The sequence below is a fragment of the Scytonema sp. UIC 10036 genome (assembly GCF_009725235.1).
Genome location: NZ_WJFC01000023.1, coordinates 57,672 through 99,953 on the forward strand (window position 1 = coordinate 57,672; position 42,282 = coordinate 99,953).

At 41.3% G+C, this 42,282-nt stretch carries 26 protein-coding genes (1 of these 26 cut by a window edge); 13 read left to right on the forward strand and 13 right to left on the reverse strand.

Going from position 1 to position 42,282, the window contains the following annotated elements; all coding sequences use genetic code 11:
* The 9 genes from F7734_RS13335 to F7734_RS13375 form a co-directional block, all read left to right on the forward strand.
* Positions 1–470 carry the 3' portion of an SDR family oxidoreductase gene (locus tag F7734_RS13335; RefSeq protein WP_155745179.1) on the forward strand. Its footprint begins 256 nt before the window's first position, so the window shows 470 of its 726 coding nt (coding positions 257–726); its start codon lies beyond the left edge, outside the window; its stop codon occupies positions 468–470.
* Positions 471–568: 98 nt separating this feature from the next.
* Entirely contained in the window at positions 569–1,183 is a 615-nt protein-coding gene (locus F7734_RS13340; RefSeq protein WP_155745180.1) for an HAD family hydrolase, read from the forward strand.
* On the forward strand, positions 1,173–2,693 hold the full coding sequence (gene rfaE2 / locus F7734_RS13345) for a D-glycero-beta-D-manno-heptose 1-phosphate adenylyltransferase (protein ID WP_166481886.1): 1,521 nt from the start codon (positions 1,173–1,175) through the stop codon (positions 2,691–2,693). The genes F7734_RS13340 and rfaE2 overlap by 11 nt, the downstream gene beginning before the upstream one ends.
* Before the next feature lie 362 nt (positions 2,694–3,055).
* The gene (waaF, locus tag F7734_RS13350; protein ID WP_155745181.1) at positions 3,056–4,207 is read left to right on the forward strand and encodes a lipopolysaccharide heptosyltransferase II; all 1,152 of its coding nucleotides are present in this window, start codon (positions 3,056–3,058) and stop codon (positions 4,205–4,207) included.
* Positions 4,208–4,255: 48 nt separating this feature from the next.
* The gene (locus F7734_RS13355) at positions 4,256–5,059 is read left to right on the forward strand and encodes a glycosyltransferase family A protein (RefSeq protein ID WP_155745182.1); all 804 of its coding nucleotides are present in this window, start codon (positions 4,256–4,258) and stop codon (positions 5,057–5,059) included.
* A gap of 63 nt (positions 5,060–5,122) precedes the next feature.
* Complete coding sequence (locus F7734_RS13360) at positions 5,123–6,121, forward strand: glycosyltransferase family 9 protein (protein ID WP_155745183.1); 999 nt, start codon at positions 5,123–5,125, stop codon at positions 6,119–6,121.
* A gap of 30 nt (positions 6,122–6,151) precedes the next feature.
* Positions 6,152–7,348 carry a glycosyltransferase family 9 protein gene (locus F7734_RS13365; RefSeq protein ID WP_243146860.1) on the forward strand — a complete coding sequence of 399 codons (1,197 nt, stop codon included), beginning with the start codon at positions 6,152–6,154 and terminating at the stop codon, positions 7,346–7,348.
* Between the two features lie 117 nt (positions 7,349–7,465).
* Positions 7,466–8,674: a glycosyltransferase gene (locus tag F7734_RS13370; RefSeq protein ID WP_155745184.1), complete on the forward strand. Its 1,209-nt coding sequence runs from the start codon at positions 7,466–7,468 to the stop codon at positions 8,672–8,674.
* 11 nt (positions 8,675–8,685) lie between these two features.
* Positions 8,686–9,348, forward strand: a complete 663-nt coding sequence (locus tag F7734_RS13375; RefSeq protein WP_155745185.1) for a methyltransferase domain-containing protein — start codon at positions 8,686–8,688, stop codon at positions 9,346–9,348.
* Positions 9,349–9,667: 319 nt separating this feature from the next.
* Here F7734_RS13375 and F7734_RS13380 read toward each other — a convergent pair whose 3' ends face one another.
* The gene (locus F7734_RS13380; protein ID WP_155745186.1) at positions 9,668–12,064 is read right to left on the reverse strand and encodes a heavy metal translocating P-type ATPase; all 2,397 of its coding nucleotides are present in this window, start codon (positions 12,062–12,064) and stop codon (positions 9,668–9,670) included.
* 157 nt (positions 12,065–12,221) lie between these two features.
* On the opposite strand from F7734_RS13380, the gene F7734_RS13385 reads away from it, so the two are divergent.
* On the forward strand, positions 12,222–12,560 hold the full coding sequence (locus F7734_RS13385; RefSeq protein WP_155745187.1) for a metalloregulator ArsR/SmtB family transcription factor: 339 nt from the start codon (positions 12,222–12,224) through the stop codon (positions 12,558–12,560).
* 390 nt (positions 12,561–12,950) lie between these two features.
* Here F7734_RS13385 and rppB read toward each other — a convergent pair whose 3' ends face one another.
* The 7 genes from rppB to F7734_RS13420 all read right to left on the reverse strand — a co-directional run bounded on the left by rppB (position 12,951) and on the right by F7734_RS13420 (position 22,488).
* Entirely contained in the window at positions 12,951–14,339 is a 1,389-nt protein-coding gene (gene rppB, locus F7734_RS13390; protein WP_155745188.1) for a two-component system sensor histidine kinase RppB, read from the reverse strand.
* Positions 14,317–15,030 carry a two-component system response regulator RppA gene (rppA, locus tag F7734_RS13395; RefSeq protein WP_155745189.1) on the reverse strand — a complete coding sequence of 238 codons (714 nt, stop codon included), beginning with the start codon at positions 15,028–15,030 and terminating at the stop codon, positions 14,317–14,319. Before rppA ends, rppB begins: the two co-directional genes overlap by 23 nt.
* A 372-nt stretch (positions 15,031–15,402) precedes the next feature.
* Positions 15,403–15,888, reverse strand: coding sequence for a DUF2808 domain-containing protein (locus F7734_RS13400; protein WP_155745190.1), 486 nt, complete (start codon positions 15,886–15,888; stop codon positions 15,403–15,405).
* 183 nt (positions 15,889–16,071) lie between these two features.
* Positions 16,072–16,548 carry a hypothetical protein gene (locus F7734_RS13405; protein ID WP_155745191.1) on the reverse strand — a complete coding sequence of 159 codons (477 nt, stop codon included), beginning with the start codon at positions 16,546–16,548 and terminating at the stop codon, positions 16,072–16,074.
* 381 nt (positions 16,549–16,929) lie between these two features.
* Positions 16,930–17,427 (reverse strand): hypothetical protein, encoded by a 498-nt coding sequence (locus tag F7734_RS13410; protein WP_155745192.1) that lies wholly within the window; start codon positions 17,425–17,427, stop codon positions 16,930–16,932.
* A 146-nt stretch (positions 17,428–17,573) separates the two neighbouring features.
* Complete coding sequence (locus tag F7734_RS13415; RefSeq protein ID WP_155745193.1) at positions 17,574–20,786, reverse strand: efflux RND transporter permease subunit; 3,213 nt, start codon at positions 20,784–20,786, stop codon at positions 17,574–17,576.
* A gap of 13 nt (positions 20,787–20,799) precedes the next feature.
* Positions 20,800–22,488 carry an efflux RND transporter periplasmic adaptor subunit gene (locus F7734_RS13420; RefSeq protein WP_155745194.1) on the reverse strand — a complete coding sequence of 563 codons (1,689 nt, stop codon included), beginning with the start codon at positions 22,486–22,488 and terminating at the stop codon, positions 20,800–20,802.
* A gap of 703 nt (positions 22,489–23,191) precedes the next feature.
* Here F7734_RS13420 and F7734_RS13425 point away from each other — a divergent pair.
* From F7734_RS13425 to F7734_RS13435, 3 genes are all read left to right on the forward strand, one after another.
* A complete protein-coding gene (locus F7734_RS13425; RefSeq protein ID WP_243146861.1) occupies positions 23,192–26,398 on the forward strand; it encodes a HEAT repeat domain-containing protein in 3,207 nt (1,068 codons plus the stop codon).
* An 81-nt stretch (positions 26,399–26,479) separates the two neighbouring features.
* Entirely contained in the window at positions 26,480–28,120 is a 1,641-nt protein-coding gene (locus tag F7734_RS13430) for an SWIM zinc finger family protein (protein WP_155745196.1), read from the forward strand.
* A gap of 294 nt (positions 28,121–28,414) precedes the next feature.
* Positions 28,415–29,812 carry a reverse transcriptase family protein gene (locus F7734_RS13435; protein WP_155745197.1) on the forward strand — a complete coding sequence of 466 codons (1,398 nt, stop codon included), beginning with the start codon at positions 28,415–28,417 and terminating at the stop codon, positions 29,810–29,812.
* A gap of 58 nt (positions 29,813–29,870) precedes the next feature.
* Here the strand turns inward: F7734_RS13435 and F7734_RS13440 are convergent, their stop codons facing one another.
* The 5 genes from F7734_RS13440 to F7734_RS13460 all read right to left on the reverse strand — a co-directional run bounded on the left by F7734_RS13440 (position 29,871) and on the right by F7734_RS13460 (position 42,232).
* Positions 29,871–33,719 carry a helicase C-terminal domain-containing protein gene (locus F7734_RS13440; protein WP_155745198.1) on the reverse strand — a complete coding sequence of 1,283 codons (3,849 nt, stop codon included), beginning with the start codon at positions 33,717–33,719 and terminating at the stop codon, positions 29,871–29,873.
* 23 nt (positions 33,720–33,742) lie between these two features.
* Positions 33,743–37,249, reverse strand: a complete 3,507-nt coding sequence (locus tag F7734_RS13445) for a hypothetical protein (RefSeq protein WP_155745199.1) — start codon at positions 37,247–37,249, stop codon at positions 33,743–33,745.
* Between the two features lie 428 nt (positions 37,250–37,677).
* Positions 37,678–38,790 (reverse strand): hypothetical protein, encoded by a 1,113-nt coding sequence (locus F7734_RS13450; protein WP_155745200.1) that lies wholly within the window; start codon positions 38,788–38,790, stop codon positions 37,678–37,680.
* 266 nt (positions 38,791–39,056) lie between these two features.
* On the reverse strand, positions 39,057–40,241 hold the full coding sequence (locus tag F7734_RS13455) for a DNA cytosine methyltransferase (RefSeq protein ID WP_155745201.1): 1,185 nt from the start codon (positions 40,239–40,241) through the stop codon (positions 39,057–39,059).
* 377 nt (positions 40,242–40,618) lie between these two features.
* Positions 40,619–42,232 (reverse strand): NAD(P)H-quinone oxidoreductase subunit 4, encoded by a 1,614-nt coding sequence (locus F7734_RS13460; protein ID WP_155745208.1) that lies wholly within the window; start codon positions 42,230–42,232, stop codon positions 40,619–40,621.
* Between the last annotated feature and the right edge of the window lie 50 nt (positions 42,233–42,282).

The following is a 42,282-nucleotide window of genomic DNA, read 5'->3' on the forward strand; positions in this document are numbered from 1 at the left end:
CTTTAATTAACAATGCAGGTACAGATGTGACCGTCTCTATAGAAGAACTTTCCATCAAGGATTGGGATAGGATTCTTGCAGTTAACTTACGCGCTCCTTTCATTATGTCAAAGTTCGCTTTGCCAGTTATGAAAGAACAAAAAAGCGGTCACATTATTAACATTTCTTCCACTGCAGCAAAGCGTGCTTGGCCCAATGCCTCAGCATACCATGCAAGTAAATGGGGGCTTTTAGGTTTCAGTCATGCTTTGCACGTAGAGGCTCGCCCTTACAATATTAAGGTGACAGCTTTGGTTGCAGGTGGAATGGAAACGCCCTTTTTACTCGATAGATTCCCGGATATAGATGTAAGCAAGTTACAAAATCCCAAGAATGTCGCCGCCACGATTCGGTTCTTGCTGTCCACACCAGAAGGAACAGTCATTCCCGAAATGATGGTTCTGCCAATGGCTGAAAGTTCTTGGCCATAATTGTCATTAGTCAATAGTCATTTGTCATTAGCAATTAGCCATTAGCAATTAGCCATTAGCCATTTGTCCTTTGTTAATGCCCCATGCCCATTTGCCCCATGCCCAAGAAAACAGTATTTCTGGATAAGGACGGGACTCTTATTGAGGATGTGCCTTATAATGTTGACCCAAAGTATATTAAACTGGCGACAGGTGCGATTGAGGGGCTACTGCTTCTCGAAAAGTTGGGATATGAGTTGATTGTCATCAGCAATCAGTCGGGTGTGGCTCGCGGATATTTTCAGGAATCTGCTCTTGTGGGTGTGGAGGAATATTTGCGTAACCTTCTTGGTGAGGCTGGTATCCATTTATCGGGCTTTTACTACTGTCCCCATCACCCGGATGGAGTGGTTTCAGAGTTTGCCATTGCTTGTGATTGTCGCAAGCCAGCTCCTGGATTATTATTACGTGCAGCAAGCGATCGCAACATCGATTTACACGCATCTTGGTTTATTGGTGACATCCTCAATGATGTAGAAGCTGGACACCGTGCGGGTTGTAAAACGATATTAATTAACAATGGAAATGAAACAGAATGGGAGTTGTCTCCCTTGCGAACTCCAGATTTCATTGTGAGTGACTTTGCAGAAGCAGCACGAGCGATCTTTTCTGTAGATAGCAATTCTGAATGTAGGGGACAATCAGTACTGGCGGAGGTGATTCGTGAAGCCTGACTTGCTAAAGTTGTTGGATAAAATCGCTAACCTTCACGTCATTGTTATTGGTGAAGCCATGCTTGATGGCTATTTGGAAGGATTTAGCGATCGTCTTTGCCCGGAAGCTCCAGTGCCAGTTGTTACTGTTAACAATCGCGTGTACGTTCCTGGCGGTGCAGCCAATACTGCTGTTAATATTGCCCGTCTTGGCGGACAAGTGACACTTTTATCAGTCATTGGTGACGATACAGAAAGTTTACAGTTAAATAGAGCACTTTCAGAACAGGGTGTTTCTACGACAGACTTAATCGCTCATCCAGCTAGAGAAACACTTGCCAAGCAAAGAGCGATCGCATCATCACAAATACTGCTTAGAATAGATACAGGAACGACAACAGCTATCGATCGCGATACAGAACAAGCACTGATTGCAAAACTACAACTTATCTTTCCAAAATGTCAGGCTGTCATTATCTCTGATTACGGTTATGGAATTTTAACAGCGAAAGTCATTGATGCGATCGCACAACTGCAACAGCAGCATCCCCGAATCCTAGTTGTTGATTCCAAAAACCTCACTGCATACCGACATCTTAACGTAACAGCAGTCAAACCAAACTACGAACAGACAACACAATTACTGAAAATTCCCTCTTGCACCCCCATCCAAAATCAAGAGAGAATCTTACGTGCAGAACAAATTGCACCATACGGCGAGAAACTTCTTGATATAACAGGCGCGAAAATAGTTGCTGTCACACTAGATGCAGAAGGTTCAATTATCTTTCAGCGAGATTCCCCACCGCACCGTACATACACTCAACCGACAACCCAATCCCGTACCACAGGCGCAGGAGATACTTATACGAGTGCCTTAACCTTAGCCCTAGCAGCTAGTGCAGCAACACCATTGGCTGCAGATTTTGCTGCAAGTGCTGCAGCAGTAGTTGTGAGAAACGAAGGAACCACCACCTGTTCCCTAGAAGAACTCCGGCTGTTTCTATCTTCCTTATCCCCTCCAATCCCCAATCGCCAGTACCCAATCCCCATTGCCCCAAAAAACATAACAGATAGCAACCAACTCATTACCCTTGTTACTATATACCGCAAAGCAGGATACAAAATAGTTTTCACCAATGGCTGCTTCGACATTCTTCATGCTGGACACGTTTCCTACCTCAATCGTGCCAAAGCATTAGGGGATATTTTAATCATTGGTGTCAATTCAGATAATAGCATTCGCCGGATTAAAGGAGAAAAACGCCCCATCAACTCATTGGAAGATCGTATCCAAGTTTTAGGTGGACTGGGTTGTGTCGATCATCTGATTGCGTTTGATAAAGACACACCTATCAACCTAATTCGATTAGTGCAACCTGATATTTACGTTAAAGGCGGTGATTACACAATAGAAACACTACCAGAAGCACCTGTAATACAACAATTTGGTGGTATTGTCAAACTGTTACCATTCCTAGAAAATCGTTCGACAACACAAATCATCAAAAAAATTATTCAAAACCACTAGTATCATTTTGGGTTTTAGATTTTGGATTGAGAAAGTTACGTCTAAACTGAATTGCAGTCAACTATTTGTCACGTTTTTTGTTCAAATTGATATAACTATATACAAGCGTAGAGCATTGCTACAAACTACCAATCATGTAAAGGCAAAAGGCTTTCTCACATCATGTCCGTTAGCATAACCATAATAAAAATTTCTTCATTTCTTAGCGCCTTTGCGACGGCAGGCGCTTCAACGGGGGGAACCCCCGCAACGCGCTGCCTCGTCTTTGCGTGAGTTTTATTTAGGGTATATAAGCGGACATGATATCAATCCAAAATCCAAAATCCAAAATCCAAAATCCAAAATCCAAAATCCAAAATCCAATGATTCCCTGGAACTTTGCTAAAAATATCCTCTGCATTAGACTCGACACCATTGGCGATGTACTAATGACGACACCAGCAATTCGTGCTCTCAAAACATCACATCCCAATCGCCGGATTACACTGCTAACATCTTCTGCGGGTGCAACAACTGCTTCACTTGTGCCAGAAATAGATGATGTCATTGTCTATGATGCACCATGGCTAAAAGCAACAGCACCCCGACAAAATAGCCGTCCCGAATATGAAATGGCAGACTACCTGCGAAATCTTCAATTTGACGGTGCGGTAATTTTTACAGTTTACAGTCAAAATCCCCTTCCCTCGGCATTTTTATGTTATCTAGCAGATATTCCCTTACGGTTGGCACATTGTCATGAGAACCCATACCAACTCTTAACAGATTGGGTAAAAGATCCAGAACCAGAACGTTTCCTGCGTCATGAGGTTCGCCGTCAACTCGACTTAGTTGCCACTATCGACTGCCATACAGACGACGAGAGAATGTCTTTAGGAGTCCCAAATAAGGCTTTAGCTACTGTCGGTAATATCTTACAACAACTTGGTATCGATCCAGAACATCCTTGGGTAGTCATTCATCCCGGTGCAACAGCTGCTTCAAGACGGTATGCACCTGATAAATTTGCTCTTGTTGCCAAGAGTCTAGTTTGCGACTTCAATATCCCAGTCATTTTTACGGGTACGCAACCAGAACAAGAACTCGTTGAAAGCATCATGGCAATGGCATCCGTTAGCAACATAGCTTCTCTAGTGGGTTGTCTTGACTTAACCGAACTAGCAGCTCTGCTGTCACTGACTCCTTTACTGATTTCTAATAATACTGGTCCAGTTCACATTGCCGCTGCTGTTGGTACACCAGTTGTGGATTTGTATGCTCTGACCAATCCCCAGCATACTCCTTGGAGTGTTCCGAATCGCGTTCTTTTTCATGATGTTCCTTGTAAAAATTGTTATAAAAGCATTTGTCCTGAGGGACATCAGAATTGCTTGAGTCTGGTGACTCCAGAGTCTGTGGTAAGTGCGGCTCGCGAACTGTTGAGTGAGACTTGGGAAAAAGTTTTAAAAAAAGGAACCGCAGATGAAAGCAGATGCACGCAGATGAAGGCGGATCTACTTATGCAAGAGGTTTAATGACAAATGACAAATAACCAATGACCAATGACAAATGACAAATGACCAATGACTGTCGATATTTTGATACCTACTTATTGTCGTCCCACAGCTTTGGCTGTTACTTTAACTAGTCTGATCGCTCAAACTTACCGTGACTTTCGCGTTGTTATTTCTGACCAAACTGAGGATAGCAATCCGGTGGAAAGTGGTGAAGTACAAGCAGTATTGCGCGTACTTCAATCTCACGGTCATGTGGTGGACGTCTATAAAAATTTACCTCGTCGCGGAATTGCACAACAGCGACAGTTTTTACTAGAACAGGCGAAGGCGACTTATGCTCTTTTTTTGGATGACGATTTAATTTTAGAACCCTTTGTGGTTGAAAAAATGCTCGTCGCTTTACAAGAAGAGAACTGCGGCTTTGTTGGTAGTGCTGTTATTGGACTGAGCTTTATTAATGATATCCGCCCTCACGAGCAAAAAATTGAGTTTTGGGATGGTTCGGTTCAGCCAGAAGTTGTAAAACCTGATACGCCGCAATGGGAACGTTGGCGTTTGCATAATGCTGCTAACCTTTATCATATACAGAAGGATTTGGGTTTAACTCCAAACCGACAGCGTAAGTATCGTGTTGCTTGGGTTGGTGCTTGCGTGATGTATGATACTGAAAAACTTCGCAGTATAGGGGGCTATTCGTTCTGGCAGCAGTTACCATCAGAACACTGTGGTGAAGATGTTTTAGTCCAGTTGCGGTTGATGGAACTTTACGGTGGTTGTGGAATTATTCCTTCAGGTGTTTATCATCAAGAGTTACCTACGACTATTATCGATCGCAGTTGTCCTGCAAATAAATATGTAGTTAGTGGTTAGTGGTTAGTTGTTAATAGTTCCCACTAACAACTAACCACTAACAACTATCTACTAACAATTCTTATGCAAAAAATCCTATTTATCGAGTTACTAGGTGGTATTGGAGATGTTGTTATTGCGCTGAGTGCAATTCATGCCTTGGCACTAACTTACCCTGAAGCTGAATTAACAGTTTTAACTTTTCGACCGGGCAATGAATTACTAAAAAGTGACCCGCTGATTAAGCGGGTTATTTGTGCAGAAAGTGGTAAAGCTAAACAATCGGTTATTGAATTACTTTCTCGTGAAACTTTCGATTTGATTGTTTCTGACACTAATTATGAAGATATAGATAAAGTTATCTTAAATAGTAGCGCATCGCAAAAAGTTACAAATTTGTGGCGACAACCTCCACCAGATGAAAAAGTGGGCGATCGCTTTGTTAAAATTTTACAAGCAGAAGGTTTAATCGGTGCAAATGCCGTTCAACCCACACAAATTTATTTAACTCATGAAGAAATCAATAAAGCACAAGAGCAATTTGTTGATGCCTCTCGTCCTATAGTTTTTTTATGCCCCGATGCGGGAATGGGAATCAAGCGATGGTTTGATGTAAATTTTATAACATTAGGTCAAATTTTGCAGAAGCGTTGGAATGCAACTATGGTGGTTCCAGTTGGTTCTGATGAACAGCAAGCATTGGCGATCGCTAAAGGCATTGGAGGAGAAGCACAAATTTTTCCGCGAGGAAAATTACGAGATTTTGCAGCGACTTTGGCTTGTGGTGATTTAGTCATTGCTTCTGACACTGGTCCTGCGCGGATAGCTGCCGCATTAAATGTGTTAACTATTACTTTATTCGGTCCTTCTTGGCACGGTCGTTACGGTCAGCCGTCGCCCCATGTCAATTTACAAGGATATCCGGAGTGTTCCGAACGGAATATCAGTAATTTTACAGTGCAAAAGTGTTGGTATAGTGGTGCGTGTCCTCTGGATAAAGGTTGGCAAAGTTGTATGGAGGGCATTTCTGTTGATGAGGTTTTAGCAGTCGTGGAAGAAATGTTTGAACCGCAGAGGCGCTGAGGTCACAGAGGAAAAGAGAGGAGGGCTAAGTTGAGAAACCTAAACTTTACAGACAAATTAGAGAAATTTAATATCAACGTCCATCCGCGTTCATCTGCGGTTCAAAAACCAAAACTTCAAGAGTGGCAGAACATATTAGTCATGCGGTTGGACAATATTGGCGATGTCATAATGACAAGCCCAGCATTGCGGGCTATTAAAGAAAATTTGCCAGAATGCCATCTCACACTGATGGCAAGTCCAGGCGGGGCGCTAGCAGCAGAATTACTACCTTGGGTAGATGAAGTATTACCTTGGCGAGTCTTGTGGCAAGATTTGGGCAAATTGGATTTTGACCCTATGCGAGAGTGGGAATTAGTGAAAAGGCTGCAAAACAGCAAATTTGATGCAGCGATTATATTTACTAGTTTTAGTCAAAGCCCTCATCCTGCAGGATTTCTATGTTATTTAGCTGGTATTCCATTACGAATTGGTGAATCCAAGGAAGTAGGCAATGGTGTACTGACACTAGAAGTTCCATCCATATCAGATGAGGTTCATCAAGTAGAACGAAACTTAAGATTAATTGAACAAGCAGGGTTTGAAGTACAAGATCGCAGCCTTTGTATCCATATTTCAGAAACAGCGCAACAAGAAGCTTTATCTCTTTTGTTAGGGACTAGGGACTGGGGACTCGGAACTGGGAAGCATAATATTTCTCAATGCCCGTTGCCCATTGCCCATTGCCCATTTCCCAATTACCTCCTTCTCAATCCTTGGACAAGTTGCCAATCACGAAATTATGATTCTCAACGCTTTGCGATCGCTGCACGTCAGCTTGCAGAACTAACACAAATGCCTGTGGTAGTGACAGGTGTAGAAAAAGATCGCCCCAAAAGTGGCTTATTACTTGAAACACTCAGCAATTTTGCAGTTGACTTAATTGGTAAAACCACATTATCTCAACTAGCAGCACTTATAGCCAACGCAAAGTTAGTACTGACCAATAACACCTCAACAATGCATATAGCCGATGCGACGCTTACACCCACAGTTGTGATGTTTGCAGGAACTGAACTTGAGTCACAGTGGCAGCCTCGTAACGGCACATCCCGCTTGCTTCGCTGTCCCACTTCATGTAGTCCGTGCTATGCCTTTACCTGTCCCTACAATCTTGAATGCCTTGATATCCCACCAGAGGAAGTCGTCGCCACAGGGTTGAAATTGATACAAATAGCTAATGGCTAATAGCTAATGGCTAATAGCTAATGGCTAATGGCTAATGGTATTAACAACTAACAACTAACAACTAACAACTAACCACTAACCACTAACCACTAACCACTAACCACTAACCACTAACAAATGATTGCTATCATTGCTGGTACTTATAAACCCGAACGTTGCGGTGTAGCTCACTACACTGCTTGTTTGCGAAATGCCCTTAATAAGTTAGAAGTTCAGTCTGTTGTCCTCACAACTCATGCAGCTGCACAAGAAGTCAGTGAACCTGAGGTTAAGGGTGTGGTAAATGATTGGCAATTAACCGATTTGTTACCTTTAGTGCGATCGCTACATATTATAAATGCTGACATTTTGCATCTTCAACATGCAGCAGGTACATATGGTTTTGAACGCTCTATCTTTCTGTTACCATTACTTCTTAAAGCGACTGGATATCGCAAACCAATTGTAACAACTGTCCACGAATACGGCTGGTGGGAGTGGCAACCCAAGGGTATACCACTACAATTTCTGGAATGGTTAAAGATGTGGGGACAGCAACATGGTTGGTGGGATAGGGAAGATGGATTTTTACTCACTTTAAGTGATGCGCTGATTGTCACCAATGCCGAAGCAGAAGCAGTTATCCGCAAACGTCTACCACAATTAAACAACCGTGTATTAAGTATTCCCATTGCTGCTAACGTCGATGTTTTTCCTATCGATCGCAATACAGCACAGCAACTATTACGTGAGAAATATAATTTTACAATTGATAATATTATTATTGCCTTCTTTGGTTTTCTCCACCCAGTTAAAGGAATAGAAACTCTTTTACCAGCATTTCAAAAAGTTCTTGAAACTCATCCACAAGCACGACTGTTACTTATAGGTGGTGTAGAAAGTTTAGCTTTGCGGGGAGATGAAGCAAAATGTTATTGGGATAAACTCCACACCCTTGTTGCAGAACTCAATTTAAACAATAAAGTGTATCTTACAGGCTATTTAGATGCTGAAAGCGCCTCTAAATACTTTTCTGGATGTGATATTGGAGTACTTCCTTTTCATCATGGCATGACTATGAAAAGCGGTTCGCTTCTGACTTTATTAGCTCATGGTTTGCCAGTCATCGCTACGCAACATCCCACGCCTCTCCCTGAAAATCATCCAGTATACCTAGTTCCTCCACGTAATATTGATGCTTTAGCAGATGCCCTTTGTCAATTACTAAATCATCCTGAAAAACGCAAATATCTAGGCGATGTTGGTCGTGCTTTTATTCAAAACTTCACCTGGTCTAATATTGCGCGATCGCATTTAAATATTTACCAACAACTACTAAAATCCTAAAATATCATCAAATGATTAGAGTACTTCAAAACCGACCAGAAATTGATGTAGCTACCCACAAGATTCAGAAAAAAGGTTTACCACAGCATTTTGATATTTATAAAAACTGGGATCATTTACTTATTTCTGAACTCATTGTTAATAAAGATAGGCATTCTTTCATTATTGATTTAGGATGTGGAGAGTGCTGCACGCTCAATTTTCTTTCGGCTTTAGGTTTTCAAAATCTTCATGGAATTGATTTAAAAATTCTCCCAAATAGAATGAGTACAGCCTATGCTCTGTATGAAGGAGATATTATCAAAACTCTATTTGATAGTGATTCATGTGATGTTGCAATTACAGTCTCTACAATCGAGCACGGCGTAGATTTGCCAGCCTTTTTTGCGGAAGTATCAAGGTTATTGAAAGTAGGGGGCTTACTGTTTATAACAAGTGATTATTGGGAAGAACATATTGAAATTGATAATTCTATCAAACCCTTTGCTCTTGATTGGAAGATATTTTCTCAAAGAGAAATTGAAGAATTAATTGTTTTAGCTAAAACACATAACTTAGTTTTAGAAGGAGATGAAAATATTCCATCTTGCTTAGATAAGCCAATTCATTGGTATTATGACTATACATTCATAGCTTTAGTTTTTAAGAAAGTACCAGCAACTCAACAAGCTTAGATATTGCATTTACATCAATGCAATATTTTATACACTTTTTGCACAATTTTAGTAGAATTAGGTGATGATGGTTCGCGTTCGTTCACAAATCAAACGTTGAGGCGCTAAAAATAGCTCCGACATACAGCACTTTTGAGGTTTGTGAGGTACAACAATTGCAGAGTGGCTTGTAAACGTCGGAATTTGAATTATGTACTGTACCTTATAAACTCCGAATCTGCTGTATCTGGGTTCTTTTGTCAATGCGTAAGCCCTAAGAATATTGAGATAAATCCTTTGTTGGAGATAGCCGATCGCTCTCGTAGAGAAGTAAAAAAAACTAATAACTCTTGGTTCTAAATAACCGCATCCCATTTGCGGTTACAAGCAAGGACGTTCCCATATCTGCCAAAACAGCCACTGCTAACCCCACAAAACCAAAAGTACCTAGTGGTAAAAACAGTCCCTTGGTGACGAGGGAGAGGACAACATTTTGCTGAATCACTGACACGGTACGGCGGCTTAAATTTACGGCATCAGGAAGTTGTCTGAGATCACCCCCCACCAGCACAACATCTGCTGTTTCCAAGGCAATATCAATTCCACCTACAGCAAAGCTAACATCTGCAGCAGCTAAGGCAGGCGCGTCGTTGATACCATCGCCAACCATGCCAACCACTCCAGAACGGCGAAGCTGATAAATCTCTTGAAGCTTGTCGAACGGTAGTAGCTCTGCCCGATACTCTGAAATGCCAATCTCTTTGGCAATCTGCTGAGCCACCGCAGTGCGATCGCCTGTCAACATGACAATATGTTTTAGTCCGACTTGTTTGAGGAGCCGCAACGCTTCAGAAGCTTCTAACCGTACCCCGTCTGCTAAGGCGATCGCTCCTAGCACTCCCAATCGAGTTCCTACAAGGACAGGGGTTTGTCCAAGAGACTCGATAGAAGCTAACCTTGTTTCTGCTTTCTCTGAGAGGGAAATCTCAAGTTCTGCAAACAGACGGCGGTTGCCAACAAAGTATACTTGTTCCTCTAATTGCCCCCAAATTCCTCTTCCTGGTAGAGCATTAAAGTTGTGAGGAGACTGTAACTCTATCCCTTGAGCCAATGCCTCAGTCACAATCGCTTGCGCTAAAGGGTGTTCAGACTGCTGTTCTAGGCTAGCAGCAATCATCAGTAAGTGTTTTGCCACTATGTTGTCTAAGTCATAAACCTTTTGAACGACTGGCTTTCCTTGAGTGAGGGTTCCCGTTTTATCAAAGGCGAGGGTATTCATGCGCCCTGCTGTCTCTAAAGCATTTCCTCCTTTGAACAGAATTCCTTGATGGGTTGCAGCACCAATAGCGCTGACAATGGAAACCGGGGTGGAAATAACCAAAGCACAAGGGCAAGCGATCGCCAGCATCACTAGCGCCCGATAAATCCAAACGTTGAACGGTTGAGCGAAAACCAATGGGGGAATGAGAGCAATGCCAACGGCTACTAGGAGTACAACAGGTGTGTAGATAGCAGCAAAGCGATCTACCCATTGCTGAGTGGGTGCGCGGCTTCCTTGTGCTGTCTCAACTAGGTGAATAATGCGTGCAACGGTGGTGTCGCTTGATCGATGAGTGACTTCGACCTCTAGATAACCTGTTTGATTTAGGGTTCCGGCAAAGACACGCTCTCCTGGGGCTTTATCTTCTGGAATAGATTCTCCGGTGATGGGGGATTGGTCAATTGCTGAATGACCAGACAGGACGATTCCATCCAATGCCACGCGCTGCCCCGGTCGAATGGTCAACACTTCACCAATCTCAATTTCCTCCACTCGAACAGATAGCTCTTGGTTGCCTCGTTTGACAGTGGCAGTGGGTGGGGTCAAATTCATTAATTTACGAATGGCATTGCGGGTACGACCAAAAGTGAAACTCTGTAGCGTTGTGCCTAGTGCAAACAGAAAAACGACTAGCGCTCCTTCAAACCAGTCCCCTAAGATGACTGCCCCAATTGCTGAAATAGTCATTAGCAGGTTCATATCAGCTTGACGTGATAGTAACGCAAACCAACCCGCCCGTGCTATCGGATAGCCAGCTACTACCATCCCTATGCCGTAAAAAGCCCGTGCTAGCCATATAGGTAGCGCCAACTGCTGCGCGATCGCCCCCAATAACAACCCTACCCCGGAGAAGATAATGCTTTGTCCTTGACGACTAGATATCCAAAATCGCCACTCGATCAAATCTTGTTTCTGCGTTTTTTCCTTTGCAGGTGAAGCACTGGTTGTTACTGGTGTGCTTTCTTCAATGGCTTTAACGGTATATCCCAACTCTTGTATACGCGCTTTTATCAGCTTTTCCTCAACTTGTCCTGGGTCATAGGAGACAATGAGCTTGCTACTGGCGAAGTTGACGGACGCATCAGCAATCCCAGTCATTTGCATGAGATTCGTTTGAATAGTTTTGGCGCAACTTGGACAATCCATCCCGCTAAGGAGCGCTTGTAGAGTTTTGAGTTGAGGTGGTTCAGCCACATCAACTGTGTAACCTAAAGCAGTCACACGCTCAGCGATTGCCGTTTCGTTTAAGAGTTTCGGGTCATAGTACACTCTCAAACGTCCTGTTGCAAACTTTACTTCGGCTTCAGTGACACCTGGTAACTGCTTTAATCTAGCTTCAATGGTTTTGGCACAACTGCCGCAGTCCATACCACTCACTAGTGCTTGTAGGGTTTTGACAGAGGGAGCCTTATTCATCGGGAAAACCTACTAATACTAAATTGCTCTCCATCCAGGTGGCATCCTGGACTATCATGCAGTTAGAGGTATCCGGGTTAAATGACACGGTTCTCTATCCTGAACAACATATCAGTGATAGCTGATATTTTCCAATAATAACGCCTTCTGGATACTAATGCTCTCTAAAACTCAAATTGCTAAAGATAAAATAACCGATCTGAAGGTCAAACTATTTCGGGGGTTTTCTGACCACTCGCGGATGTCTATCCTCAATGCCTTGCGTTCAAGACCGTTAACTGTCAATGAGATTGTAGAAGCAACAGGACTCAACCAGTCTAATGTTTCTAACCATCTTGGGTGTTTGCGTTGTTGTGATTTGGTTGTCCGTCAACAGCAGGGGCGTTTTGTATATTATCAACTCAGTGATGAACGAATAGCCCAACTTCTCGACTTAGCAGATGAATTATTGGCTAATGTGGCTCAGGGGGTAAACTCTTGCGATCGCTATGATTAAAGACTTGCCTAATCTAAAGGGAATTTTTTACAATGGAGTTAATTTCACCTTTATAATAGATCTACCCAGAGCAAATATTCTTTTTTTCAAAATCTCCAAGAAAGCCTAGATTCTAGCCTAGAAACGTATCGATTTGGTGTAATTTTTCGTTACTTGTAGCAAGCACAATGATGATTATACAATTCCATTTGGTGCCTTTGGTGGTATAGGATCAGTAGTATTTAGCCTGAATACAATAAGTTTTACAGTTAATCCAACCCAAGCAACAAGTGGACTTGCTGCTTTAGGGATTCAGTCATTTAGTGATGTCAAAGTTGCCAATCTAGAAACAGCCGAGATTCTTCAAAGTTTGTTCTTGTTTAATTGCAAGTTTGGTTAGGTTTTTATCAGCTACAGGAGCAAGTCAGAGGACGAAGTATCTGTTAACGGCAAGCGAACGATGAAGGTGCTACCTTTACCAAGTTGGCTTTGCACCTGTATGCTACCCTTGTGTGCCTGAACAATAGCCTGCGAGATCGCCAATCCCAATCCCGCTCCACCAGTGTTACGCGAGCGATCGCTATTGATGCGATAAAAGCGATTAAAAATTCGCTTTTGCTCACTAGGTGCAATGCCAATGCCCGTGTCATGTACTTCTATCACAGCATGACCGTTGTTGCGTTTGAGAAGAACACTTATATAACCGCCTGCTCTGGTGTATTGAATGGCATTAGCAATTAAATTAGAAAGCAGACATAAAAGTTGATCTTCGTCCCCCATTACGTATAACGGCTGATGATATAACACGGAAGATGTTAGTTTCAAAGAAGCTGCATTCGCCAACGCGGAAAATTCTTCTATAAGGTCATTTATTAAAACGTTGAGACAGCAAGGTAGCCATTGTGTTGCCAGTGTTTGCCGATCTAGTCGAGACAGTAGCAGCAGATCGCCAACCAGTTCAGCGAGGCGGCAACTTTGACGCATAACAGATGCCAAGGTATCTCGCGCTTCCTGCTCGGGCAGATGCTCCATGTCCAGAACAGTTTCTACTGTTGCATTAATTGCTGCTAGAGGAGTACGCAACTCATGGGAGGCATCAGAAGTGAACTGTTGCATTTGTTTATATGAAGAGTCAATTGGTTTCATTGCTAACAGAGCTAGCCACCAACTAGAACCGCCAACTAGGAGTACCGTAATTGGCAATCCCAGCACTAAAACCAATTTTAAAGCAGCGAGACGACTATCAAGTTCTTTGAGAGAGCGCCCCACTTGTATGTAGCCCCAAAGCTGATTATCTTGAGTATGCAAAGGCAGAGACATTTGGTTGTAACGATTGCTTTGTGAGTCTTTAACGGTTTGCCACACTTGTGTGACTGGCATAATCTTGGGCAATTCGTTAGGCTGAAAACCTGCCACAGCAATCAACCGTCCCGAAGTATCAACAAAACGGATATAATATTGTTTATCTTTGTAAAGAACATCAACAATGCCATGTTCTGAGTGGGCAAGTTGATTGTGGGTAAAGATTTTTTGGGTGGGACAGCTCGACTCAGCTTGACAAATATTTGGTAAAACTAACTGAAAAATTGGCTCCGTGCGACCAGGCTTTTTCAGATTTGCTTCAATCACATTATGCAGTGTGACTGTTACAGATTCCAGTTCCCGATTGATAGAAATCAGGTAAGCTTGGATGATTACCTCATACACGGCGAAACTGCAGAGGGACATAATCAAACCCATAATCCCTGCATACCAAAGAGCAAGCGTTACGCGAGTCTTACGAAACAGTCTCATCTGCATTGCTAGGATTCAAACGATAACCCATATTAGGGACGGTTTCAATTAAACCATCACAACTGTATTCCGACAGTTTGCGTCGTAAAAGTCGAATTTGAGCAGCTACCACGTTACTAATACGTTCTGCGCTGAAGGTATAAAGATGACTCAAAATTTGGTCACGGGTAACAATTATGTTGGGACGTTTCATGAAGTATTCCAGCAGATGGAATTCCTTCTTTGTTAAAGTAATGACCTGCGTGTCACCATTAGGGCGCTGACGAGAAACTGTACAACTACCATAGTCTAGGATAAGACAACCAACTTGAAGTTGCTGAGGTTGGAAGCAGGGCGATCGCCTTTGCAAAGCCCGCAACCGCGCTAGTAGTTCCGCCATGCCAAACGGCTTCACCAGATAATCATCCGCCCCTGCATCAAGTCCCGCTACCTTATCTGCCATGCTGTCTTTTGCTGTTAGCATTAGCACAGGCAAAGAGTAGCCACGAACCCGTAAACGCTTACACAATTCCAAACCTGATATTCCTGGCAGTAACCAATCAAAGATTACCAGTGTATATTGCGTCCATTGGTTTTCCAGACAACTCCAAGCTTCAGTGCCGTCTAAAACCCAATCAACAATATATTTTTCCTTGCTTAATTTGCGTTTAATTGACGCGCCCAAGTCTGGCTCATCTTCAACTAGCAGAATTTTCATACAAACAGCTGCGCTTATTTAAGTTAGCATCAATAATTATGCGGTCAAGCTACATTAATTAGTAGCCCTGCATTAATATCAATGAGTATAACAGAAATTTTGTAAGAATTTTTACAATAGCTTCCTGCTATTTTTTACGTGACTTATACCAACTTCGTAAAGTCACTCAATGACTCATGAGGTACACCCCCCTTTCATCCCCCCTCTTTCATCCCCCCTTAGTAAGGGGGGACAGAGGGGGGTAATTTTTGTACCTCACTAAGTTGAGATTTGCTGTAATCTTCGGGCGGAAAGGGAGTAAGTCTCTATTTATTACTTAAAAATTCATTGATTAAATCCTAATAATCAGTATTTTCTATCTACACTTGTGGATTAGTAATGACGAAACCGAGCTACACCTATAGGAATTTCTGCATCACTGCCAACTACTTTAGCCCAAAAGCGATAGACAAGACCATTACCACCAGTTCGTCGTTGTATACTGTTGAGGTCAATATGAAACTTAGTGTTAGGAGTCACTGGTTCAGGGAAAGCTAGTATTATTGTTTTACCATTAACAGAAGCATTAGTATTAATTTTCTGCTCATTGTCATCCTCAACAGCGATCTTCTTGATGTCATTACTTACAGTTACAGTGGATGGAACCTTAATAATGAGTTGCTTAAGAGCTTTGCTACTCTGGGGAACGTGTAACTGGAAAGTATGCCTAACGGTACGCCAGCGAGTAGGAGGAAATTGGACGTTTCCATGAATATGGGTAATTGTAGTATCATCTAAATTGGCACTGGCAAAATCAGCAGGACTTAAGACTGCGGTAGCTAGAGCAAATGCAGTAGCATAAATTAATATTTTTTTCATTTAACGCCTCTAAATAATGAAGTAGAACGAGCGTGAGAATCTTATGCAGACAATTGGCACCGTTACTCAATAGATTGACATAGTAAAATGAAATTAGGATGAAATTTTAGTCTGTTAAAGCTCATTTCTTGAAAATTACGTAGAATTGCTGAAATCTCAGCAATTGCCATAAAAATTTATCAATTAAAATTTGGGAAATTGAGCTATACCAACCGGAATTTCTTTATCACTGCCAACAATTTTAGCTGAAATACTGTAAATAGAAGCAGGACCTTGAGTTGGTTGTTTCACTTTATTAAGTTTAATTAAAATTTTGTTACTATCAATCACTTTTTGAGGGAAAACTATTATGAGTTTTCTCCCATGTACAGAAATATTAATATTGATTTTTTGACCATTTTCATCCAATACCTCAATATCACTACTTACAGCTACAGTGGATGGAACATCAATAATTAACTGGGAAAGAGCGTTGTTATTTCGAGGAACGTGTACTTGAAAAATGTGCTGAACAAGTCGCCACCCATTAGAAGGAAATTCTACATTATTATCAACATTGGGAACTCTACTATTATCTGTAGCGGCAGTTGCAGAGTGAGTTAAAATTGAAGCTGCGGTGACTAAAGCGAATGCAGCCGTGTAGCTCGGAATTTTCTTCATCTTAACTGTTATAAAGATAAAGGATGACAACCATATTGCATATTCATCCTTGGTGCATAAACATTTCCTTAACTAGGATGACAGATCGCTATGAAATCAGGATGAAATTTTGACGGTTTAAGAAAAATTATTAAATGAGTTATATAACTGGCGTTTATTGGATACCAGTATTTCAACAGTTATTCACAGAAGACAATAATTAGAATTTGGTAGGGTGTGTGATGCCATAGACTAACGCACCCCAGCCAGCGAACTGCAAATATTTCTAATTCGATGAAATCGATTTTTTCCATCAGTTAAATGTTAAGTAATATTTCGCCAACAGTATCCATATCTCAGATCAATACTTAAATGTAGAGCAAGCGCTGTCAACTGCTGAGATTATTGATTAATAGTAAAACGACCATTTACCTTTTCACCGCCAACATCAGCAGTAACTTTTACCGGATATTGACCAGGTGCGTTTCCAGGAAGCGCCGCCGTATAGACTTTATTTTGAGCATCATATTTAAAATCTAAGGTTTTTTGAGTTCCATCGGGGAGCTGAACTTGAGCTGTGACTTTGGCGTTGGGTACTTCTTCGTGTTTTTCCCCTTTTTCTATAATGAAATCTAAATGAGAGTTGTTGCCTTCTTTCTCAGTAACTAACTCTAAATGATATTGACCTGACTCGACAACTTGACCGCCATGAGAATGCTCTTTGTCACTATGCTCAATTTTGCCGTGTGATTTAGCAGTCTCAGTTTTTGAGGTATTTGCTGTAGTAGAGGCTTCTGTGTTACTTGCCGAATTATTTTCTTGGGTTGCATTACTACAAGCAGTTAAGAAAAGCAGCCCAAGAGTTCCCAGAGCAATCAAACCAGATTTGAGAGATTTCATGAATTTACTCCTCTTAAGTAATTAAGAATTGAGACAACATTGAGTTAATTTACATTTTGACACAACCATTCTTTGAATCATGTCATTGTTTGGCATCATTTCCAGGTTTTTTTTATAAACTAAAAAGCTGTCAAACATGGTATCAACTATCGCTCAAGGACTGTTTCAACTGCCTTACCATTTCCCTCATATGAAGGAGTTCGCTTAGGTATTAAGAAAGAACCAAATTTGGCATACAAAGCTGGTAATACCATTAGCGTTAACGCTGTAGAAGTAAACAACCCACCTAACACAACTATCGACAGAGGCTGTAGAATTTCCTTTCCAGGACCACCTTCAACCACCAAGGGTGCTAATCCTAAAGCTGAAGTAAAAGCTGTCATCAAGATAGCGTTAAGACGTTCCATCGAACCTTTCATCAAAACTTCTTTGAAAGCCATTCCCTCAGCAAATTTGGTGTTGTAATTATCTACTAGTAGCAAACCGTTACGAGTAGCGACACCAAATAAAGTGACAAAACCAACAAGAGAGGCTATGGAAATCACGCCTCCAGTCAAAGCCACTGAAAATACTCCCCCCACTAACGCCAAAGGCAAGTTAATCATAATCATGATTGTAGAGGGAATAGATTTGACTCCAAGGTACATGATAACCGTAATTACGGCAAAGGCAACGGCACTAAAAAGTAAAATATTCTGAGTGGCTCGTTCTTGTGCTTCAAACTGCCCTGCATACTGAATATAATAACCTGAAGGTATCTGCACTTGTTGCTGAATCTTGTCACGAGTTTCATTGACAACAGAACGCAAATCTCTACCACTAGCATTGGCAGAAACAACAATTAAACGAGAAACATTTTCACGGTTAATAGTGTTTGGACCAGTCCCAATGTTAATTGTGGCAACTTGTGCCAAAGGAATCTTCCCCCCCCTTTTATCCCCCCCTTGCAAAGGGGGGGTATCAACTAACAAGTTGCGAATGGTATCTAAGTTTTGACGGGCATCGGGCTTTAACCACACAATTAAATCAAAGGTTTGTTGTTTATCCAAAACTTGGGACACCACTCGTCCGTTGAAGGCAGTTTCAATAATTTCCGAAAGTTTTCCGACTGTTAAACCATATTGAGAAGCGGATATTCGGTTAAATTTAATTTGTATCTGTTCTACTGGAACTTGGGGTTCGAGTTGCAAATCAACAATTCCCTCAACTGTTTTCATCACCTCATTTACCTGATTCCCAATAGTACGGAGTTGTTCTAAGTCAGGTCCGAAAATTTTCACTGCGATCGCACTCCTAACCCCAGACAACACTTCATCCATCCTATGAGAAATAAAACCACCAATATTTGGCGCAACCCCTGGTATTTTGGCAAATTCAGACCGCAGCTTTTCTATAGTTGCCTCCCTGTCTTCCATCCCTCGGTCACTCAACTCAATATCAATGTGTCCTAAATTCACCCCAGCTGCTTCTTCATCTCTTGGCGCACGTCCAGAACGCAACTGTACATATGGAAATCTCTTGTCATCTTTCAGCGCTGCTTGGAGTACTTCACCTGCTGCATTGGTAGCTTCTAAAGAAACCCCCGGATAGAGAGTCATAGTATTTACCAAAGTTTGCTCCTGAAACTCTGGTAAAAACACGCTTCCAAAGGAAGGAACAATTACCATTGCGGCTATGAGCAAAGCAGCAGCGACAACTAATATAATTGTAGAATATCGTAAAGTAAATTGTAACAGGGGACGATAAAGCCGCTTAAAAAATCTTGCAACCCAAGGCTCGGTTTCTGGCAAATGTCCGTGAGGCAAAAGAATTGCACATAAAGCTGGAGTTACAGTTAATGCTGTCACACTAGAAGCAATGACTGCTGCTAAATATCCCAATCCCATTGGAATAAAAATGCTCCCTTCTACACCTGTTAACGCAAAAATTGGAGAAAAGACAACTATTGTAATAATGGTGGCTCCAAAGACTGAATCGCGCACTTCCTGACAGCCATCAAATACCACATCTAAAACGGGACGTGGATTGAGAGAGTGTTTATTTTCACGCAAACAACGGTAGACATTTTCTGCATCCACAATTGCATCGTCCACCGCCGAACCAATTGCGACTGCTAAACCTCCCAAAGTCATTGTATTTAAACCTTGCCCCAACCAATTAAGCAACATTACCCCAACCAGCAAAGATAGCGGAAGCGCTGTTAAACAAACAGCAAGGTTGCGCCAATTCATTAAAAATGGTATTAGGATAAGGGCAACAATAATACTGCCTTCAACTAAAGCTTCTCTAACATTTTCAATAGAAGAATCGATATAGTTTTCCTGACGGAAGGTGGCAGTCACTTTAATATCTTTGGGTAAACCTGCTTTGATTTCTGACATCGCTGCTTCTAAGGCACGGGTGACAGTGGGAGTATCAGCTTGAGGCTGTTTATTAATCATGACGATAATTGCCTTTTGACCGTTAAAGCTACCATCTCCCCGTTTAATAGCTGCACCAATTTGTACGTCAGCAACATCTGATAGTTTCACTGGTGTACCATTGCGAGCAGTAATGACAGATTGCTGTAATTCTTCGATAGATTCAATCCGCCCAATACCCCGAATTAACCTTTCTCGATCGGGAGTGATTAAGTAGCCACCAGGCGCATTGACATTTGCAGCTTTGGTAGCTTCTGCCACATCTTCTAAAGTGACATTAAAGGCGTTTAACTTCTCTGGATCAACCAAGACTTGATATTGACGAATATCGCCGCCATAAGCCACGACTTGACTGACACCAGGGACAGCCAAAAGACGGTTTGTCACTTGCCAATCAACAATGCGCCGTACCTCCATTAAGTCGATTTTGGATTTTAGATTTTGGATTTTGGATTGGGAATTTCCCCTCTCTTCCCCTCTCCCACTCTCCCCCTCCTCTAAATAGAAGGCATATTGCAATACAGTCCCAATAGGAGAGCTAGTAGGAGAAACTTGAGGTGTTTCCACACCTTCGGGAAGCTGACTTTGAGCTTGTTGCAATCGCTCTGTGACTAGCTGTCGAGCTTGATAGGTATTTGTTCCCCAATTAAAAATGACTCTGACAACGGAAATTCCCGATGCACTCGAAGAACGTACTGCTGTCACTCCCGGAGTCCCATTAATTGCACTTTCAATTGGTAAAGTCACCAGTGATTCGACTTCTTCTGGTGCTAGTCCCGGCGCTTCTGTTTGAATTTCAACTTGGGGTGGCGCAAAGCTTGGAAAGACATCTAAGGGCATTTGGATAATTGTTTGGAATATCCAAAGAGTGATGATAATTGCACCTAGAATGACTAACCAACGACGCGCAATTGCCCATTTTATAATTGCACTTAACATTTCTATTTAATTTTTACTTTTGATTGGTAATTTTTGACTCATGATGAGTAGCGCGGTGATTATCGCTAAATTCTGTTGATTCATCCCCAGACACTGCTCTTACCTCAGAAACTGGACTATGTAAGGATTCATCACCTTGAGACACTGGAGTTAGACTTGGTTTGGTACGACGACCTACTATGAAACTAGTGAGTGCGATCGCACCCCCAACTGGGATGCTCCACCAGGGCAATTGCACTCCGCTAGAGTTTTGCACCGTCGCTTCACCTGAATTATGTTCTTGTTCCGAGTGGTTGTGACCGTGTTCATGCTCGTGTAAGTCAGATTTGCTACCGTCCCGCAAAGACTGTGCATAAAGTTGAGGCGCACGTTGTGTAACAATTAAATCTCCATCGAACAGACCACTCTTAACCTCAACTAAATCTCCAGAAGTTTGACCTAATGTGACTTCAACAGACTCAAAGGCATTACCATTTTGTACATACACCAATTTTTTCCCATTTGCTTCCACCACAGCAGAGCTAGGAATTGTTAACATCGCTTTTGATGTTTTGTTTGTTATGACCTCTAGAGAGGCAAACATTCCTGGTTTGATCTGCCTGTTGGAATTACTTAGTTCAGCTTGTACTGGTACAACTCGCGTTTCTCCTTGTACCAACGAGCCAATCCGCGCAATTCGTCCTGTAAATGTACGATTGGGCAAGCTAGCCACCTTCACCCTAACCCGTTGACCAATCTTGACTATATCTAAATCTTTTTCATAGATGCTTGCTGTGGCAAACACTCGACTATCATTCACAATCGTCATTAAAGTGCCCCCTGCATCTTCAAAAGATTGACCGAGGGTAACTTCCCTGTCAGCAACTCTACCAGATATGGGAGCTGTCACCGTCACTAGTCCTTTAGCATTGGCGCTGTTGCCCAATTGTTGCAACCGAGTTTCATAAGTAGTATTACTAAGCGCAATACGTTTTTTTGCTACCTCAACTGCTGAATAAGCACGTTTCAGTTTATTTTCAGCATCAATAACGTCCCGGCGGCTCGAAGCTTTGGTCAGTTGTGCCTTAGCTTGTGCTAGCTGGGTTTGGGATTCCAAGGCATCTCGACGGGGGAGAGCGCCATTATCAGCTAACTGCTTATCTTTGTCATACTTTTCTTGAGCAAATGCGACTTGGCTTTGGGCTTCGGCTATTTCAGCTGCGGCTATTTGCTGATACTTTTCGTAGTTTTGCTGTGCTAGCTTTAAGTCAGCTTCCGCTTGCTGCAAGTCAGCCTGAGCTTCGGCAAATTTTTCCTGGGAGTTAACCCGCAGTTCCACCAAGTCAGGACTGGTTAATACAGCTAGGGGTTGATCTTTTTTCACGACTGCACCAGGTTCCACTAACAATTCAACCACTTTCGCCTTGGAAATGGGAGTGTTCACTTCCACTTTTTGACTGGGCAAGGCTTCAATCTGCCCTGTGGTCTTAATGCCAACGTCTAGCCGCTCTTGTTTAACAGGCTCAACTTTAATTCCCAACCGTTTGGCAGTTTCTGCATCAACTGCAACTTTTGTCGTTGGTTCGCTTGCGCCTTGAAATTCATTTCCGTGATTACCGTGAGCTAAAACAGATGCAGGAGCCGTTAGCAACAGCAAGCTCAACATTGTCAAAGAAACATAACTTAGTGACGTAGAAGGTTGAACCTGGTTAGAGAAAAGCATTGCTCTTGAGTGTCCTTGAGTAACGAGGGAGCAGAATTCCGTTTGGATGTTGGCATTTTAAGTGGGATTCGGAGTTCGCGCTTTTTGTGGTTAGCAACATAGTGCTTGATGAAGTTATTTCCGGAGTCTAGCTAGCGCTCCTTTACTAGTTTTTCATATCGCTATGAAAATAGGATGAAATTTTGAAGAGCTTCTCAGTTTTGTTATATAGCAATCCTATGTGATTTGTGAACATGACGATCGCTAGATACGCGCATATAATTGAACAAGAGATTACTTGCGATTGGTACAACCAAAATTAGCTGTACAAGATTCTTTGCAAGTACATGATGGCACTAAAAATACAATATGCTTCTTGGTGTCGATCTCTCACGCCCTGGTTGTTGGTATACAATCCTTGCAATACGGGCGATGGATCGCCGTCCGTGCGTTCAGTTGTGAAACAACTTCACTAACCCCCTCGTAACTTGGCGCGAGTACTCCTACTATCCGGTTTGACTTCCGTGAAGTGATAATTAGAAGTACTCCTGCTGCATGAGTTGAGACGTTTAGTCCTGAGGGATTTACGAAGGGAGAACCAACGCTAAACAGCGCGTGATTTTTTTGTTTCTCAAAATCCATCGACGATCTGGCGACTCTAAGAAAAGCAAGCGAAAATAGAAAGTTACAAGAGTCAGTGGGTTAATGGTGTTCAATGAAACTCATGAAACGTACAACCCTTCATTGCCAGGAAGGGACATCAGATAAAGTTTACGAAGTAGATTTGTGCCAAATAAATGAGGGGCGCTATGTCGTCAATTTCCGCTATGGACGACGTGGCACAAATCTTAAAGAAGGTACGAAAACGACTCAGCCTGTATCCATAGCAGAAGCAGAAAAAGTGTTTGACAAGCTGGTTGGGGAAAAAACAAAGAAAGGATACCGCGATATTTCCATCCCAGTCACTAGCACTTCGCCACAGATTCAACCCGTGCAGACAACACCAGCTGCAAACGAAGATCCGCGCAGACAGGCAATTCTCAACCGTCTTGCAAACAATAAGCCCAGTAAGTGGAAACTGGAGAGGGCAATTTGGCGTGCTGGAGAACTGAGAATTTCTGAAGCCACCCCTTTACTACTCGAGCTGATTGGCACGGGCGCACCTCTGAGAGATTATTGTATTGCCTGGGCATTAGGTTGGTGTGGCGATCGAAAAGCTATTCCCGCACTCATGCATTTATATCAAAATCCTTCCACTCCCGAATTTATCAACCGTATTGCGTTTGAAGCAATCCTGAAACTCTCTAATCCACAAGCTAAAGCGGCTTGGCAAATGGAATTAATTGAGTTTTTGCCACCAGAACTGCGTGTATTGGCGAGAAATGGTGCAGCAGAAGAATTTAAAGCAGCTTTAAATTACTATTTAAATCACCACGACTACAAGCGTTATGAGGTTCTCGATAAGATTTATCAAATCGATAACCAATACGTTCGCCCAGCACTACTTGATATTATCTCTCACGCACCTTTCAAACCCAATTACTTCCAAAGACTGCGCCACATTTTTAAAGTAGCTGAATACCGTCATGATGTGGAAGTATTTGGTATCCTTGCCTATCGTTTTGACTGTGTGAGAGCAAACTTTTCTAGCAAGAAAAAAACTGTTTTTTTGTCAGACAACACCTGTCTTAGAAAGGAGCGTTATGGCGATTACAATCGGTTTACTAAGCACTATCAAGTGACAAATGAGATAGGAGAAGAACTCAAACACCCTCAATCAAGGATTGCTTACAGCAGCAACACTCGCCAATATTTATGTCGCCGGGTATGGCGCACTCTCAAACAACTTGGAGAAGAGAGTGATGCTGAATATGTAAGAATGGCTGTTAGCATTCTTCTTCAGTATTCTGATGCTGATGCTGAACCTGTTTGGGAAAAAGTTTTCTATCACTGGGATCGTTCTAACTGGACTAGCGTTAAGGTAAAACTTCACTGGGATGCATACGCTCGATATTTAACTTTCAACCATATCTTGTATGAAAACAGTTCTCGTTATGAATTAAAGCTGAATTCCACAGCTTGGCGTTGTCGGGAAGGGTATAAACCTGGGAATGCAGAACCTACAACAAGAGAAGAGGCTTTTCCGGAACTTTGGGAACAGAACCCACAAGCATTGCTACAGCTTCTATTAGAAAGTCAATGTCTTCCAGTACATAATTTTGCTACAAAATCTTTAAGGCATTGTCACAAATTTTGTGCATCAATTGAAGTAGATACTCTAGTAAAACTTCTCCAGAAACCTTACGAAGTGACAGCACAATTCGGTTTTGAACTGGCGCTTCTTAACTACAACTCCAAACAACCAAACAAAGAATTGGTACTTGCTATAGCAAATTGCGTCTCACAAAGCGCTCGTACTCAAGCTTATCGTTGGATTGAGGAAAAACGCGAATATTTTCTTGAAGACAGCAATTTTATAGCAGCGTCGATCGCTAGCGAACAAGCAGAAACACGGCTCTTTGCTCGTAGACTTTTAGGTTATTCGATTCTTAATGACAAACAAGCTAGAGTTTTGATTGGACGTATTATTGCTGAGTTGTTAGCATTGATGCCAGATAGGGGAGGGGAGTTAGCGAAAGAAATTGGCGAGACTCTTCTCTTGAGTTTTACACCACAGTTACGTAGTTTGGGTTTGAGTGTTGTCAATGATTTATTAGCTCACCCGTTAGTAGAAATTCAAGAAATAGGCGTTCGTATTTTACTGAATCACGAAACGAGGGCTGAAAATTTACCGCCGCAAATCATTGAATCACTCCTTGCATCACCGCATGAATCATTACGAGTTCTCGGTATCCGATTGTTTGGACAGCTACCAGATGCAAAACTTATAGGTGAGGAGGGTGTTTTGATAGTAGCGATCGCAGTGAAACCCGTAGAAGAGATTCGCAATGCAATCAAACCTATTATCCGCCGATTGGGAACATCCTACCCAAATTTTGCCGTACAGCTAGCATCAGATTTTATCGAAGTCTTGCTCACTCCCGAACAACATGAAGGCGTTCACAACTTCTTGGCGCGTCTTCTTCGGGAAGATTTACCAGGATGGATGACAAGCGTTAGTAAAGACACTGCTTTGCAGTTATTGAGAGCGCAATCTTCGGCTACACAGGAACTAGGTGGTTTGGTACTCGAAGCAAATAGCCAAAGTTGGATTTCAGAAATCACCACTAGCGAAATTGTCAAACTTGCCAATCATGAAATCGTATCAGTGCGGAAAGCAGCACAGCAAATGTTTTCACAAATCTTAGAGCGGGTGCGATCGCATGGCAGCGCCGCCGTACCCGGCTTATCGCATTCCGAAGAAATGTTAGCAGCAGTGAAGATGTTAGAGGCGAAGTGGGAAGATTCACGCGAATTTGCCTTCAAAATCTTTACCACAGAATTTGGTGCCAATGAATTCACACCTCAAGTTTTAGTATCTATTTGCGATAGTGTTAGAGAAGAAGCGAGAAGACTGGGGCGCGATTTATTAACCCGCAACTTCCAAACATCTGACAGTGAAGAATATCTGTTGAAATTCAGCGAACATCCATCAGCCGATATGCAAATGTTCGTCACCAACTACTTAGAAGAGTATGCAGGAAATCAGCCCAAACACTTACGCCAGTTAACCCCTTACTTTATCACAGTATTATCGACTGTAAATCGCGGACGTGTAGCCAAGCAAAGAATTTTTGACTTTTTAGAATCCGAAGCACAAAAAAGTGAAGAAGCAGCAAGCATAGTGGCAGAAATTATGACACGATACTCAGGCACCATGGCAATAGGAGACAAAGCAAAAAGCATACAAATTTTACTAAGAATCCACAAAAAATATCCTCATTTGTCCGTACCTATCCAGATAAAAGATGTATCAGAAATCAGACTTTAAAACAACCAGATAATATCCAAAAAGTCTCTCAGCGCTCTCTGCGCCTCTGCGGTTCAAAAAAATTAATAAAAGAGGTTTAACATGGAATTTAACTACACCTATAAAGGCAGCACAGCAGTTTCAGAAAGCGGGAAAAGCACGCAAATGTCCTTTTCCCCAGACACTAAACGTCCACCAACCTACTTTATCGGGGAATTACGGCAAAACGTGGCATTTCGCGAAGCAATCAGTGCGTTACACGATGTCGTTGTTTCCGATATGCGCTTCAAACCCAAAGATAAAACAGCATACAAAGAATGGCGTGCCAAACAAGAAGAAATAAATTGGGATTTAGTAACAGCAATGCGGCAAGATGTCGCCGCAAAAATTAAAACACTACAAGAGGAATTGACTGCGTTAAATAACCAAAGCTACCAAAGATTGCGACCTTATTATAAGGCTAGGGATGAATTCCGAAGATATGTTTGGCAAAAGCAGCTAGATTTTTATTTTGTTTTCGATCCAGTGATTACCGTTCATCCTGATGAAGTCTTTTTTGAATGCTTTAGTGTTGATGAATCCAGCTATGGGCGACTGGGTGCAAGTTATGAAGTCTTTAAAAATATCAGTGAATTTGCTTGCGGTACAACAAATGTTGATTACTCAGCAGCACTTTATGATGAGTTTCAGAAAGTCCGCAGTTATAAAACAACCCAGTTGCAAGTCGATCCTTCCGGTTTTGAAGTTCAAACAACTAATGAAGCAGCTTACAAAGAAGTCAAAATAGATTTACCAGATAGTTGGGTAAGAGGGTTTTTACAAGTTAGTTCGGCGATGTCTTTACCCGCAACACGGTTTGACTTACATCCAATGGACATCCACAATATTTGTTTTGTCTTGCGCCGTCATAAAGAGAAACAAGGACCGCGAGGTATGCGTTATCACCTAAAACCGGGGGAACCAGTGCGGGTTGTTTTTGAACCGTGGGAGATAGAAGTTGTTTGTCCGCGATCGCCCTACTTGGGAAACGAACCGCAAACCATTCGGGTTTGGGGACGCCGCCGCCTTCACATCCTAGAACGCCTCATTCCCATTGCCAAAAAGTTTACCGTTCATCTGTTAGGTACGGGTATGCCTTCATTCTACGTTGCTGACTTGGGAGATATGTCCTTTACCCTTGGTTTATCGGGATGGACGGCAAATGATTGGTCTCAATCTGGTAACTTTGATTTAATGGCACCCCGTGCTGATGTTGATGAGTGGACGCAAAAAATTATATTTGACGGATTGCGGGAAAATTGGGTAGAAACTGCTGAGTGCCTTGCACGGCGCTTAAATTTAAGCCGCACTTCAGTTTTAGGAGCTTTAAGTGCTTATACGCAAGCAGGGCGTGTCATTTATGATTTAAATAAACAAGTGTATCGAGTGCGGGAACTCAGCCGGGAACCTTTACCGATAGAACGTTTGCGGTTTGCCAACGAACGGGAAGAAGCTGCAATAAGGTTTTTGAGTCAAAGAGCAGTGCAAGTGATATCAGTGAATAACAGCAGCGATAGTCTAGTATTACAAGGCACTGTTAAAGATAAGGTAAAAACTTACAATCCATCTTTGACGATCGATAGAGATGAGCGTATAATTAATGCAGAGTGTACCTGCAACTGGCATCAGCAAAACAAGCTGTACAAAGGTCCTTGCGAGCACATTCTGGCATTGCGAATGCAACAAGCTCGTCAGTGTCGGTAAGAAAAATCACGCACTTAGTCGTTGGCAAAAAATCCTTGCAATCTGGGCGGTGGATCGCCGTCCGTGCGTTTAGTTTAGCCATACATCACTAGCCCACTCTTGACTGTGCGGTCTTACGGTACTACCTGGTATTCCGGGTTGACATCCATGTAGTGAATTAGCCAGGTAGTACCGTGACCGCTGAGTTGAGTTGTCTAGTCCAGAGGGATTTACGAAGGGAAAGCCAACTTATTAAGCTTGCGTGATTTTTTTTACATTAACTCTACCAAAATCAAAAGAGTACGAATAACCAGGATGACCGATCAACCCCGTACCCGTCAAGAACTCTACGAACGTATCCGTCAAATAGGTAGAGAAGAATTTATCCTTGAAGAAATGATTCGTTACGGTTTCTGGCCTGCTGAAGGTACAATACCTCAAGACCCGGCAGATGAAATTCGCCGTGCGGGAGAAATACGGCGGGAACTGGAAAAACTCAGACAGGAAAGCAGCCGTCTCCGCAACGAAAAGGAACTGCGGAAGGAGATGCTCAAGCAGCGCTTAGCCGAGTCGCGGCGCAAGCGTCAGGAAACCAAGGAACGACGGGAGCGGGAAAGACAAGAACGTGCGGAAGCCTGGAAGCAAAAAAAACAGCAAGAGATTGTTTATCTTGGTGAGGGAGTCTCAGCTGGATTAAATGAGACTGAAGGTAATAACGAAAGGCTGCAAAGCTATGGCTTACCACTGTGCAACACCGCAAGTGAAATTGCGACTGTAATGGGCATAAGTGTGAGCAAATTGCGATTTTTAGCATTTGATCGCAAAACCTCCACTGTCAGCCACTATATCCGTTTCAAAATGCCCAAAAAAACTGGAGGAGAACGGTTGATATCAGCTCCCCTACCCAGTTTAAAACAGGCACAGCATTGGATTTTACAGAATATTTTGCAAAAGTTAGAAGTTCACGAAGCCGCACACGGTTTTCGGAACAATCATTCCATCGTCACCAACGCCACCCCCCATGTTGGTGCTGATGTCATTATCAACTTTGACCTCAAAGATTTTTTCCCCTCTATTTCTTACAAACGGGTTAAAGGACTTTTCCGATCCTTTGGTTATTCGGAAGCAGCAGCAACAATATTTGGGTTGCTGTGTACGGCTGCTGAAGTTGAAGAATTAGAACTCGATGGTAAGACATATTATGTCGCACTTGATGAACGCCATCTCCCCCAAGGTTCCCCCGCCAGCCCAGCAATCACTAACTTACTTTGTCGCCGTCTCGACAAACGCTTAACAGCGATCGCACAAGAACTAGGTTATACTTACACGCGTTATGCTGATGACCTTACCTTCTCAGCATCCGGAGATAACTTGCGTCATATCTGTAATATCCTCAAACGTACAGAATCCGCAGTCATTTATGAAGGTTTTGCCATCAACCAAGAGAAAACCAGAATTTTAAGAAAATCCCATCAGCAAGAAGTCACCGGAGTCGTTGTCAACGACAAACTCAACATCTCCAAGAAAACCTTAAAGCAATTCCGTGCAACCCTCTATCAGATAGAAAAAGACGGACTAGAAGGCAAGTCTTGGGGAAATTCTTCAGATCTTCTTGCTGCAGTAACTGGTTTTGCGAATTTTGTAGTCATGGTGAATCCTGAAAAAGGAGCTGAGTTTCAACAGCAAATACAACGAATCAGAAAGAAATACTAGTAGGTTGGGTTGAGGAACGAAACCCAACATTGACAGAGGGATGCTCCCAATTGCGCCTTTATTGACGTGACAAAATCAGATTGAGAAGATTTAGGGAGCGAGAGTTAAGAAAGTAATTTGCTCTAAACAAACTACGACGAATGTGTGCCAAGTCATAACTTTTAAAAATTACCCAAGGAAAATCTGGGAAGCCATCCCCAATGGGAAGAAAGTCATTAGCAGGGTATAAAGCTTTGACGTAACGCTCTAGTAACAGACGAAAGTCGAGACTTACAGGGGAATTGTCATCCCCTGCGAACGATCGCTGGAGAATTTCATCTCTCACCAAAAAATGCAGAGGAACAGCTAAATATTGATCGCTGAAATTACTAGAGTCGCTAAGTTGCTGAGTGTTTCCCTCGTTTTGGAGCAGGTGTTCAATGAAATCAATGGCAAAGGATATTTCATTTTTTATATTTTCTGAGTAATTTCCTTGACTGATATTTCTTATTGCAACTCTAAAGTTGGGTTTTATGTGAGAGCGGATTTGTGAATAGGGATCAATACTGTAACGTGATGTAACAGTATGATTATTCATTGGGATAATTAACAGCGAACCGTCCATGTAAACACATGGGCTAATTTCTATCTCCAAAAGGTCAGCCATGCAGGAACATTGGTCAAATAAAAAATCAACCCCTGACTCCAGTAGAGATAGTAAGCTAATTTTCTTCCTCGTTTGTTCCTGGAAAACAGAAAGATTAGATGCGCGAGGAGGCTGAACGAGAAACTCAGATGACTTAAACAAAGGAGACAAACCTTCGAGAACTAATTCAACATCCTGGTCATTTGGATGAAGGCGGTGGTAACTCCGCAGTAGCTGCATGAGAGATTTAATCCGGGTACTGAAGGTTTCGCCACTCGAATACACGGCTTTGCCACCAATGGGAATCATTGCTACATTGCGTCCACTTAAATAACCAGCACCCAAGATTCGCGTCATTACAGCTACCCGTAAAACGAGCAGGGAACCTATCAAATTCGCAGCACGGGTGATTTTACTTTGTTGATTGTTAAGTACATTTGTAAAAACTTTTTCAACAATATACACTGTCACTTTCTTGTAAGCGCGGTCATTATTCTGTCCCTCTCCAAACTCACCTCTACCTCGATAAATAACCTGAATTATCTCCATCAAGTTATTTTCTATCTGAAACCTGGGTAGTTCGACAATAATATGTTTAACAAGAGGAAAGGAGATACCGCGAGCTGCTGATGCTGTCATAAAGACTACTCGTACATCATTTTTGCGTTTGAGCAGCATTTCCATTTCCCCATCAGGTATCTGGGAATGTATCTCCAAATATGTCTCATTTTTATCGAAGCGAGACAGTTTCTTTTTAACAAAAGAAATTAATTGCCTCAGACGTTGTTTATCTTGGATATAAACAATTAACTGTCCTAAATCTGGATTATTAACGTAACAAGTAATTTCGTTTACTAACGACTCATCTCGTGCTGACTGCCCTAGTTCAGTGTTAATCGATCCATCCTCATTAATTTTGCTAACCTCGAAGAAAACTTTGTATATTAGTTCAAGGGCTTTCGCTGGATAGGAGTTTACGTTAATAATAACGGAATCAATTTTATCTGACGGTGCAGAAGAATTTGTGAAGGACTGAAAACTAACTGCTAATGGTTCTTGCTCTTTATCAACAAAAGAACAGTAAATCTTATCGGGTTCTGCTTCCCTTATACCAAGGTGTGGTTTAACAACATCAACACCTGTTAGAGAAGCATCCGCAACAATTAATTTAGTATTGTACCCGTAGGAAGGCTCAAACAATTCAAGTTTTTTACCTAACCACTTTTTCATTAAGTGAAACCATTCAACTCCAGCTGTATCACCTGTTACTTCGTCAATCATAACGATGATATGTTTCATGCGTGAAGATAATTCACTCATTAACTCTGGAATGACTTCACCATTGTTGGTAACCGAACGAAATAATCTTTGGAAGTTATCTAAGGAGTCACCGCCACTATTCAATTTGCGGAGAGATTGAGTGGAGCAGGTAATAACTATTCTTGTCACCCCATCTTTAATTAGGGCATGACCTGCATCGCATAAACTTCTAATAACTCCTGTTCCAGATTTTTTGCTATAGCGTAAAGAATAGCTAGACTCTCGATTTATGGAATTTTTCCAGTTTGTAATATGCTTTTTATCATATTCTGTACTAATAAAAGTTACCCCTAGTCGCTCAAAGTTCTGATTGTTGGAATTTGAGTAATATCTCACAGTTGCCTTGTCATTATTACCGGCAATAGTAGCGTGACTGGTGCAAATACAGTACAGGTCATCAGCAAACAATTTATCTTTAAACTTATTTATTGTGTCTTCATTAACAGAGAGACGCGGACTTATATAGAAAAATAGAAAGCCTTCATTAGAATGTTCGTGGAGAAAATTCACGACTGCTGTTGTTTTACCGATACCAGGATTACCAGTTAGCAACAAATTGTGGCAATTAAGCGATAGTTGTTCTTGAATTATTTTGCCGTGGGCATCTATTAATTTAATTTTTTCGGGAAGATGGTATTTTGAAGTAATGGAATTGTCTAACAAGTCCGAGGGATTGTTAAAATTTGTAAGTGTTTCACTAAAGCACACATTTTGATCAGATGCAATACTAAAATCACACAAAGATTCAACAAATTCTTGGATTTTTTGGTCATTATCAGTTTTTTTAAGTTGATATTTTTCTACTAATTCTTCACTTTCCAATACTCCTACTCGGCTGGGCGAATACGACAAACTGAATATCGCATTCCTTTTAATCAAATCTATCATTTTAGAAAGCGCTTGCTCGTAAGTGTTGATGGAATTTTCTCTATCTGACTTTTGCTGTCTCTTCATGGATTTATACGCGTTAGCGCAAAGATCGAGTATATGGAAATCATCCCGACCAACATTTAAGGTACTCATTCCTCGCGTGGTGTAACCAATAGCCGTAACTTGTATGGTTGCATCCTTTGGTATTCTCTTTTCTAAATCAATAAATTTGACAAGACTAGCGGAGTATGATGCTGCCTGTACCAACTTAACGAAGTCTTTATCGTAATAAGAAAAAGCGGCAAGATAATCTTGAATGTATTCTCCTATTAATTGCTGATTGCTTCCTTTTTGAGTATCAAACTTTAATTTATGGTAAACACTCTTAGATATCAAATAACGCAGTTCTGCCTTTAGAGACTCAAGAATTGACAGGGCGCTAGATAAGTTCCAGGAATCAAATAATTCTTGTTCATTCGTTAGCTCGTCGTTATCTTTTTGGAAATTCAATTCACTATTTTCCACTGTGAAAGCAGACAAATCGACGCAGACAATGTGATATTCCTTCTTTTTTTGACCTTCTTTTGATAATAGCAACAATGTATCTGCTTTTAAAAATTCTCCCGTATCAGCATATTTATTTATGTATGGTGTAACTTTATCTACAGTAATACCAAACTGGGAAAGAATCTGAGAATATCGCTCATGTTGATCCTTCTCCAGTGTTCTCATGCTTGCTTCGTCCGAGAGACAACACTGCATATACAGTAATTCCCAGTTTCCGTAGGAAGCAGGTGAACACCCGAACGAATCCATCAGTTCCTTCCATAAACCCAAACCGCCAAGATGACCGCGCAGGAGTAATAATTTGCCCCATCCAGCCCATATTCGTTGACTTTCCGCATCAATAAATCCTTCCAACAGTTTCATTTCAACAAGTTTATTAACGACACCTCTATGATTGATACGTTTGAGGTCATCAATGAATAAATCCATGTGAGTATATTTCATTCCTGATTGATGAATCGCCGTCAATATTCCTGCGTTAAATGCCAACTCAAAAAGATGTCCTTGTGCTTCTCTAATTTTCATGAAAAAAATCTCTCGTTATTTAACTAAAATGGAATATCGATCGCTCCATTTTCAATAATCCAACCAGAAGTTTCAAGTAATGATTTAATTTGCTCTTTTAGGACTGGATTATTATGATTTTCAACTAAAAAAATATGATAATCTTTGGGCAATTGAGTGAAAGGATCTTTTATTTCGTTTTTATTCAAATACTCTGCAATTACATCAATGAAAGAGAGATTAATTTCAGATGAATTGGTAACGTCATTAATTGCATCTTTTCTTAGAATTGAAGCTCCCAAGGCATTGTAAACTTCTGTCATAAATGCGAGATAATTCATCTGTACTCCTGGGACACAATGTCTGCATTTGGCTGATGATCTACCAATTGTACTGTCGCCAATTATATCATTAAGCGGCTCGAGTTTAGGTAACAACTGTTCCGACTTACTCTGTTTTTTTTCGTATCTTGAATAATGAAATAGTGTTAAGTAAAACATGATGTCATTTTTCAGTTGACCCTCCTTAATTAGACCATCCATAACCTTATTTACATCTAGCGCATCACCAGGATGAGCGTTCAACAAAGTAGAATAAGTCGTTACCGTGTTATAGAAAGTCCTATTTTTTTCAATAGTCTTTACAGTGAGCAAATTAAAAAATATTACTTGCGAGCGATTTGGGTCATTAAATACGTTGCTTAACTGTCGCACGTCCTGAACATACAATGTTTCTTCTTTGGCATGACTATCGATAGATAGAGCACTATAACTATCGTACAAAACCGGATATATTACTAGATCGTCCGCAATTTCCTTGAGAAATTTGATAATCTGCGGCGACATGAAGAATAGTTCGTTTTGTTGATCGGTCACACGCAATTGCTCCGAAAACGGTGTTTTAGCAATGTACAAAACGTGGCGAAAACCCTTTTCATACATCACATTAATTGCATTTCGGAGTATCTTTGGATGGCGATACAGTTCATCTACTGAGCAATTATCTGCTAAATTTTTTACTCGTATTACCCTGATGCCCGTTTTTGTTTCCTCTACTGCTACTATTTCACCTGTCAAATTTGCAATATAATTTTCTCCCCAACGTGAAGAACGAGCATCGCATTTGTTACTTGACACCATGACAAGTAATAATTTTTTAAGAACTCGTTTTTCATTATTTTTACTACAGTATTCTTGAGGTAATACAGAGTATAGAGACTTCTTCGCATTTGGAATTTTATGTCTGTCGATTTCTGGCATTACTATTCCCTGGGAATTCATCAACATGAAGTTACCTAATAAGTGGCTCCACTCTTCAGTCATTTGATGAATTATTGTTTCCTGTTGCGTGGTTTTTTCTTCAGTTGTTTCGTGTAGTATCCACTGACCTACAAATAAATTTTTATTTTGTTTTGCCTTTGAAGTCAAAATCTCTATTATTATCAATCCAAGGGTCTTCAAAGTTAGCTCGTATATAAAACGCTCTCCATCAGTTAGCTTTTCGACAGCTAGTTCCTCAACCGTAAACTCTATCAATGAACCTGGAAACACGATACGACTGAGTAGATCGCTTGTTTGCTCCGCGTTTGTGGGTAAGTTAACTTTCTGCCCCAATAATGGAGCTAGTTGCTGGATGTTTCTTTTGTCACGTTCAAACTGCTGTACTTCATTATTTTTCACAAACTTATATAACACAGGGAGCAGTTGTAGATTGTCTGTTTGATACGTCATAGCAAATTCGCACTTTTTACCTGTGCGATAGAAATTATCTGTCTCAAACTTCAGCTTTACAGGTAACTGGATGATTGCCTCTTTCGACACCCCTTGTGGGGAAATAAAGACATACTGTAGGCATTGCTTCAAATTATCCGAATATAGTTCATCTCCAAAAAATCTACCCTTGTCACTTATTTCGCTTAATTCTGAGATGAGTAATTTTCTTGACAACCCTATATTTACCAGCTTTTCGTCAGATAATAAAGTTTTTTCTCGTTTTAAATATTTTTTAAGAATCAGTGCTATTGCTTCTAGTTTTTGTGCCACACAGTATTTACTCATACCCTTGACAAATCCTTCCATCAGCTTTTCTTTATCTGCGTCACTCTGAGGGTCTGGTTGGCTTAACCGGGGCAATACTTTATTTGTAAATTGTCTAACTACATCAAACTGAAGAACCTCTTCATAACGATAATTGGCTTCTAAGGGATTAAGACATGCAAAGGCAAAATAATAAAGAATGAAAAATTTAATTATTTTCTCAACTTTTCTTTTTCTTTCTTCCGGCGTTTTTTCATCTAGTTCTTGCTGATTTAACTCTGAATCTGGTTTAATTATGTTCAGTCCGTAAGCAAATGAAGTGCGGAAACTAACTGGATTATTGACGCGCCCATTCAATTTGAATTTCAATCCAAAAGTTATTTTAGTGATACCTTGATGCGGGTCATCTGTTTCTCCAATACAACCATTAATTTGACCAACGATAGGTAATTCGGAAAAGGCATCCCGCCGAGAGAATAATTCTCTGATATTCACGGTTACACCTTGGTATGTTAAGTCGTAATAACTATCGGGCTTCTTCGAATCGTTGATAAATTGTTCTAGCAATCTGATGCGTCTACTATAATCTCTCAAATAAAATGATGCTTCGCGAATTGATATTTCATGTGAATTTTCTTTTCCTTCATATGCATACCGATATATGACTTCTCTTTTCTGAGTTAATTCATCACATTCGTTACCAATTAATTTTGCCCAATATTCTAAATATAATACCTCTGCTTCTCTTTTTAGTCTTCCTATTGTTTCTTGATTAATTAATTTTTCTAGTAGTAATAATTCGTTATTATTAGCGCTATTATTCTTCATCAAATCTAGGTTGGTTCTAACATTCTGAATTACATAATTATCATTATCCTCATTTGATTCATCATTGATCTTCAAGCGAACAAAGGCTTCTAGTGCTGTCAATATAGATTGGCGAAATCGAGTTGCGCTACTTATCTCGATTGTTACTTTGTCACTCCTAATTATAGGGGTATAAATCTCTGATTCCAGGGTTAGCTCTTGGGAACTCAACCCATGCATCTGGGGAAAGTCCCAAGTAAACAAAGACGTCTCTTGAGACTTTGCTCCCAAGGGGGTGAGCATTGATTCAATTAATTGGTCAATAAGATTTTCAGAGTTTTCTCCATTTGAATCTATAACTATACTTTTCTGGATTATATCGATTAAAATTTTTGATAAAGCAGTTTTTATTTCTTGAATTTTGTCTTTGAATACCTTTTGACATTCATCTGTCATGTTTATTGTCGCTCGATATGTTTTCTCCTCTTTATACATTGGTAGTCTTATGTTTTTTCGTTTGGCTATCTGATAAGCAAAAGAGTGAACATCAATGATAAATCTCACCCTTTTGTCATTTAGCTCTCTTTTTAAGAAGAATATTTTCGGCCCTAATTCTCCTTTCAATTCATCAATTGTTTTTTCCAACCAGTCTCTATAATCTAACTGCGATAGTTCATTCCTTTCTTCCCTTAATCGATTGTAATTCATTTTGTGTAACTCCTTTTTAATTATTTGAAATAGTTCCTTTTTATAATTAAACCTATCAGTCCTAGTTAGATTAGACTAAGTTATACTATTTCCATAAATGGGTGATACTTTGGAATCAGCTAAAGTACCCTAGTTCACAGTAGTCAATTTGACAATAGTACAAAAATATTATTTAAAAGTCAATATTTAGACTGAGGAATTCTTAAGTAGTTTATTTTTCAACATATTTGGAAAATTTCCTAGCTAGTAAAATCTTATAGGTTCAGATAATTAAAAGTTTAGTTAAAAATGTCATTATGTAAGTTGCTTTAGAGGCTACCCTATCTCGTTTTACTAGTCCTTCAAAAATTAAGTAGATAGTTTACAGAACCCTTCTAGAGGCATAGTTTTTAAAAGACATTCACATTTTTTTCCCCAGATGTCTCTTGTTACAAATGGACAATAGCATCTAATTTTCGGCGCAAAATCGCTTTTAACAGTTCAATCTTGTGTGGAGCAGCTTTGGACAGTAGTATATCAGTGAACGTGTTATTGCCTTCAAAATCTATACCTGCTTCACCGGCTATAGTTGTTTTGAAAGCCATCTTTCGCTTTCCGTCTTCAGAAACCTCATAGTGCATTACCACCAAATGAATGTTCTGATGTGGATTGTTAGTTATGGTACTTGTTCGCAATCGCGTCGTTAATTCAATGTTACGAAGTAGTTTGTCCTGAATGACCCATACAGTACGTCCACCCCATTGATATGCTAATGCTGTTTTCGCAAACAATTGCGTCACCATACGACCCCATACCTGACGCTTGTTAATGCCAGGACTGGTATGGTCATTTGAAAGAATAGCATTGCGGAAGGCACTCCTGATATCCGTAGAATGTTCGCTATCCGAACCACTTGTGCTAGCTGTCATTACTTCCAATATGTAAGGATGTGTAATATCAGGCAAAAGGATTGCTACCTTAGCAGGATTGCGTTGTCCCTTCGGGTAGTAACCACTTTTCTTTGCCGCTTCTACCAAACCTTTCAATTCGCTTTCAATCTGAATATCGCTCAAGTTTTGTTGCCAGAGGGCTTCCTCCAATGAAACGTTTATTAACGGGGCGGCGATGTAATCAAAGTGGTAATTGATGTCCGCGTCAGCTGCTTTCTGTTTTAAGTACACTTCCGACCATATACCAATATCCACGCCACGAGGTAAACCCGCATTTACCAACACGTCACGTTCGTATTCCTGCAACTGATGATTTACAGGTGGCAATCCTTCCCCGCCGTATCGCATTGCCAACAACCTACGCGGACACACAACCCAAATGTCCTCCCCTGCCATGATGGAACATATACCCGGTACAACTGCCTTAATGTCGGGGTTGAAATACTGTGTAAGCGGTTCTGTTTGGGTCAACTTGATTTCTGTTTGGTATCGATTTCCACCACCATCGCAGGTTGTTCCCATAAAAGGGCATTGACACACTTTGCGGTTGTTTTCTACTACTTTACTCCGATCGTCCAACGGGTAACCAAACAAGTCGTAGATAGTGGGCATGAAATCGTTTTCCTCAGATTGGGGTTGAAGCACCTAGGTACCTACACATAGCGTTTACACATAGAATTATTAATTAAACCAGAAATTCTGACATCTGATGTCAAGCAACTAGCAAACCTACATCTTAATATCAAGTCCGCCTAATTACTTATCAAAAAATTCTGCGTCTTTGCGCCTTTGCGCCTTTGCGTGAAATTCAATGATAATTATTCAATCAGACATGATATTAAACTTGGTATTCTTAAAATTAAACGGCACAAATCCTGTCACTCTGAGTAATTTAGCAGATGTTTCTGTTGCAGCTCGCTAGCATCCAATGCTTGCTGAATTGCCTTGCCTATCGCACAAGCAATGGGTGGCGGAACAGAATTAGCAACTTGACGATGTTGATCCAAGTAACGTACTCTACCAGAACGACCGCGAATCGGTCCTTTTAAAAGGTAAGTATCAGGATACCCATGAATACGCATATACTCGCGAGGAGTCAAATAGCGGTCTTCAGTTGGATGAAAAAATATCTCTCCACATCGTAAAGTGATGGACGGTTCCGTCCTAGACAAACGGCGGAATTTCGTGGTGTCTTTCTTAGTCAATTTGCACCTTTGCTCAATAGGAAGGTGTAATTCCTTTGCTAGATGTGAACCTTCGGGGACACCGTGAATCCGCTTGCGATCGCCAACAGGTGTAATATCAATATGGTTATCATTCAGTTGGTTATCTCTACACGATATTGGTTCACCAAGCCCCCTTAGTACCTCTCCAACACTAACATAAGGTGGCAATGGAGAAATAGAGAGAGTAGGTTTTGAGGGATCGCTGTGTGTCGGTGGAGGAAACTCAAAGCCTCCATCCTTTGTCATGGCAACTACAAATACCCTTTCACGCATCTGCGCCACACCATATTCTACCGCTCGAATAACCTTCATCTTCAGCTCGTAACCAAGCTCCTGAAGCTGCATTTGAAGCATTTCGTAGACGCCACCAATTTTACCATTCCGATCCGGTGCATTCAGAAGCCCTTTGACTTGCTCGATTAAAATTGCCTTGGGTTGCAACACTTCTGCAAAACGCACAAACTCAAACAGTAATGTTCCCCGCTCGTCTTCCAAACAACCACGTTTGCCAATTTGTGAAAATGACTGACAAGGGCTACCACCACACAATAAATCAAGTTTACCCGGTAATAGAAGTAGTTCCCCCATCAATTGCGTTGGATCGACATTACGAATATCGTCTTCAATCACACGAGTGCTTCGCCCATCTCGATTTGCACTTGCACGTAAAGTATGACAGCAATGTGGATCGATCTCAATGCAAGCAAGGATATCAAAACCTGCTTGCATAAGACCTAAATCTAAGCCACCAGCCCCAGAAAAAAGTGATAAAGCAGTTCGCGATTTATTTTGTTGTAGTCGCAAATTCTCAACCATATTGTGCTTATCCCTTGCCATAGAATAATCACTTTAATCGATAAAGATGGTTGACAGCAATTTTCATATTAATAAACCACATCTTGTGGTGCGAGCATCTTGCCTGCCATTACTTCCTTCCCACCACGAGATTACCGATTTTCTTCTCCTCTTTCTTTGTGTCCTTTGCAACGCCCGGAGCTACAACAAAACTGCTGGAATACTTGTGCAATATAGATTTTGTCAGTTTTTGACCGAGGATTTGGGGTTGGCGATGATGAAATACTTATAAATGATAGTAGTGGGAGCGATAAGCTCGGTACAGCTTGCGCTTCGCGCTCGCACAACTTGCACTCATCACCCCCACCTTATTTTTTTCTTAACCTAAATTAATAGCACCAGCCTCTGGGAACAGATAATTACTCAGCAATATTAACCAAACCTGAAACTTCGGAATCAGCCACTGTTGGGGTAGTAAAAATTTGAGAATATAAACTTGTTGGTTGTTGTTTGGCAACAACAGGCAGAACTTGACGAGCGTGCATTGCAACTGCCACTGTTTTCACATCATAAGCTTGAGTTGCCAACTTAGGATACAAGCCGATACCGATGATGGGAATTAACAAGCAAGCAGTAATAAACAGTTCGCGAGGTTTGACATCCTGTACAAAAGCATCCAGAACCAACTCTTGACTTTGCTTGCCGTAGAACACTGCACGTAACATGGACAGCAAGTAAATCGGAGTCAAGATAATACCAACAGCCGAGAGAAGGACAACGACTACCTTAAAGCTGGAACTGTAAACATCGCTTGTAGCAAGTCCCAAGAAAACCATCAATTCACCTACAAAACCGCTCATTCCAGGTAGTGCTAGAGAAGCCATCGCACCTGCTGTGAAAAGAGCAAAGGTTTTAGGCATAACTTTTGCCATACCACCCATCTTGTCCATCATCAAAGTGTGAGTACGCTCGTAAGTCACACCAGAGAGGAAGAACAGGCTAGCAGCAATCAAACCGTGGGAAACCATCTGTAGCATTGCACCACTGATGCCCATTTCTGAATAAGAGGCAATACCAATCAGGACAAATCCCATGTGGGCGATTGAAGAGTAAGCCAAGCGACGCTTGAGGTTGTTTTGAGCAAAGGCACAGCAAGCACCGTAAATAATGTTGACTACACCCAAAATCGCTAGAACTGGGGCAAAGACAACATGAGCATTGGTTAACATCTCCATGTTGATGCGGATTAGGGCATATCCACCCATCTTCAACAACACACCAGCAAGAATCATGGAACCAGGTGCAGATGCTTCACCATGAGCATCGGGAAGCCAGGTATGTAACGGGAAAATTGGGAGTTTGACGCCAAAGGCGATCAGGAAGCAAGCGTAAACGAGTAATTCTAATGTGTTTGAATATTCTTTCATTCCCAGAGTTGTCATGTCGAAAGTGACAGTATTTCCAGAGAATGCCATTGCAAAAGCTGCTATCAGGATAAAAATTGATGCAGCAGCAGTGTAAAGAATAAATTTGGTAGCTGCGTAACGGCGCTTTTCTCCTCCCCAGATAGAAATCAGCAGGTAGACTGGCACCAACTCGATTTCCCACATTAGGAAGAACAACAGCAGATCCTGAGCAACAAACACCCCGATCTGGGCGCTGTACATCACCAGCATCAAAGCATGAAATAAACGCGGCTTTTTGGTTACTTTCCAAGCCGCGAATATTGCAAGAGTATTAATTAAACCTGTCAGCAAGACCAAAGGCATTGATAAACCATCGACTGCTACAGACCAATTCATTCCTAACTGAGGCACCCAGGCATACTTCTCAACGAATTGGAATGCTGAGCTTTGAAAATCGTAATGCTGCCAAAAGGCATAAATCATCAACGCAAAATCTGCAAGCGCCACTCCCAGACCGTACCATCGGACAGTTTTGCCCTCTTTATCTGGAATGAAGGGGATGGCTGCGGTAGCCACCAGAGGCAATGTAATTATGGCTGTTAGCCAAGGGAACTCGAAAGCATTCATCACTGACAATCGGTTTTCATTTTTGCTTTTAATTACATTATATTAAGCAT

Bases quoted from the DNA above. Each gene is read 5' to 3' on its own strand.
- waaF (WP_155745181.1), top strand. From the start codon at position 3,056: ATGATTCCCTGGAACTTTGCTAAAAATATCCTCTGCATTAGACTCGAC.
- F7734_RS13340 (WP_155745180.1), top strand. From the start codon at position 569: ATGCCCAAGAAAACAGTATTTCTGGATAAGGACGGGACTCTTATTGAG.
- F7734_RS13435 (WP_155745197.1), top strand. From the start codon at position 28,415: ATGACCGATCAACCCCGTACCCGTCAAGAACTCTACGAACGTATCCGT.
- F7734_RS13445 (WP_155745199.1), bottom strand. From the start codon at position 37,249: ATGAATTACAATCGATTAAGGGAAGAAAGGAATGAACTATCGCAGTTA.
- F7734_RS13455 (WP_155745201.1), bottom strand. From the start codon at position 40,241: ATGGCAAGGGATAAGCACAATATGGTTGAGAATTTGCGACTACAACAA.
- F7734_RS13415 (WP_155745193.1), bottom strand. From the start codon at position 20,786: ATGTTAAGTGCAATTATAAAATGGGCAATTGCGCGTCGTTGGTTAGTC.
- F7734_RS13405 (WP_155745191.1), bottom strand. From the start codon at position 16,548: ATGAAGAAAATTCCGAGCTACACGGCTGCATTCGCTTTAGTCACCGCA.
- F7734_RS13400 (WP_155745190.1), bottom strand. From the start codon at position 15,888: ATGAAAAAAATATTAATTTATGCTACTGCATTTGCTCTAGCTACCGCA.
- F7734_RS13385 (WP_155745187.1), top strand. From the start codon at position 12,222: ATGCTCTCTAAAACTCAAATTGCTAAAGATAAAATAACCGATCTGAAG.
- F7734_RS13375 (WP_155745185.1), top strand. From the start codon at position 8,686: ATGATTAGAGTACTTCAAAACCGACCAGAAATTGATGTAGCTACCCAC.
- F7734_RS13440 (WP_155745198.1), bottom strand. From the start codon at position 33,719: ATGAAAATTAGAGAAGCACAAGGACATCTTTTTGAGTTGGCATTTAAC.
- F7734_RS13410 (WP_155745192.1), bottom strand. From the start codon at position 17,427: ATGAAATCTCTCAAATCTGGTTTGATTGCTCTGGGAACTCTTGGGCTG.
- F7734_RS13450 (WP_155745200.1), bottom strand. From the start codon at position 38,790: ATGCCCACTATCTACGACTTGTTTGGTTACCCGTTGGACGATCGGAGT.
- rppB (WP_155745188.1), bottom strand. From the start codon at position 14,339: ATGCAGATGAGACTGTTTCGTAAGACTCGCGTAACGCTTGCTCTTTGG.
- F7734_RS13430 (WP_155745196.1), top strand. From the start codon at position 26,480: ATGGAATTTAACTACACCTATAAAGGCAGCACAGCAGTTTCAGAAAGC.
- F7734_RS13370 (WP_155745184.1), top strand. From the start codon at position 7,466: ATGATTGCTATCATTGCTGGTACTTATAAACCCGAACGTTGCGGTGTA.
- rppA (WP_155745189.1), bottom strand. From the start codon at position 15,030: ATGAAAATTCTGCTAGTTGAAGATGAGCCAGACTTGGGCGCGTCAATT.
- F7734_RS13360 (WP_155745183.1), top strand. From the start codon at position 5,123: ATGCAAAAAATCCTATTTATCGAGTTACTAGGTGGTATTGGAGATGTT.
- F7734_RS13420 (WP_155745194.1), bottom strand. From the start codon at position 22,488: ATGCTTTTCTCTAACCAGGTTCAACCTTCTACGTCACTAAGTTATGTT.
- F7734_RS13355 (WP_155745182.1), top strand. From the start codon at position 4,256: ATGACTGTCGATATTTTGATACCTACTTATTGTCGTCCCACAGCTTTG.
- F7734_RS13460 (WP_155745208.1), bottom strand. From the start codon at position 42,232: ATGAATGCTTTCGAGTTCCCTTGGCTAACAGCCATAATTACATTGCCT.
- F7734_RS13425 (WP_243146861.1), top strand. From the start codon at position 23,192: ATGAAACGTACAACCCTTCATTGCCAGGAAGGGACATCAGATAAAGTT.
- F7734_RS13380 (WP_155745186.1), bottom strand. From the start codon at position 12,064: ATGAATAAGGCTCCCTCTGTCAAAACCCTACAAGCACTAGTGAGTGGT.